Origin of the sequence: Myxococcus sp. AM009 (genome assembly GCF_013372605.1) — a bacterium.
Classification (GTDB): domain Bacteria; phylum Myxococcota; class Myxococcia; order Myxococcales; family Myxococcaceae; genus Myxococcus; species Myxococcus vastator.
In genome coordinates this window covers 1-55,983 of the sequence record NZ_JABXEP010000015.1, presented here as the reverse complement: position 1 = coordinate 55,983, position 55,983 = coordinate 1, and the positions used below count along the sequence as shown (strand labels likewise).

Sequence of the window (55,983 nt, the reverse complement as noted above, 5' to 3'; positions counted from 1 at the left end):
CGAGAATCCCGGCGAGGAGCGACACGGACAGCGAAGAGGCGCTCGCGGTATCCGCCCGGGCGAAGGTGTTGCCGACGTTGCTGATGATGTTGCTGAGGATCCACGTCGCCCACCAGGCCGTGAGCATGGACCGCCGCTCAGGAGGGCCGCCCAATGCTTGCCAGAGGCCCCGCACCACCTCGAGCGGCTTGACGAGGTTGGCGAACGGAATGAACCAGCAGAACGTGGCCCAGCCGGTTGATTCGTCGCTCAAGCCCAGGGCATTGGCGGTCTTCACGCTCAGGCGCAGCCAGCGCAGGTAGAGGACCATGGTGGCGAGCATCGTCAGCAGGGAGGGGAGCGCGAGCAGCGCGTTCAGTTGGTCGAAGGACTCGGCGTCTTCGAGGCTGGGGCTCCCATTTTCGAAGCTCAGGTAGAGCCAGAGGTTGAGGATGGCGACCGGGACGGCGAGGACCGCGCTCGCCGCCAGGGCCACGCTCGCCCACCGCGTCCGGGCCCGGGTGAAGGGCAGCGCCTGGACCTGCCGAGCGGAGCAGGGTGCGCAGACACCCGCCTGGGCTGTCCGGCACTTCGCGCAGAGAAAGCGCCCGCACCGCTCACACGTCCCCGTGGACGGTTCGCCATCATGTTCAGGGCAGACGGGGGCTGTTTCGGGAACGGCGGATTCGGTCATCATGGTGTCGTCAGGGCAAGGGCAGGCCGCCGCGCACGCATCGCGCGTTGGAACGAATAGGGAGCGGGCGGGAGGAGGACCTTCGGCGGCGCACTCTAGCGGGAGGGCCCGTCGTCGCACAGAGGTGCCCCGGACCCGGCCCGCCACCGGGAGACGGTCGGCACCTTCTGGCTTCACCCCGCACAGGGAAGGCGCCATCCTTCAGCCCTGAGCCATTCGGGGCAGGGGAACATGAACCAGGGCGCGGCGCTGTACATCCATCCGGGCGTGAAGGTCCGGCCGTGCGAGTGGGGCTACGGCGTCTTCACCGACGCCTTCATCAAGGCGGGCGACCTCATCGAGGAATGCCACTACCTCAAGCTGCAGCGCACCCTCTCCCAGAACCCCCAGCTCCAGGACTACGTCTTCCTGCTCAAATGGGCCGCGCACGAAGTACCCCGGCAGGGCGAGTGGGTGGCGCTCGTGCTGGGGTATGGGATGATCTACAACCACGCCCGCGAGCCCAACACGTCCTATCACCGCGAGGCGACCCGGGACGTCTTCTGCTACCACGCGCTGCGGGACATCCACCCCGGCGAGCAGCTCTGCATCAGCTACGGCGAGGACTGGTGGGCGTCCCGGGATCAGGGCGTCCCGGCCTGAGCGCCTCGCCCAGCCCCCCCGCGCCGGGCCCCCGGTGGGGCGCGGGCAATCCGCCAAATGGCCCGGCCTGGAACGGTGGGGCCCCAAATTCCCGGCCTCGCGCGCGGGTGTTCCCTCGTATGATGCCCAGATGACGAGGCGTCGTGACAAGGCGGGGAGGGCGGTCGGAGGGGTGGACGTCGTCTCGGACGAGACGGCGGCACGCGTCTACGGTATGGGCTCGCGGGCCAGGACCCACGGGGACGTGGGTTTCAAATGCGTGGCGGTGGCGCGAGCATGAGCGGCAGGGAGGTAGCGGCGATGGCCGAGAGGAACGACTCGATGAGCGACAAGGCCGAGGACCGACGGGACTCACCCCGGGTCCCCATGCGCCTGAAGGTGCGCCGGGAGGACAGCTCGGGGGACTTCGAGCAGCATGAGGGAGACCTGTCCCTGGGCGGCTGCGCCTGGCAGGGCTCCGGGTGGGCGCAGGGGACGCGGGTGGAAGTCCGCTTCCACCTGCCCATGCTCCCCGATGAGGTGGTGGCGAAGGGTGAGGTGCTCCACGTCACGCAGGGCGCCAACGGCCCGGCGGCGCGGGTCCGCTTCGTGGACCTGCCGGTGGAGTCCGAACTGGCCATCGCGCGCCACCTGGATGACGTGCAGCGCGGTACGGCCCGCTCGTAACGGCCCGCAATCCGGCTTCGTGTAGGAGGGCGTCATGGCGGACGAGGTTCCCTGGGAGCGCCTGTTCGAGGAAGCCGCGCGCGTGCGTGCGCGCGCCCACGTGCCCTATTCACGGTTCCCCGTGGGGGCCGCCGTCCTCTATGCGGACGGCGCCGTGGTGGCCGGCTGCAACGTGGAGAACGCCACCTACGGGCTCACCGTCTGCGCGGAGCGCAATGCCTTCGCCGCGGGAGTGGCCCAGGGGCACACCCAGCCGGTGGCCGTGGCCATCGTCGTGGACACCCCCGAGCCCTGTCCTCCGTGTGGCATGTGCCGCCAGGTCATGGCCGAGTTTGGCGGGCAGGAGTTGCCCGTGCGCAGCCGGACGCCGAAGGGCGGCGAGGCGCGCTACACCCTGGGAGGGCTGCTGCCGCATGCCTTCACCAAAGACTTCCTCTAAAGAGAGAGCCTGAGCACGCCGTGGATTTGCTCCTGACTGGTGGCACGGTTGTAACGATGAACCGCGAGCGCGAGGTGCTCGTGGATGCGGACGTCCTCGTCCAGGATGGGCGCATCGCCAAGGTGGGCCGGGGCCTCAAGCCCCGGGGCACCCGGCGGGTGGTGGACGTGACGGGCAAGGTGGTGCTGCCGGGCCTCATCCACGGCCACCTCCACGCCTGTCAGACGCTCTTCCGCGGACGCGCGGATGGACTGGAGTTGCTGGACTGGCTCCGCGAGCGCATCTGGCCCTTCGAGGCCGCGCACGACGCCGCGTCCATGCGGGCCTCCGCGGACCTGACCTTCGCGGAGCTCATCCGCTCGGGCGCCACGGCGGCGCTCGACATGGGCAGCGTGTACAACTACGACGCCGTCTTCGAGTCGGCGCGGGACTCCGGCTTCCGGCTGGTGGGCGGCAAGGCGATGATGGACGCGGGCGCGGGCGTGCCCGCGGGCCTGCGCGAGAGCACCGAGGCGTCGCTGCGGGAGAGCCTGGCGCTGAAGGAGCGCTGGCACGGCACGCACGACGGCCGGCTGCGCTACGCCTTCGCCCCGCGCTTCGTGCTGTCCTGCACCCCGGCGCTGCTGCGCGAGGTGGCGCGGCTGGCCCGGGAGCACGGCCTGCGCATCCACACCCACGCCAGTGAGAACGCGAAGGAGACGGACGCGGTCCGCCAGTACACCGGCGGCGAGGACAACGTGGCCTTCTTCCACACGGTGGGGATGTCCGGCCCGCACGTGACGATGGCCCACTGCGTGTGGCTGTCCCAGGAGGAGCAGGACCTCCTGCGCGACACCCGCACGGTGGTGTGCCATTGCCCCGGCTCCAACCTCAAGCTGGCGTCGGGCATCGCCAAGGTGCCGGAGCTGCTGGAGGCCGGCGTGGCGGTGGCGCTGGGCGCTGACGGGGCGCCCTGCAACAACACGCTCGACATCTTCTACGAGATGAAGCTCGCCGCGGTCATGCACAACCCGCGCGTGGGGCCGTGCGCGATGACGCCCATGCGCGTGCTGGAGATGGCCACGCTGCACGGCGCCCGGGCGCTGGGCCTGGAGGACGAGGTGGGCTCGCTGGAGCCCGGCAAGCGCGCCGACATCACCGTGGTGGACGTCAGCGGCCTGCACGCGGGCCCCACGCCCGAGGACGTGCTGGTGCCGCTGGTGCACTCCGCGCGGGGCAGCGACGTGGCGCACGTCTTCATCGACGGCCAGCCGGTGCTGCGCGACGGCGTGCTCACCACGCTGGACGCCTCCTCCGTCCTGGCGAACGCGAACGCGCAGGTGGCGCGCATCCTCAAGCGCCGCCAGAAGAAGGCGCGCAGCGGCTGAGGCTCAGGCCGGCAGCCGCAGCACGAAGGACGTGGACCAGCCGGGCGCGTCCTCCACCGCCAACCGCCCGCCGTGGGCCTCCGCGGCGAGCCGGCAGAAGTAGAGCCCCAGGCCGTAGCCCCGGCGGCTGTCCCGCTCCGGGTCGGCCTGCCCGTACTTGTCGAAGATGCGCCCGCGCGCCTCTTCGGAGATGGGCGGGCCGTCGTTGCGCACCGCGAGCCAGCGGCCGTCCTCATCCGCGCCGGCCTCCAGGCGCACCCGCCCGCCCGACGGGGCGTAGCGCAGGGCGTTGGTGGTGAGGTTCTCCAGGACGCGGACCAGCAGGCCGGCGTCGCCCACCAGCTCCAGCCGCGCGGGGACCTCCGCGTCCAGGGTGAGCTTGCGCGCGCGCGCCATGCCCTCCAGGGAGCGGCGCACGTCCTCCACGATGCGCGTGGCCGGGAAGGTGGCCCGCTGCGGCTCCAGCCGGCCTTCCTCCAGCCGGGGCACGTCCAGGAGGTCGGAGATCATCCGGTCCAGCCGCGCGGTGACGGCCAGTCCCGTGCGGACGGACTCGCCGAGGCCGCCGTGCCGGGGCACCTCCTGCTCCATCCACGACAAGGACAGCGTCAGCGCCGACAGGGGCGAGCGCAGGTCATGGACCAGGAACTCGGTCAGCTGCTCCTTGTCCCGTTGCAGCCGCTGCAGCTCGGCGTTCTGGGCCTGGGCATCCGCCAGCATGCGCTCAATCGTGCGGCGCGCCTCCTCCACTTCCTGGAAGCGGCGGGCCTCCAGCGCCCGGTCCACTTCCAGGCGGGAGAGCGTCACCGCCAGGCCGCGCAGCCGCCCGGTGCCGTAGTGGCTCACCACGGCCACCAGCACCAGCGCCACCACGGCGATGGCCACCGCGCCCCAGCCCACGTCCGCCTGCCGCATGAGCGTCGCCTGGGCCACGGCGGACAGCAGCGCGGTGCCGTAGACGACGGTGCCGCGCATGCCCAGCCCGCTCAGGGCGACGACGAGCGCGAACAGGCCCAGGCTGAAGCCCGCGACACCCGCCGGAAAGGGCGACACGGGCAGGGTCGTGGCCTGGAGCCAATACACGAGCCCCACGTCCACCAGGGACTGCACCGCGCCCAGGCCCCGGGCCACGCGCCGCTGGCGGAGCATGAACAGCACGCCAGCGACCGAGGCGTAGAGCCCCAACGCGGGTGGGTACACGCCCCAGTCCCGGCCTCCGGCCAGCCACAGCGTGGTGCTGATGGCCAGGAAGAGGGCGGCGCCGACGAGCCGCACCGCCGCGCCCGCGCCGACGACGCTCCGCCGCTGGGCGTCCATGGCCCGCGACATCGTCTCTTCGAGCGGGCCGGGCACGGGAGGCGGAGACGTCACGAGGCGTGGGTTTTCCCCGCTTCCTTCGTTGCTTGCAAGCCCTGCCACCTATCGTGCGGAAGCGGACGGAAGGGCGGACGCAGCACGGGCGGGCCCCATTTTCCGGCGCGGAACCGTCACGTCACGCTTTTGTATCCGCCGCAATCGCCTTAGGTAGAAGCGCGTAAGGACAGAGAAGCCATTGGGACTGTGTCTGCTTGCTCGCCCCGGCAATCGTGTAAGGTGGCTGCAAGTAGGTCTGGACGGAGGTAGACCGCCGATATGTGGCAACGATTCAAGAGAGCAATGCGCAGCTTCGCCGGGTTCTTCGTCTCCTCCATCGAGGACCCGGAGTTGATTCTCGAGCAGAACGTCCGTGACCTGAACGACCAGGTCCCGAAGATGAACGAGTCCATCGCCATGGTCCGGGCGAACGTGACGCTGCTGGAGAAGGAGAACGCCAAGTACCAGGACGACGTGCGCTCGCTGACGGCCAAGGTGAAGGCCGGCATCCAGGCGGGCCGTGACGACCTGGCCGCGCAGTACGCCTCCAAGCTCCAGATGGAGCGGGACGCGCTGGCCCGCAACGAGCAGCAGCTCGCCACCGCGCGCCAGGCCTACGAGAAGGCCCTGTCGGTGAAGAAGGCGTTCATGCGCGAGAAGGAGCGCAAGACGCAGGAGGCCATGAACGCCATCCGCGAGGCGCGCCGCGCCAAGTGGCAGGCCAAGGTCGCCGACACGATGGAGTCCTTCACCGTGGCGGGCATCGACTCCACCCACGATGAGATGCTGCGCAAGGTGCAGGAGAAGTCCGCCATCAACGAGGCCCGCATGCAGATGGCCCTCGAGTCGGTGGACCACACCGCGGCGAACATCGAGGAAGAGGCGGAGAAGATCCAGGCCGACGAGCTGGTGAAGCAGTTCAAGATGGAGATGGGGCTCGTCAGCAGCCCGGCGCCGGTGTCCGAGGTGGGCAGCGGTCCGGAGAAGACCATCGGCAAGAAGGTCGGCGTCGAGTAGTCCGTCTTGAATGAAGCTCCACCGCGGTCCAGGTCTCTTCCTCTTCCTGTTCCTCTGTGCGCTCGGCGCGAGCTACGTGCTCGCGTCGCGCATGGGGTACCTGGACCGCTTGCAGGAGCGGTACTTCCCGTCCACGCGTGAGGCGGTCCGCCTGTCGCCGGGAGACTTCCCGGCCGGCGTGGCGGCCCCGGTGGCGGACGTGGCCTCCGTGCCCCTGCGGCCGGTGCTCATCGGCTTCAGCCCGCGCGGCGCCTCCGCGGGCCTGCTGGTGGCGGCGGGCGGGGCGACGACGCTGGACAACCCGGTGCCTCCGCCCGGCGCGGCGCAGGGGCTGCTGAAGACGGCCTATGCGCTGGACGCGCGGGCGGTGCTCTTCGCCAAGGAAGACGACCTGCGGCACGCGCTGGCCATTGGCGCGGAGAACGGCGGCGTGGACATGGCCACCCTGTCCGTGGACCGGCTGGCCGCGTGGGCGCCGTCGCTGCGGGACGCGGCGCCCCGCACGCTGATGCTGGTGGGGCGCAGCCGGGGGCAGGAGGCCCTGGCCGCGGTGGGTGTGCCGGACCTCGCCTCCCTGCGCGGCAAGCGCCTGGGCGTGTATCCGTATGGCTCGTCGCACTACTTCGCGCTGTGGCTGCTGTCGCGCGCGGTGCTGGCGACGACGGCGGATGCGCCGCACCTGGTGGCCACGGTGCTGGTGGCCCGGGGGGACTTCGCCGCGCGCTACCCGGACGCGGTGCGGCGGGTGCTGCGGGGGCTCCTGGACACGGGGCAGAGCGTGTTGAAGGACCCGACGGCGGGGGCCCGGATGCTGGGCGAGGTGGCGCCGTACCTGGGTGACCCCATTGAAGCCATCCGGAGCGCGCCGCCGGCCACGCTGGCGGACAATCGGGCCTTCTTCGGGCTTTCCGGCGAGGCGCCCGTCACCTATGACGAGCTCTTCCAGAGCGCCGCGGCGCTCTTCCAGAAGTTGAAGCGAGGGCCTCCGGTGCCTCCCGCGGAGGACACGAAGGATTTGGGGGCCTTGAAGTACGTGTCGGAGGCGCGCGGCCCCTGACGCTGGAGGACGGACGTGGCGAAGTCGCCGAACTACATCAAGGCCGCCTTCATGATGCCCGCCAACCTGGTGGGGCTGGGCACGGCGGCTGCCTCGGCGGCCATGACGGGCGAGCCGCTGCCCATGCTGGTGGCGCTGGGCCTGGAAGGCCTCTACCTGGGCGTCATGTCGTCCATGAAGCGCTTCCAGCGGGCGGTGCGGGCGAACACGCTCGACGACCCGGAGGCGGCGCGCAAGGCGCTGGACGCGCTCCAGGCGGACCTGGCGCCCTCTCAGCGCGAGCACTACCAGCAGCTCGTCGGGCTGAAGGAGAAGATCCTCGCCAACTACCGGAAGCTGCCGGGCGGCAAGGTGTTGGAGGCGGACAGCGAGCCCCGGCTGGATGCGCTGCTGACGTCCTTCCTGCGGCTCATCTCCACGCTGAACCAGTACCGCACGTACCTGAACAGCTCCGACCGCGAGCACCTGCAGCGCGAGGTGGCGGAGCTGGAGGCGGACCTGGCGCGGGAGACGAACCCGCGGCTGAAGGACGTGAAGCAGAACCGCGTGGACATCCTCCGCAAGCGGCTGGCGCGCTTCGAGCAGGCCGGTGAGAGCCGCGAGGTGGTGAGCCACCAGCTGGCGGGCATCGAAGATTTGATGCGGCTGACGCACGAGCAGTCCGTGGCCATCCGCGACCCGGAGGTCGTCAACCGCCAGCTCACCATGCTGAGCGCGGAGGCGGAGGCCACCGAGGAGTCCGTGCGGCAGATGGAGCAGTTCCTCGAGTTCTCCGAGGAGACGCGGGGCCCGCTGCCCCACGGCGGCCGGGTGCGTTGAAGCTCCACGGCCCGCGGCCGTCGCCTGCCCATCATCCGGGCTCCCGGACTGGCGCTGGGGCCCCCACGAATCGGTTGACTCTCCGCCCCAGGCAGCCTGAGGTGCCCGCATGCTCCGCCGAGTCTGGCTCCCGTCCCTCCTCATCGTGCTCGCCGTCGCGGGCTGCTCCCGTTGTGGCAAGGACGCGGACCCCGCCGCCCCGGCCGCGACGGCGGGGGTGGCCCGCTACCTGCCACGCGACGCGCAGGCCGCCGTGGTCATCAATGACCTGGGGGCGCTGGGTGAGAAGCTCGCCCGCTTCCAGAAGCTGAAGGCCGCCTCGTTCGCCGCGCAGCTCCAGAACTTCTCCACCGCGGAGGGCTACGTCTCCGCGGTGATGCGCCAGATTGGCGTGGACCTGCGCAGCCGGCAGGCGCTCGAGACGGCCGGCATCGCGCCGGAGCTCGGCGCGGGCGCGGCGTTCCTCGGCGGCAACCGCGCCATCTCCGTGGTGGGCGTCAAGGACGCGGGCAAGCTCGAGGAGACGTTCGGCAACTTCGCGCGCAGCCGCCTGGGTGCGTCCGACAAGCAGCAGGCCTCCGTGGACGGCGGTGACCTGGTCACCTTCAGCCGTCCGGGCAGCGCCGCGCCCGCGCTGGGCATCTTCTTCGTGAAGGGGACGCGCTTCGCGCTGCTCGGCGCGGGGCCCACCGCCGCCACGCTGGGGACGCTGGCCACGCAGCCGGAGGAGCGCTCGCTCGCGAAGGAGCCGGTGATGGCGGCGTCGCTGCAACGGCTCCCGGCCCAGCGCGACTTCCACGTCTGGCTCCCGGGCGGCGCCGGACTCGTGCCGCCGGGCACCGTCCAGGGCGTCACGCTCACGGGCCGCATCGACGACCGCGCGGTGACGCTGAGCGCGGACGCGCCGTGGCCGGACACCGAGGCGTCGCTGGCGGCGCTGGACGCGGTGGCGCCCGCCGCGAGCGACCTGCTGGCCCCGCTGCCCGCCGACAGCTTCCTGGTGGCCCGGTTCCGCGGGGACGCGTCGCACCTCGACGGCGTGTGGCCCTATCTGGCCGGCGGCTATCTCACCCGCGCGGTGCAGAACAGCGGCCTCAACGTGAAGACCGAGCTGCTCGACAACCTCAAGCCGGGCGCGGTGCTGGGCCTGTCGCTGTCGCCCACGGTGAACCTGGGCGCGGGCATGCCGGCGTTGGATTTGCGCCGCACCAACCCCTTCCGCTTCGTCCACCTGGTGGCGCTCGCGGACGCCGAGGACGCTCCGAAGATGCAGTCCACGCTGGAGCAGCTGCCGCGCATCGCGGAGAACTTCGGCGCGAAGGTGGAGGCGTCGGACTTGAGCGGCCAGCGCGTGTACCTCACGACCTACCGCGCGGGCGAAGGCGCGCACTTCGCGCTCGCGCCTGGCGGGCGGCTGGTGGTGGCCTCGCCCAAGGCGCGGCTGGAGTCCACGCTGGCCTCGCTCGCGAAGCCCTCGGGTGACGGGCCGGTGGCCGCGGACCTGAAGGACGCGGGCCTGGACGCGGCCTTCAGCGCCGTGCTGGATTTGCGGCGCCTGTCGGACGCGGTGAAGAACCTGCCGTCGGAGGCCTGGGGCATTGGCGGCTTCGCCATCAAGGCCACCACCGTGCGCTGGCTGGAGGCCGTGGACGACCTGCGCGCCGTGACGCTGGCCGTGTCCCGCAAGGACAAGGCGCTCCAGGCGGAGCTGTCCCTGCGCCTGGCGCCCTCCGCCGCCACCTCCAGCCCGTCGGCCGCGCCGTGATTCAAGCCCGGGACGTCGTGAAGACGTACGTGGATGGCGACGGCACCCAGGTGCGCGTGCTCGACGGCATGTCGCTGGACGTGGCGGAGGGGGAATTCGTCGCGGTGGTGGGCTCGTCCGGCAGCGGGAAGTCCACGCTGCTGCACCTGCTGGGCGGGCTGGACGTCGACTACCGCGGCGACCTCCGCGTGGGCGGCGTGACGCTGCGCGGCCTGAGCGACAAGGCCCTGGCGCACTTCCGCAACACGCACGTGGGCTTCGTCTTCCAGTCCTTCCACCTCATCCCCAACCTCTCCGCGGTGGAGAACGTGTTGTTGCCGTCGCACTTCGGCGCGGTGCCCCCGGATGCCCGCGCGCGCGCGGAGGCGCTGCTGGAGCGCGTGGGCCTGGGCACGAAGAAGGACCGCGCGCCGGTGCGCCTGTCCGGCGGCGAGCGGCAGCGCGTGGCCATTGCCCGCGCCCTGTTCGGCAAGCCCCGCCTGCTGCTGTGTGACGAGCCCACGGGCAACCTGGACGCGGCCACCGGCACGGGCGTCATCGCCTTGTTCCAGGAGCTGCACCGCGAAGGGCTCACCGTGTTGTGCGTCACCCATGAGGAGCGGATGAGCGCTGTGGCTGGACGGGTGCTGCGGCTCAAGGACGGGCAGCTCGTGGAGGAGCGCGCGGGACTTCAGGTGGCCACGGGAGGTTCGCCATGAGGCTGGACGCGCTGGCCCGGCTGGTCCGGCTGAGCCTCGCCCGCGAGCGCAAGGGGGCCTTCTTCTCCGCCTTCGGCGTGGCCATGGGCGTGGGCGCGCTGGTGTTCTTCGTGGGCCTGGGCCTGGGCGTTGGCGCCGTCATCCGGGAGAAGATCTTCCCCACGGACGCGCGGCTGGTGGACGTGGTGCCCCCGGCGGTGTCGCTGGGCTCGTTGCTGGGCGGTGGCAAGCTGGACGCGCCCACGGTGGAGCGCCTGCGCGAGCTGCCCGGTGTGGAGGCCGCCTACCGGAAGATGAACGTGCGCGTGCCCGCGGTGACGCGCTACGACGGCGTCTTCTTCGGCACCCGGCTGCGCATGGGCATGGAGGTGCTGGCCCTGGGCGTGGAGCCGGCGCTGGTGCAGGGCGACGTGCAGCTGGGCGAGTTCAAGGACGCGGGGGAGGGGCAGCCGATTCCGGCGCTCGTGTCCACGCGGCTGTTGGAGCTGTACAACAAGACGTTCGCCCCGGCGCGCAAGCTGCCGCAGCTCTCCGCCAACATGCTGGTGGGCTTCGGCTTCCCGGTGGAGTTCAACCGCTCCTACGTGGCCGCGGCGTCCGCGTCGGGGCCCACGCAGCCCGGGCAGGCGCAGGTGGTGGGGGCGTCCGACCGGGCGCTGCTGGCCGGCATCACCATTCCGCTGGAGGCGGCCGTCCGCCTCAACCGTGCGTTCGGCGTGGACGCGGAGAACTACTCCGGCGTCACGCTGGTCGCCACGGACCCGTCTCACGTGCCCGTCATCGTGGACGCGGTGAAGGGCATGGGGCTGGAAATCGACGACCAGGAGCGCCGGATGGCGGAGAACTCGGGCGCGGCGGTGGCGCTCACCACGTCCGCGCTGGCGCTGCTGTCCCTGCTCATCTGCGTCCTCGCGGCGGTGAACATCGCCCACGCGTTGTCCGCCTCCGTCCGGGCGCGCGCCAGGGAGATTGGCGTCATGCAGGCGGTGGGTGCCTCACGCGCGGACATCCGCGCCATCGTCCTGGCCGAGGCCGCCGTGGTGGGGCTCGCGGGCGGCGCCGCGGGAACCACCGCCGCGCTGCTGCTCTCCCTGGGCGTCAACCGCCTGGCGGCGGGCTACCTGCCCAACTTCCCCTTCAAGCCCGACAGCTTCTTCTCCTTCCCCTGGCCGGTGGTGGTCGGCGGTGTCGCCCTGGGGCTCGTCGCCGCGCTCGCGGGCGCGTACTTCCCCAGCCGCCGCGCTGCCGCCACCGACCCCGCACGCACGCTCGCCGGATGACACTTCCTTCTCGCAAGACGCTGCTTGGCAACACGCTGAGCTTGATGGCCATCGCCTGGATTTACGGAGGCGACCTCTCCGACGCCGTGCGCGCCCGCACCGCGGACGTGTCCGCCTTCATGACGGTGCCCTCCCTGGAGCGGCCCGCCGTGGTGCTGGCGGTGGCCGCGGTGGCCGCGCTCGCGTTCGTCGTGGGCCTGCTCCAGCGCAAGGCCGAGGGCTTCAAGGGCTACCGGCTGCTGCCCATCGTCCTGGTGGGCGCGCTCTTCGTGGACCTCGTGCTGTCGGAGAGCCGCACGCCCCTGACGTCCACGGACATCGCGTCCATGGCGCTCCAGCGCTTCCACCAATCCGCGCAGGAGCGCACCTCCGCGCTGGAGGTGCCGGATGACCCGCGCCTCCTCCAGTCCCTGCTGGAGGAGCTGGGCCGGCCGCCGTACCTCGTGCGGGGGGAGCCACTTCCGGGGTACTCCCTCCAGGTCCGAAAGGACTGCGAGGGCCCCGTGCAGGACGCACCCGGTGTGCGCCCGGGGACGCTGCTCTACTGCGTGGCGCCAGAACGGCAGGGCGCCTGGGTGACGATGGTGGGCCTTCCCGCGGAGGAGCGCTTCGGCTCGCCGGCCGTCGTGTCCGTCGCGGGCGAGGCGCGCTTCCTGCTGGTGCGCCCCATTCCGCCGGATGAGGCGGAGCCAGGAACCGCATTCCGAGACAGCCTTGCCGCCCCACCGTCACCCGCCGGTGACACGGACGCGGGTCCTCCTCGGGCCGGGCCCTGATCCGCCGCCTGCCTGCCTGGTCAGTTTGGGCGGGGCTTTCACGAGGTTGACCCTTTGGAGCCCCGGTCGATAGGCTCGCCGAGAACGGACCCTCCCCCACGTGACGACCACTCAACCGAAGCGGCAGCCCATCCCGTTTGGGAAATATCTCCTTCTGGACCGCATCAACATTGGCGGCATGGCGGAGGTGTGGCGCGGGAAGCAGTTCGGCGCGAGCGGCTTCGAGCGGCTCGTCGCCATCAAGCGCATCCTCCCCAACATCGCGGAGGACGACGAGTTCATCTCGATGTTCATCGACGAGGCGAAGATCAGCGTCCAGCTGACCCACGCCAACGTCGCGTCCATCTACGAGCTGGGCAACATCGTCGGCAGCTACTTCATCTCGATGGAGTACATCCCCGGCAAGGACATGCGGGCCATCTTCGACCGGTGCCGGAAGAAGGGCGAGCCCGCTCCGGTGCCGCTGGTGGCCTACTGCGTGTCCAAGATGTGCGAAGGCCTGGACTACGCCCACCGGAAGAAGGACGGGATGGGGCGGGACATGAACATCGTCCACCGCGACATCTCGCCGCAGAACATCCTCATCTCCTATGAGGGTGAGGTCAAAGTCATCGACTTCGGCATCGCGAAGGCGGCTGGCAAGGCGACCAAGACGCAGGCCGGCATCCTCAAGGGCAAGTTCGGCTACATGAGCCCGGAGCAGATTCGCGGCCTGCCGTTGGACCGGCGCTCGGACGTGTTCGCCATTGGCGTGTGCCTCTACGAGATGCTGACCGGTGAGCGCCTCTTCGTGGGCGACAGCGACTTCAGCGTGTTGGAGAAGGTGCGCAAGGCGGAGGTGCCGTCACCCACCACGTACAACCGGCGCATCCCGGAGGTGCTGGAGCGAATCGTCCTCAAGGCGTTGGCCAAGGACGTGGACGAGCGCTACCAGTACGCCAGCGAGCTGGGTGATGACCTGCAGCGCTTCCTCATCACCAGCGACACCATCTTCAGCCGCAAGGACCTGGCGCAGTACATGAAGTCCACGTTCGCGGAGGACGTGGAGCGCGAGAAGCAGCGCCTGCTGGACTACGCGGACATCAAGCCGCCCGAAGGCATGCAGGCCGCGCTGGAAGCGGCGTCCTTCAACAGCCCCATCATGCCCGCCGCGCCGGCGCCGGCGCCCGTGCCGGTGGTGCAGCCGGTGGCGCCGCAGCCCCGGATGACGGGCTCCATGGCGGCGGTGTCGCCCGGGGGCGTGCGCCGCTCCCCCACGCTGGCCGCGCTGCCGAAGCTGACGGCCGCCACCGCCGCGCCCGCGGCCGACGATGACGGCGGTGGGGCGACGCAGCTCGTCTCCAGCGACCACGAGTTCGCGGACGCGCCGGAGCCCACGACGCAGCCGGGTGCCGCCGTCGGGCGCGCCATCACCCCGCTGGAGGTGCCTTCGTCGCCGGGCGATGAAGAGCCCGTCAGCGGCAGGACGGCGGTCATTCCGCCGCCCTCGCCCCTGTCGCCCCCCGTGGGCCCGCCGCGGCTGTCGCACGCGAACATCCCCGTGGTGCGGCCTTCCATGTCCGTGCCCACGCTGTCGCCTTCGGACGCGGGGCCCGCGCCCCGGGTGAGCCGGGGCGGTGGCCTGCCTCGGATGACGCGGGACGTGCCGGTGCTCGACGGCCCGCAGGCCGCGCCGCGCCCGCCGCCGCCCGTGGCCCCGCCCGCGCCGGTGGCCCCCGCGTACGACGATGAAGACGACGTGGACGCCCCGGAGCGGCCCACCGGCGCGATGCCGCCCGTGGGCGGCCGTGCGCCCATCCCGAGGAAGGTGCTGTTCGGCGGCATTGGCGCGGTCGCGGTGCTCGTGCTGGCGCTGATTGGCTGGGCGGTGTCGGGGCCCGGTGTGGGCTACGTGCTGGTGGACCTGCAGGGCGTGCCCTCGGAGGTGCGCGGCCGCCTGCAGGTGCGCCTGGACACGCAGCTGGTGCCCCTGGAGGGTGGCAGCGCGACGCTCCTGCGCGAGGTGCCCGCCGGCAAGGTCATGGTGGTGGTGAGCGCGGAGGGCTACAACACCTTCACGAAGACGGTGGAGGTCGCCGCGGGCAAGGACGTCACGCCCGTGCAGGCGGTGCTGGAGAGCCTGGTGCGCACCGCGGCGTTGGTGCTCACGACGGAGCCCGCAACGGCCGAGGTGAAGGTGGATGGCCGGGTGGTGCGCGAGCAGGGCAAGGTGGCGGCCTACATCAAGGATGTGCCCCTCAACGGCTCGGAGTGGGTGGTGGAGGTGAGCGCGCCTGGCCACAAGCCGGCGTCCAAGCGGGTGCCGGTGTCCGGCGGCGGTCCGGTGGAGGTGTCGCTCAAGCTGGAGCCGCTGGTGACGCGGGTGTCGGTGAAGGTGGAGTCCAAGCCGGCCGGCGCCACCATCTTCGTGGACGGCAAGGACATGGGCGCCACCACGCCCGCCGTCGTGCAGGTGCCCCCCAGCGCGCGGCAGCTCACCCTGAAGCTGAAGTGCCACAACGAGGCGGAGGTGGACGTCCCGGACGCGGCGCCAGGCAATGAGCCGGCCACGGCGAGCGTTTCCCTCAAGCGGCAGCCGCGCTGCCGTTAGCGCGACAGGAGGCGGGAGTTCGTGAGCAAGGTGCGCAAGGTGAGCAAGGCGGATCCGCTGGCGGATCTCCCTCGTTGGGCCCAGCAGTTGGCCCGGAAGTACTACACGAAGACGGTCAGCGCCTTCCTGCTGTACGGGGCCGTGAGGGATTTGCAGCCCCTGCAGATGGAGGATGGCGGCCGGGGCTTCGGCACGCTCAAGACGTTCCTCTCCGAGGAGCTCTTCGGCGGCCGGGACCACGTCATCTTCTATGACCGCTCTTCCGGCATCCGCTCCGCGACGCCGGAAACGCAGAAGGACCTGCAGCGGGCCATGGCGGGCTACGACGCCATGTACGGCACCGACTACGCCAAGGTCATGCCGCGCGATCCGGGCCGCGCGCTCCAGATACTGGAGAACTTCATGCGCATGCGCCTGAGCGAGGGCCGCTCGCTGGCGCTCATCATCGACTTCGCGGAGACGCTCGTCCCCGGCGGAGAGATGAGCCACCTCTCCAGCGAGGACCGCTTCGTGGTGGCCACGCTGGACAAGTGGGCGCATGACCCGCAGTTCCTCGCGGCCGACGTGTCCGTGGTGCTGCTGGCGGAGAACCTGGCGGACGTGTCGCCGCGCATCAGCCGCAACCCGTATGTGGCGCCCATCGAGCTGCCCCTGCCCACGGAGGAGGAGCGGCTGGAGTACGTGCGCTACAAGCTGGAGGGCAAGCGGCTCCAGTCCGTGTCGGACGTGCCGCTGGCGGGCCTGGCGAAGATGACGGCGGGCCTGTCCCGCATCAACCTGGACCGCGTGCTCACCGAGGCGCTCGAGCGCGAGGTGCGCATCTCCTCCGAGCTGCTCAAGGAGAAGAAGCGCGAAATCATCCAGGCGGAGTGCCACGGCCTGCTGGAGTTCATCGAGCCGGTGCACACGCTGGACGCGGTGGCGGGGCACGCCAAGGCCAAGCAGATGCTGCGGCATGCCGCCGGGGCCCTGAAGAAGGGGCGCCTGGAGGTCATGCCCATGGGCTACCTGCTGTCCGGGCCCGTGGGCACGGGCAAGACGTTCATGGTGAGCTGCTTCGCCGGGGAGATTGGAATCCCCGTGGTGAAGTTCCTCAACTTCCGCAGCCAGTGGCAGGGCGTCACCGAGGCGAACCTCGAGAAGATCTTCAACCTGCTCAAGGCCCTGTGGCCCGTGGCGGTGATGATTGACGAGGCGGACACGTTCCTCGGCAACCGCGACTCCGGCGGGGACTCCGGGACGAGCAGCCGCGTGTTCGGCTCCATCGCCTCGTTCATGGGCAACACATTCTACCGCGGGAAGATTGTCTGGTTCCTGATGACGGCGCGGCCGGACCTGCTGCCCATCGACCTCAAGCGGCAGGGGCGCGCGGAGGAGCACCTGGCGCTCTTCTACCCGCAGACGGACGCGGAGCGGGACGAGCTGTTCCAGGTCATGTCCAAGAAGACGGGCGTGTCCGTGGACGGCGTCGAGTCCTTCTCCACGCTGATTCCGGAGGGCGTGCGCGCCTTCAGCGGCGCGGACATTGAAGCCGTCATGGTGCGCGCGAAGTTCCGCGCGCTGGCGGAGGGCCGCGAGGGGGTGACGAAGGACGACCTGGCCGCGGTGCTCGCGGACTTCGTGCCCCCCAGCTACCCGCTGGAAATCGAGCTGCAGAACCTGGTGGCGGTGCAGGAGTGCACCAGCCGCGCGCTGCTGCCCGAGGCCTTCCGCCAACTGGACCGGGACTACATCACCCGGCGCGTGCGCGAGCTGAAGGCGCTGCTGGAGTCTCAGTAGCCCGTCGCCGCCTCACGCCCAGGCGCTTGTCCTGGGCGCGCGGCCCGCTGAGACTGGGGGCATGGCTGCTGGCTCCACTGCTCCGCGCTCCTGGTTCGCGTACTCGCTCGACCTGGCCCCGGTGATTGCGCGCGAGCGCCTCCCGGGGCTCCCGCCCATCCCCGACGTGCTGGAGGGCGAGCTGGCCGAGGCGCTCGACGTGGACGTCGTCTACGACGTGGCGTCGGCGGCCTGGGGCGGGAAGGTGGCTCGGCTGGTGGATGCGCCGGGCCGCAAGCTCCCCGGCATGCTCCGCCGCGTCCCCACGACCGCCTGGGACGCGCTGGTCCGCCTGGAGTCGGCGATGGCGGGCGCCACCGATGTCCGACAGGTGAAGGTGCGCACCTTCACCGGGGCCGTGCTCAGCGCCCACGTCTTCACGCCCGCGGCGCCCGCGGCGCCCGCCCAGGGGCTCGTGAGTGAGGCCTTCCTCGTCACCCTGGCGCTGTCAGCGGAGGAGGCCGGGCTGTCCCCGGAGCACGTGGAGCGGCTCCAGGCCGAGGCCCGGATTGTCCAGGCCCTCCAGCACGCGGGCCCCGAGGCCCTGAGCCCGTCAAAGGCCCCTGGAAAGAAGGGTTAGGCGGATATCCAGGTCCGAAACGACCCCTGGATACTTTTTCTTCGTGAGAAAACGGAGCCGTGACGCAACTTGGCGCGGCGAACGGCCGAGGATGAGAGGCGGGGCCCCACCTCGTGTTTCTCCTCGTCGGCCCCGAGGACATTCAGGATGACGCTGCGACCCACCTCGACGCGAGCCGTTCCCCCGCGCCCGGCATCGGCCGCTTCGCCCCTCAATGCCGTCACCACGCCGGGAGGAAGCTGGAGACGCTCGACGGCCCGCGAGGTGCCCATTGGCGAGCTCCAGGAGAAGTTCGGCTGGAAGGATGACAGCTGGCAGGTGGGGTTGATGAACGCGGCGGACGCCGCGAGCGGCGTCAAGTCGCGCAATGGCAACGGGGCGGTGTCCGCTGCGGAGCTGGAGCGCTACCTGTCCGCGCCCGAGGACGGGCAGTACCTGACGTCCACCGCGCTTCAGCAGAAGCGCTCCGCGCTGGACGCGAAGCTCGCGCAGGGGAATGGCACCGCGGTGGACGTGGACGCCTTCGAGCGCGGCTGGCAGGCCACGGTGGCCCGGCGCGCGGACCTGCTGGGTGGCAACGAAGACGGCCAGCTCAGCGCGGAGGAGCTGGACGCGTTCATCCAGGCGTCGAAGGCGGGCAAGCACGCGGACACCCGCTGGGTGCCGGACCAGCAGATGGCCGCGCTCCAGAGCCGCGTGGCGGAAGCGGCCGGAGAGCTGGACCCGCTGCGCCCGGCCGGAGCGCTGGGCTCGGAGGGCTTGAGCCTGGTGAAGGAGTACTCGCGCCTGGCGCTGGACCAGGGGGCCAACGTCCCCACCTTCGTGAGCTACATGCTGTCCGCGTCGGACATCCAGGAGACGCCCGCGACGGTGTCCCGGCTGGAGAGCACCTTCGTCCGCGACCCCGAGCTGGGCCGCACCGGCGTCACCGACTCCGACTACACGCGGACGGGCTTCGACCGGGGCCACATGAAGCCGGCGGAGGACTCGCCCACGCAGGAGGCGATGGACGAGAGCCACCTGATGACCAACATCGCCCCCCAGCACGGCAACCACAACCAGCAGGTGTGGCGCACGCTGGAGCAGGGCGTCTCAGGTCTGGTGAATTCGCTGGGCGGCAAGGCGCACATCTTCACCGGCAACCTGTACCTGGATGACCAGGGGCAGCCGGTGCCTCCGGAGCAGCGGGAGACGACGGGGGCGGGGGAGCGCCGCCTCGCCGTGCCCACGCACAACTTCAAGACGGTCCTCCACGAGCTGCCGAACGGCGGCCTCACGATGTACGCGTACCTGGTGCCCAACGCGAAGGACGGGCCGTCGAAGAAGGAGGACATCCTTCCGCTGCTCGACGCGCACCGCGTGCCCGTGGACCGCATCGAGGAGCTGCTGGGGCAGGACCTCTACGCCAACCTGCCCCAGCGGGTTCAGGACAGGCTGGAGAAGGGCACGCCGGGCGAGGGCGTCTTCCAGCGCGACAGCCTGTACTTCGCGGCCAGCCTGTTCCGCTTCGCGCCCGGCAACTGACGCGGGGCCTGGGCTTCGCTTCAGGGCGAAGCACGGGCTCACGCCACGGGGCGCGGTACGCCCAGGTGCGGGTCGTCCACGTGCTCCACGACGGCCACGCGGTCTCCGACGGAGAGCGCGTCGTGCAGCACGCGCACGGCCTCGTTCGAGTGGCGGATGCAGCCGTGCGAGACGTCGGTGCCCAGGAGTGCCGGGGCGTTCGTTCCGTGCAGCTCTTCACCGGAGTGCTGGCCATCCGCCCAGGAGAGGTCGAGCATGCGCACGCCGAAGACGTGGCGGTCGTTCCACAGCCGCGAGCCGGCCGCTTCGGTGGCCAGTTGATCCAACTTCGTGCGGACCACCTTGAGCCCGGCGCGGGTCGGGGAGGCCGCGGCGCCCGTGGCGTTGGGGAAGATGTCCACGAGCTGCCCACGGGTGTCGAAGAGGAAGGTCCGGTGCTCCTGGAGAGCCACCACCACGCGGACCTGCTGGCCGTCGAAGAAGGCGGAAGGCAGCCCCCGCGCCTGTCCGCGCGTCCCAGGCGCTGGCGCCAGCGCATCCAGCGCGCGCAGCGTGGCGGCATCCAGCGCGCCCGTGGGGCGGACGGCGGGGAAGGTGCGCGAGGCATGGACCTGGAAGTTCCGCAGCGCTCGGGCGGTGTGCGGACCGTGGCGTCCGTCCGAGCCACCGTGCAGGGCGAAGCCCAGGTCGAGCAGGGCAGCCTGTACGGCGCGGAGGCCCTCGCCCTGGCTGCCGGGGCCAAGGACGTGGGCCCCTGACGCGACGTCCGCCAGTTGGGGCAGTCCAGTGAAGCGCGCGTTGGCAGGGGGCGCTGGGGTGCGCGCGAGCCGGTCCACGCCCTCCGGGGGCAGGGGTGTCCCGGCCGGTGGACGCGCATCCAGCGCGCGCTGGACGCGTGGGGACTTCCCAAGGGACGCCGGAGGCGGCGCGTCCGAGACGTCAGGTGGAAGGACGGGAAGGCGAGTGCTCGTCGGAGAGATGGATGAGGTCATCCTCCGCGTCTGTGCAAATCACTCGCCCGAAGCCAGCCCGTGGGGACTCCGTGCGCGTCGTCCCGCCGCGCGGGAGGCTACGGCGCGCTGAGGAGCAGGACCTTCCCCGTGGGGAGGGTGCGGTGGTCCTTGATCTTGTTCCACCGCATGATGTCGTCCACGCTGACGCCGTAGCGCTGGGCGACGGACCAGAGCGTCTCGCCCTCCGCCAGCGCGTGGACCTTGCCGGCCTTGCCCGCGGGCCTGGCGACGCTCACCGAGTGCTTCGCCAGCACCGTGCCGCCGCGCTCCTGCACGCTGGCGGTGGCCGTGGTGCCCTCCGGCCAGACGAACAGCGTGGAGCCCACCTGGAGCGTCGGGTTGCGCCGCTTGAGGTTGTTCCACTGCTTCAGCGAGTCCACCGACACGTTGAACTTGTTCGCAATCACCCAGAGGCTGTCGCCGGACATCACGCCGTACGTCACGCGCGTGCGCCCGTTGATGGTCTCCTTCTTCACGGGCCCCGCGGCCACCGGGCCCTTGGGCGTGCCCGCCGGGACCTCGTCCTCGGGCCGCACCACCACGCCGCTGCGGCGGGCCTGCGCCACCTTCGTCGCCAGCGCGCCGCCCGAGCGCTTGCCGGCGGGAATCGGAATCACCAGCTCCCCGCCCACGCGCAACCTGTGGGCCGACTTCAACTGGTTCATCTGGAGGATGGCCTCGGACGCCGTGCCGTGCTTCTCCGCGATGTGGGACAGGGTGTCGCCGCGCTTCACCTTGTGGATGCGGAAGGTGAGCCGCTCCGCGGGGCTGATGCGCTTGTAGTTGTCCGCGAACTGCGTCCCCGCCCCCTTGGGGAGCCGGAGCGTGTAGGGCTTCTTGGCCGTCGCCGGCGGGGTGCACCAGCGCTTCAGCTCCGGGTTGAGGTCCTGCACCGCCTTGACGGACACGCCGGCCGCGCGGGCGACGACGTCCAGGTCCGCCGCGTCGGTGAGCTGCACCTCGTCGAAGTCGAGCACGGGCTCGGGGTCGAACTCGTTCTCGTTGAAGCCGAACGCCGCCGGGTGCTTGGCCACCAGCGCCGCGGCAATCAGCTTGGGCACGTAGTGCTTCGTCTCCTTCGCCAGCCCGCGCTCTTCGGACAGGAGCCAGAAGTCCGTCGTCCCGTGCCGCGCCACCATCCGCCGGACGCGCCCGGAGCCGGTGTTGTAGCCGGCCCACGCCAGGTACCAATGTCCCAGCTCCCGCTTGAGGTCCTTCAGGTACGACGCCGCGGCGTGGGTGGCCTTGATGGGGTCCCTCCGCTCGTCCACCCAGAAGTCCTGCTTCAGCCCGTACTGCTTGCCGGTGCTGGAGATGAACTGCCACGGCCCCGCCGCGTGCGCCCACGAATAGGCATGCGCGGAGAAGCCGCTCTCAATCATCGCCAGGTACACCGTGTCCTTTGGCAGGCCGTACTGCTCCAGGATGGGGTGCATCACCGGCACGTACCGGGCCGCGCGCGACATCCACTTGCGGAACCAGCGCCGCCCAGGGCCCTGGAAGAACTGGACGTACTGGGCCACCAGCGGCTGCATCTCCACCGGGATGTCGTAGCGGTCCTGAATCTGCCGCACGTCGAAGGTGGCCAGGTCCGTGATGAGCGGAATCTCCGGCAGCGCTTCGTCCTCGCGGAAGGTGTGCTCGTCAAGCGCGTCCAGCATGCGCATCCGCAGCGGGTTGGCGAGCCCGAGCCGCCGCAGCGACTGCATCACCTCGGCGGTGGAACGCGACGCCGGGTCCAGCGCGGCGCCCTCCAGGGCGCGCAGCTCCTCCAACTCGGCGGACTCGGATTCGACGGCGTCGCGCGTGGCCTCGCCTTGCTCGGAGGCGTCCTCGGCGACCATCGGCGTGCCGGGCTCCAGCGGCTCCACCGCGGGCGCATCGGCCTCATCGGTCGAGGCCTCCGCGGCGCCGGAGTCAGCGCCTGGCGCCACCTCGGCGGGTGACTGCGCCGCGGGGGCCTGCGCGCCATCGGATGCCACCCCCTGTGCCTTGGCGGGAACGGGCCCCACGGGCGGTGGGGTGGGCCCCGAGGAAGGGGCCGAGGCCAGGGCGAGCAGAAGCAGAGGTAGAGGCAGCATACAGTCGCGGGAACGGGCGCCCGGAGGCGGGCGAAAGCGGGGAGTATTCGCCCTTTTCCTTGACAGTCAAACAAGGAGTCGCGGTGTGCGCCCCTTGTCTGGACGCCTGGCAGGCGCAACCGACCAGGCGAGGCCCTGGATTCCTGGATGACTAAGGCTTCCCGTGCCCCGGCCCCACGATGCGCGGCAGGTACGTCGCGAAATCGAAGTGAGGCGAGTTCTCCGGGTTATGACAGGTGACGCACACGCTCTCGCCTGGCGAGGCGATGATGTTGTCCGTGCCAGGCGCATTCGCGTGCTCCGAGCCCGGGCCGTGGCAGCTCTCGCAGCCCACGTCTTCGCGGCCCGCCACCTTGTCCAGCCGACACACGCCGCCGGGCTGCTCCCAGCCGGTGACGTGACACCCCACGCAGTTGAGGTGGAACTGCTTGCCCACCTGTTCCAGCGTCTCCCAGGCGTGGTGGTGCTTGGACTGCTCCCAGATGGGGAAGGCGTCCTGGTGGCAGGTGCGGCAAGGCGCGTTGCCCACGAAGCCCGCGCGGCCCGGCGCCGGAGGCGGGCAGTCCTGTCCATGCGCCTTCGCCCAGGCGAGGTTCATCTTCCCCACGTCCGCGTCGTAGGCGGACACCAGCGCCACCGCCTCCGCGTCGGAGGGGAGGCTGGACTCCAGCGGCACGAAGCGCAGCGTGAAGGCGTTGACGCCGTCGGGGCTGACGGGCGGCGCGTTCAGCAGGGCCTGCCGGCGCGCCACCAGCTCGTCGCGCTTGCCCTGCTTGAGCGCCTTGAGCTTCGGGTCCGTGCCGGGGAGGTTGATGTCCTTGTCCAGCAGCGCCGTGCGTTGCTCCAGGGCGGCGGCCTCGCGCTCCAGGTCATCCTGACCCTTCTGCAACGAGAAGGGGCCTGCCTGGGGCGCATAGGCCAGGTCCACGCGCAGCAGCGAGCGTCCCTTGCTCTGCAGCGCCACCACCGGCACCGCGGACCGCACCAGCCGGTTCTGCTCTCCGCTGAACTCGGTGGCGGTGCGGGTGGCCACCACCACGTCGGCCTGCAATCCCGGCTGCTCCACCGCCTGCTGGGCCACGTCCAGCGTGACGTCCAGCAGGCCCACCACGAAGTCCGCGCCCCGCGCGCGGGCCTGGGCGCTGGCCTGGGCGAGCTGCGCGGCCGTGGTCGCCGCCACCACGCCCACCTTCCGTTCGCCCGTGGGCAGCAGCTTCACCGCGCCCGGCGCCAGCTCCGGCAGCCCCAGGCCCTTGCGGAAGTCCACGCCTCGCGTGTCGTCCAGCGGGCCGGTGGCGCGCACCGCCAGGCCCATGTGCCGCATGGCGTCCGCGAGCGCCTTCGCCTTGCGCTCCTCCTGGGGCACCTGTCCCGGCTTGAGCCGCGGCTCGCCGAAGAGGCTGTTGCCGCCATCCACATAGAGGACGGGCAGCGAACCCTCGCGCGCCGCCCGCACCTGCGCGGCGGCGCGGGCGATGCCGCCTCGCATGTTCTCGCTGCAGCCGCACGGGCCCAGGTAGCCGCGCGTGTCGGCGGAGAGGAAGAGGATGGCGCCCCGGCCCTGGCCGGCGGCCGCGGCGGCGGCGGCGGTGGCCGATGAAGCGTCTGCTTCCGCGGGCTTGGGAGGCGGGTCCTTGCGTGCACAGCCAGCGAGCGACGCGGCCAGCAGGGCCGCGGCGAGGAAGGCACGCATGGGATTCACCAGAGGATGCTCTGCACCAGCTCGTCGATCTTCTCGCCCATGGCTTCCAGTCCGTTCACCTTGGACAGGGAGCCGTCGGCACCCACCTGCTCGGCCAGCTTGGACAGCTCGTCGTCCGGGAGGCTGGAGAAGAGGACGATGGGGATGTCCTGCGTGCCGTATTCGTTCTTCAGCGTGCGGCAGATGTCCGTGCCCTTGGCCTCGGGCATGTGGATGTCGGTGAGGATGAGGTCCGGGCGCCAGGTCTGCAGCGTCTTCTCGAACTCCATGAGCGTGGAGGTGGCGATGACCTCGTAGCCGCGCGCCTCGAGCACGGCCTTCTCCATCGCGAGCGTAATCTCGCTGTCGTCAATCAGGAGGATTCTTCGCTTCTCGGACACGGCGACCTTCCTTCACGCCGTTTCTATCCTACCCCCACGCGCCGCACCAACGCTTTCCCGTGCGCTCCCGGGGTCGGCGTTTCCCTGATTTCGGATGTCCATCGCCGCACGCTCGGCCGCCGGGCGCCCGGGGCCGACTTCTTTCCAGTGAGACACCCCAAAGGGGATATGGCAGTCAGCCATGATGCACCGTGACAGTTGGACCCTGAGAGCACTCGTCCTGGGACTGGGGCTGCTGTGGAGCCTTCCTGCCGCCGCGCTCAACGTGGGCCTCGGTCCGCCTCCACCCTCGGTGGACCGAAGGACGCCGCAGGCCGCCGTGCAGGGCTTCCTGGCCGCCGCGCACCGGGGGGACTACACCCTGGCGGCGCACTACCTGGACCTGGACTACATCCCCCGCGCCCAGCAGGCGGAGCGGGGCGTCCAACTGGCCCGCGCGCTCAAGTTCGTGCTGGACCGCAAGCTGCCCGTGAACGTGGGCTCGCTGAGCAAGGAACCGGAGGGCGACCCGGCCGACGCGCGCTACGACCAGCTGGGCACCATCCCGTTGCAGGGAAGCAACGTCCCCATCCGCGTCCAGCGCGTCCCCTCCGAAGGGGGGCTGGTCTGGGTCTTCAACGAATCCACGGTGCGGCAGGCGGACCCGCTCTTCGCGGAGCACGGCCCCCGGCTGGTCGGCTTCCTGCCGGCCTTCTTCTTCAAGGACACGGTGCTGGGGCTGGAGCCTTGGCAGTGGCTGGGGCTGCTGGTGACGGTGCTGGGCAGCCTGGGCCTGTCGGTGCTGCTGGAGCGCCTGGTCCTGGCCTTGGCTCGCCGGGTGGCGCGGTGGACCCGGTTCACCTGGGAGGACGACGTGGTCTCCTCCGGGAAGGGGCCGGTGAAGCTGCTCACCTTCTCCGCGCTGCTGGTGGTGGGCACACTGCTGTTGCGGCTGCCGCGGCCGGCGCAGGGCTTCTTCATGCGGGTCGCCTACTCGCTGAGCGTCGTAGCGCTGGCCTGGGCCGTCCTGCGCATCCTCCACGTCTCCGTCGCCTTCGTGCAGAGCCGCGTGTCGTCGGAGATGAAGGACGCGACCCGGGCGCGCAGCGTGAGCACGCAGCTGGTGGTGCTCCGCGCCATCTTCGAGGTGGCCACCTATGTCATCGCCGCGGCGCTGCTGCTCATCCAGTTCGAGGTGGTGCGCAACGTCGGTGTGTCGCTGCTGGCCTCCGCCGGTATCGCCGGTCTGGTGCTCGGCCTCGCGGCGCAGAAGTCCATTGGCACGCTGCTGGCCGGCATCCAGCTCTCCATCACCCAGCCCATCAGCATCGGCGACACGCTCATCACCGAGGGCGAATACGGCACGGTGGAGAAAATCACGCTCACCTATGTGGTGCTGCGGACGTGGGACCAGCGCCGGCTGGTCATCCCCATCGTCCAGTTCCTGGACAAGCCCTTCCAGAACTGGAGCAAGGGGAACCCGGAGATGCTGGGGCCCGTCATCCTCCAGGTGGACTACCAGACGGACATCGACGCGCTGCGCGCGGAGCTGCGCCGCATCCTGGAGAACGAGGGCAAATCCATGTGGGACGGCCGCGTGGCGTCGGTGGTCGTCATGGACGTGCTGGACCGGACCCTCACGGTGCGCGCGCTGGTCAGCGTGTCGGACTTCAGCACGCTCTTCGACCTGCGGGCCCTGGTGCGCGAGAAGCTGGTGGCCTTCCTGCGCGCCCACCCGCTGTGGCTGCCCGTCACCCGCACGGAGGCGCGCCCCTTCCCGCCGCCTGAGCTGGAGTCGACACAGCTGGCCGCGTCCCCGGATGCGCCGCCCAAGCCGCCTCGGGCGTAAAGGCGGGCTGCCTCCCAGGCGCAGTGAGGCCTTGCCTGGGGGCATGGGGTCTTGAATAGTCGGCGCGCCGCGCCGTCACAGCGCTGGAAATTCGCACCTACCGCCCGGGGGAGTCTTCGAGATGATGCGTCATGTCAGGTTGTGTGGGGCCCTTGCGATGCTGGCCGCCACCGTGCCGCTGACCGCCAGTGCCCAATCCGGAGGCCGCACGGACGGTCCAGAGGAGTCCGAGTACGGCAAGGGCGGCTACAGCGGCCCCGGCGGCCGGAGCGTGTCGCTCCAGCTCGACTGGGGCGCGGCCATCAACTCCCGCAAGCCGCCTCGGGGCGCGCCGGAAGGCCCGCCGCTGTTCGTGGGCGCCACGCTGTCGCTGTGGGGCGCGGACTGGTACCAGCTGGACGTGAGTGGTGCCTACGTGTTCGACGGGGGCCGCTTCGTCGGCATGGTGGGCCCGCGCTTCCGGACCTGGGGCTGGCCGCTGGTGTTCACCGCGGGCCTGAAGGCCGGCGCCATCGTCATCCCGGAGGGAGAGGGCCTGCGCTTCGGCATCTCGCCGCAGCTGGGGGCCGAAATCCTCCTGGGTGACCGGGAGAACATCCTCATGGCCCTCAACTACACCCCGGACATCCCCATTGGCGGCGGCGGCGTCACGCACCGCCTGGGCATGTCCGTGGGTTACAAGTTCTAGGAAGGAGGCTTCAAGATGATTGCCCAGCTGCTTGCCGCCACGCTGGCGCTGACCTCCAGCCAGGCGCCTGTCTCCGTCGCCGGCCGAGGAAGCCCGCAGGTGAACCTGCCGTTCCCGGCCGGGGACGTGCAGACCTACAACATCATCCAATGGGACCCCAACCAGCTCCCGCGCATCTACGAGCGCTCCGACCAGCTCCCGCTCACCGACGAGGAGCTGACGAAGCTGTCCCAGGCCGGCTTCGAGCCCGCCCAGCTCGTGAAGATGATTGAAGAGCGCCGCTGCGCCTGCGACGCCAGCGCGGACGGTCTCATCCGGCTCAAGAAGGCCGGCGTGGACAAGGACGTGCTGGCCGCGGTGTCCCGGCACGGCCTGGCGCCCAACCGCGGGCTGAACCTGCTGGTGACGCTGGACTTCACCGGGGAGAGCCGCACCGCGCGCGAGGCGTTCCTCTACTTCTTCGTGGACGACGGGGACCTCACCCGCGTCTTCACCGCCAACATCCCGGAGCTGCTGCGCCGCCGCAACAGCCACGAGACGACGGTGGACCGCAGCGACATCCTCGTCGCGCGCACCGTGCGGCGCGTCCAGCTGGCGGGCCAGGTGCCGCTGCGCACCTACGGCAAGCACCACGTGCTGGTGGTCGCCAGCGCCAGCCCCACGCTCACGCACCCGTCCCAGCTCACCGCGCAGGAGCTGTCGCGGGCGCAGCGCTACACCTTCGACTATCCCCGTGCGTCGCTGCAGAACGTCTGCCGCCTGACGGCCGGGTACCGCCGTGACGCGGTGCTCGCCTACAAGTGGAACTTCGAAGGCAGCCGCTTCGAATGCGAATGGAACTAGGAGTGACCCGCACCATGAACACCCGCCGCCTGCTTCTGTCCGCCTGTCTCGCCGCTTCGCTGTCCGCCTGCACGGGCCCGCGCGCCTTCACGCGTGGCACGTACGAGGACCCGAACACCATCGAGATGCTGTCGGACCGCTTCAACGAGAACGACCTGCAGCTCATCGCGAAGAAGATGGCGGAGTCGCTCGCCACCTCGGCGCGCTTCTCCCAGCCCCGGCCGGACGGCTCGCTGCCCATCGTCCTGGTGGGCAAGCTGAAGAACAGCACCTCCGAGCACATCGACATGCGCTCGCTGGGCGACAAGATCCAGACGGCGCTGGCGCAGACCGGCCGCTTCGCCCTGGTGGACCAGCAGGCGCGCCAGGACATCGCGGAGGAGTACGAGTACCAGCAGTCCGGCTACGTCGACCCGAACGCCGCCAAGGGCCCGGGTCAGCAGACGTCGGTGGACTTCCTGATGACGGGCGACCTCGCCTCCATCATCCAGGAGGTCGGCCGGGACAAGCTCGTCTATTACAAGATGACCGCGAAGCTCAGCAACGTGCGGACCGGCCTCATTGAATGGACGGACGAGAAGCAGATCCGCAAGAAGTTCGAGAAGCGCGGCGTGAGCTGGTAACGGGCGGCACCCTTCCATGGCCATCCACTCCCGCAGCCCAATCCGCCTGAGCGGGTGGGGCGCGCTCGCGCTCGCGAGCGTGCTCCTCCTGTCGTCGGGCTGCGCGGGTGACTATGTGGCGCGCACCCGGGGCGTGCGGTCCGCGTACCAACAGGGGGACTATTCGCGCGCGCTGTCCTCCCTGGAGGCCGCGACGAAGGAGGGCCCCGAGCAGGACCGCCTGCTGGTGCTGATGGACAAGGGCATGGTGCTGCACGCCGCCGGGCAGTGGGCGGAGAGCAACGCCGTGCTCGAGGAGGCGGAGCGGCTCAGCGAGCAGCTCGACAGTGTCTCCGTCAGCGAGGAGGCGAAGACGCTCGTCACCAACGAGCGTCAGCGCGCCTACCGCGGGGAGGACTTCGAGAAGCTGATGATTTCCGTCCTCCAGGCGCTCAACTACGTGGGGCTGGGCGACGACGAAGCCGCCATGGTGGAGGTCCGCCAGGTCAACGAGCGCCTGGAGAAGATGATTGCCGAGGAGAAGAAGCCCTATGAGCAGCTCGCCATCGCGCGCTACCTGGGCGGCGTCATCCGGGAGGACCAGCGGGACTGGGATTCGGCGTACATCGACTACGCGAAGGCCTATGAAATCGCGCCACGCAAGGACGCGCTGGCGGAGCCCCTGCTGCGGCTGGCGAAGAAGGCGGGCCGCGACGACGTGTACGCGCAGTTGCTGGCGAAGTACCCGGACGTCCCGCATGCGCCGCTGGCGCCGGACGAGGGGCAGCTCGTCGTCGTGGTGGAGGCGGGCCTGTCTCCAGAGAAGCATCGCAACGCCAGGGACCCGGGCGGCGGCGGCGCCCTGATTGAAGTCCCCGTCTACCGGAAGAGGGGACTCGCCCCGCCGGTGAGCGTGGCCTTGGAGGGCGAGTCGAAGCAGGCGGTGACGGTGACGTCCCTGTCGGACGTGGCCGTGGTCCACCTGGATGACCGGATTGGCCGCCTGCTGGCGAAGCAGCTCGCGGGCGTGGCGGTGAAGGCGGGCGTGGCGGCGGGCGTGGGCGCGCTGACGAAGAGCGATGAGCTGGGCGTGCTGACCTTCCTCGTCCTCAACGCGATGAATGCGCCAGACCTGCGTTCCTGGCTCTCCCTGCCCGCGGAGTTCCAGGTGGCGCGCTTCCGCGTGCCCGCCGGGAGCCACACCGTGCGTGTGATGGCTTGGGGACAGACGACCGAGCATCCCGTGGAGGTGAAGCCGGGCCGGGTGGGGTTGTTGGTGCTCCGGCGCTACTGATTTGGTTTTTTGATGTAGGGTGCGCGCCCCATGTCGCCGGTCCTGGCCACGGTGGCCCTGTATTCCCTCATCATCGTCCTCGGCGCGCTGGCTGGCGCGGTGGTCGTCGTCCTGAACGACCGGACCACCCATCTGGTGCGCTTCCTGGCTTTCGCCGCGGGAGTGATGCTGGGGGCCGCCTTCTTCCACATGCTGCCGGAGGCGTACTCGGGGGGCGGGTGGTGGGCCTTCGCGCTGGTGCCCGCGGGCTTCGCCTTCCTGCTGGTGCTGGAGCGCTACCTCGTGGCGCATGCGGGCGAGGACATCTCCCATGGAGACACCGTGGCGGGCACCGGGCAGGTGGTGCATCCGGGCCACGTGCTGGGGCTCACCGCCTTCCTCGGGCTGTCCACGCACACGCTGTTTGACGGCATTGCCCTGGGCTCGGCGGTGGAGGAGGGCGTGGGCGGCATGGCGATGCTGGCCATCGTCGCGCACAAGGTGCCCTCCGCGCTGTCGCTGGCCTCCATCCTCAAGACGGAGGGGCGCTCGCGGGTCTCCATCCTGTCGCTGTCCACGCTGTACGGGATGATGGTGCCGGCCGGCGCGCTGCTCTACTTCCTCTTCGACGCGATGCTGCAGTTCGAAAGCCTCGCGGCCAAGGCCCTGGCCTTCTCCGCCGGCACGTTCCTCTACATCGCCGTGTCGGACCTGCTGCCGCACGTGCATCGGCACGGCAAGGACCAGCCGGGGCGCAACGTGCTGGCGCTCTTCGTGGGCCTGCTGCTGATGTTCCTGCTCGCGCGCCTCATGGGACACCCAGGGCACCCCGAGCACTGAGCGCCCTTCATGGAAAAACGCACGGACTGGTACGAACACCCGCAGTACTACGAAGCCATCTTCGGCACGGACACCGTGCGCGAGGTGGACTTCCTCCAGACGCTCAGCGAGCGCTTCGGCACGGGCGGCAAGCTGTGGCTCGAGCCCGCCTGCGGCGCGGGACGGCTCGTGGAGGAGGCGTCGAGCCGGGGCCTGCGGGTGGTGGGCTATGACATCTCCGAGGCGATGCTGGCCCATGCGCGCAAGCGCCTGACGCCGGCGCAGCGGCGGCGCGTGAAGCTGGGGCCGTCACGCATGGAGTCCTTCGCCGACCCGTCGCTGGAGGGGCAGGTGGACCTGGCGCACTGCCTGGTGTCGACCTTCCGCTACCTGGACAGCGAGGCCGCGGCGCGCCAGCACCTGCTGGGGACGCGGCGGCTCTTGAAGCCGGGCGGCATCTACGTGCTCGGCTTCCACCTCACGGACTACGCGCGCGCCCGGCCTGAACACGAGCGCTGGGTGGGGCAGGTGGGCGAGGACCGCGTCGTCTGCAACACGAACGAGGGCCTGCCGGAGCAGCGCGCGCGGCGCTCGCCCATGCGCAACCGCCTGCGTGTCACCGGGCCGGACAAGGACTGGCTCATCGAAACCCAGTGGCACTTCCGCACGTACAGCAATGCCCAGGCGGCGAAGCTGTTCCGCGACGCGGGCATGCGGGTGCTGGCCGGGTACACCTTCGACTACGACATGGACGCACCTGTGGAGCGGGGGAGCCTCCGGTTGGACCGCGTCTTCGTCCTCCAGCCGGACCCCGGGTCTGCGTCCGCGCGGAAAGCGCCCAAGACGGCCGCGACGCCCCGAAAACCACGCAAGGTTTCACGATGAGGGCGTTTTAGGCGGGCGGAAGCGGGACTCACGGTGAACTTTGGGCCGCCTGCGTTCTGATGGGACGCCGGCGCGTCCTGCTGAAACGCAAATCGGGCCCCTCCGGGGTGGTTGCGTTCACCCATCCCCCTGGAATCACATGAATGTCGCATCTGGCACGGGACGCGCATGGTGTTTTGCCGTGGCGCTTCGGGAGACCGGGCTGCCCCGCAGTATCGGAGTTTCGGGAACGCGGAAGGAGGGGCCGCTCCTTCCGCGTTCTTCATCTCCGCTACACTCCGTCCCCCTGATGTGGTTCCTGTCGGAGGGCACTGGACGGAGGCGAGTGGATGCAAGACGAGATGGCGCAACTCCTCACGGATTTGCGGGGAGCCAGGGACTTCGAGGCCGCGGCTGCCGCAGCGCTCCGGCGGCTGCAGGCCGTCGCCCAGGAGGCCGTTGCGTCCAGTCGGTACGCAGCCCGGGGCCGGGTGTTGCGCGGCATCGTCCACCTCCGCCCGGGAGAGGCCTACCGCAGCCTGGCCGCGCTGGAGGTAGGGGCAGCGGAGATTACGGATGCCAGTGTGGGCACGCCCTTCTTCACGTCCGCCACGGCGTGGCGCGCGGTGGTGGAGCACCGGTGCGCGGTGTCCATCGACGTGAATGTCGGCACGGTGCAGCCCCATGCGCCCAACGCCCCCGTGACGGGGGACCCGAGCCTGGCGGGCTTCAACAGCAACGAGAGCCGGCAGCGCTTCCTGGGCCGTCACGCGACGCACGTCTGCGTGCTTCCGCTGCGCACGCCGGGCGGTGACATCGAGGGCATGATTTCGCTGGAGGCGGACTGCCTGGCGGCGATGGGACAAGACTTCGTCTGGCTGGACGCGGGAGACCGGCTCCAGCTGCTGGCCGACGTGGCGGCGCCGTACCTGGCCCGGCTGCCGCAGCGGCCCGTGGCCCGGCCGGAGGTGGATGAGTTCCTCCCGGTGGTGGGGCGCTCCATGGCGGAGCTGCTGCCCATCCTCCGCGTCTTCGCGCTTCAGGATGAGACCATCCTCATCAGCGGCGCCACCGGCGCGGGCAAGTCGCGGCTGGCGCGCTGGTGCCATGAGCGCTCCAACCGCCGCGGCAAGCCCTTCGAGACGCTGGACCTGGTGACGGTGCCCGAGGACCTCCAGATGGCGGAGCTCTTCGGCTGGAAGAAGGGCGCCTTCACCGGCGCGGTGCGAGATGCCCCCGGCAGCGTGGCCCGCGCGGAGGGCGGCACGCTGTTCATCGACGAAATCGACAAGCTGTCGCTCAAGGCCCAGGCGGGGCTGCTGCACCTGTTGGAGTCGCGCAGCTACCGGCCGCTGGGCGAGGGCACCGGTGAGCGGCAGGCGGACGTGCGCTTCATCATCGGCACCAACGCGGACCTGCACGCGGAGGTGCGCGCCGGCCGCTTCCGCGAGGACCTCTACTACCGCGTCAACGTGCTGCCGGTGCGCATGCCGGCCCTGCAGGAGCGCCAGGACGAAATCCCCCTGTGGGCGCAGTACATGGTGAACCGCCGGCACCGCGAGCGCTCGCCGGACGGCCACGCCCGGCTGATGAAGGAGGCGGAGCGGCTGCTGGTGGGGAGCCCCTGGCCGGGGAACCTGCGGCAGCTCGACAACATCGTCCGCCGCGCCTACACGCTGGCCATGGTGGAGCACGCGGGCGCCACGGGCGAGCTGGTGCTGCACGAGAAGCACGTCGCGCGGGCGCTCGACTACGAGCAGGCCCCTGGTGCCCGGCCGCTGCCGGAGGCGCTGCGCGCGGCCGCGCAGGCCTTCGTCGCGGAGGCGCGTCGCCGCAATGCCCCGTTGGATTTGGACCTGGCCGATGCCTTCCGCGGCATGGTGCTGGGGCTGGCCATCCGCCAGGTGGGGCGGGACGAGGGCTTCAAGCTGCTGGGCCGTGAGAGCCTGGTGAAGAACCGCAACCACCACAAGGCGCTCAAGCGCGAGCTGGAGAAGGTGGACTCGCTCTACAAGGCGCTGGGCGAGGAGAGCTCGCCCTTCTCCGACTTGCTGTCGGAGGTCGAAGGCGTCTGAGCCGCCGCGGCGCGCGGAACCTACCGGGCGTCGGCGTGGGGGCCCGCGGCGATGCCCGTGGCGCCCCGGGCCAGCTCGTCACACACGAGCGCGTGGAGCCGGAAGGCCATGCGCGCCTCCTGCACCACCTCGCGCGCCTCCTCTTCGTCCAGCGCCAGCCCGTCGAGGCGCGAGTGGAAGCGGACGCGGAAGGCCGCGAGCTCCGCTTCGGGCACCGTGCCGTAGAAGGTGGTGCCCTGGCCTTCCGCCAGCTCGAAGGCGTCCGTGATGCGCCGCGCCCGGCGGTGCCCGCTGAAGACGTCCAGCACGCAGCGCGCGTAGGCATGCGCCACCAGCAGGTGAGGGGCGTCCTCGGACACTTCCCGGATGCGCTCGGCGTGCAGCCGCGCCTCCACGCAGGCGAAGGTGTCCGTCCGGGACTCGCCGCAGAAGTACGTCAGGTCCGCTTCCAGCGCGGAGGCCAGCCGCAGCTCGGGCAGCAGCAGCGCAGTGGTGAGCGGGGTGCTCATGACGTGGGGCAGCGCCGCTTCGAACGCCGTGTAGAGCGTGTGGAGCTGCCGCAGGTGGCTCACGTAGTGCTGCGCCCGGACGTACTGGCCGTAGAGGCCGCCGTCCCACGCGTCGAAGAAGAGGGACTGGATGAACAGCGAGCGCTCCGCCTGCTCGGCCAGCTTCGCGGTGTCTTCCGCCAGCAGCTCGGACAGGGGCGCCGGGGCGGTGGCCCGGGGCAGCGGCGTGGGCGCCGGGTGCCGGGGCTCCACCAGCCGCTTCACGCGCGCGGACACCTCCGTCCGCGGCAGCCGCAACGTGCCGGTGGCGCTCACTGCTTCCACCCGCCGGCCCGCGCGCTCATCGCCAGGGGCTCGGCGTCCTCATTCGACAAGGCCTCCAGCGGCGTCCCCAGCTGCTGGAGCGCCTCCGCCAGCGTCACCCCGATGGCGCGGAGGACCTCCTCCTCCACGCGAATCGTCACCGGCCCCATGGCCAGGTGGATGTGCCCGCACGAGCACTGCGTCACTTCCGCGCATGGACCTCGCGCCAGCACCGTCTTGCCGCATCCCTGACCGGGCATCGTCGTCATCCTTGATTTTGATTTTGAGTATCGAAATCAAAATGATGATGCACCAAAGGCTTGCGGAGAGCAAGCCCCGGCCTCTCCTCGACTTGAGGTGAGTGTGGGGAAGTGGACCGGCGTCCGACGGTGGGGGCGTCAGCGGCCCAGGGGCTGGCGCTGCGCGTCCCGTAGACCCACCAGCACGCTGGCGCCGCTGGCCGCCACGCGCAGCTCGCCGTAGCGGGCGCCCTCGTAGCGGTCGGCGTGGCCTTCCTGGAAGAAGAAGGCCTCCGCGCCCAGTCGGTAGCGCCCCTTGCGCAGGCGGTACCGGAGCTTGAGCTCGCCGGGCGCCAGCGGCGCGTCGGGCGTGTCGAAGCGCGCGAAGGTGCCCACGCCCTTCGCGTCCAGCCGCAGCACCAGGTTCCCATCGGTCGCGGTGGTGGTGGGGTGCGCGCGCCGCTCGCGGCTGATGGCGTAGTCCAGCACCATGTAGTCGCCCTGAATCAGCGAGCGCGGGTCGACCGGGGCCAGCTCCAGCAGCACCGGCGTGCCCGAGCGCAGCACGTGCTCCTTCTGGATGACGAGCCCCGTGGGGACGAGCAGCGCGATGGCCAGCCCGCCGAAGATGACCGCCGTGCGCGACATCACCGCACCTCCGTCGCCGGGGCGGGGAAGCGCCGCAGCAGGAATGAACGCAGGCCCAGGAACACCAGGCCGCTGCCCATCAACGCCAGCGACTTGGCCAGCAGCGTGAGGCCCAGGTCGTAGTAGTACCAACCGCCGGACGCGAGCAGGTACGCCACCGCCAGCCCCAGCAGCACGCTGCTGCGCCGGTGGAAGCCGAGCACCAGCATGCCCACGGCGGTGATGACCGCCGGTGTATGGGGTGTGAGCACGGCCACCAGCGTCAGCGCCGCGAACACCGCCGCGCCCGCCACGCCGGTGGGCTCCAGCGCCAGCTCCCGCAGCACGCGCCACGCCGTGTACAGCGTCAGCGCCGTCAGGCCCAGCGTCAGCACGGCATCCGGGAGCGCGGAGACGGTGTCGAAGAGGTGCCGGGCCACGTCCCGCATGCCGCGCGCCAGCAGCACGCCGGGGATGGCGCACGCGAGCGCGAAGGCCACCGGCCCCACCAGCTCGCCCGGGTTGCCCCGACGCAGCCGCGCCTGCTCCAGGAAGAGGACGTGCATCAGCGCCGCGCAGCCCAGAATCAGCAGGTCCAACGCGAAGCCGCCCACCAGGTGCCAGGCGAGGAACCCGGCCGCGCCCACCACTCCCAACGTGCTCAGGAAGCGGAGGATGGCGTCCGGGTAGACGAACAGCAGCACGCCACTGATGACCAGCACCAGCGCCGCGCCGACGTCTTCGTTCTTCGTTTCGATGGCGAAGCTGACGGAGGCCATGGCGGCGCCGGCCAGGCACAGGGCCAGCGCGAGCTGCTCCACGAAGACGCCGCGCACCGTGCGACGCAGCATCGTCGCGCCCGTGCACAGGCCCAGGCCCACCACGCCCATCACCACCTCTTCCTCCCAGAGGCCCGCGCAGGCGAAGAAGCTCAGCACGAAGAGGGCGGACAGCCAGGCGCCGACGCCGGCGAAGGCCTTCACGAACCAGGGCACGGCCACGGACTGGCGCTGGTGGGCTTCCAGGGCCACGCGGGCGCGGTCCACGGCGTCGGGCGCGAGCTGGCCTTCGGCCTGGAGCGCGTTCAGCACGTCCTGCAACGAGGGACGCAGGGCCATGTCAGGACTCCTCCGTGGCGCCGGTGACGCGGGCTTCGTGCCGCAGCCACCACACCGCGAGCGCCACCTGGGCGATGACGAAGAGCGGCAGCACGAAGAGGCCCAGGACCTCCACGTCCTGGTAGGAATCGAAGACGACGCTGACGGCGCCGGAGGTCAGGAGCGTCATCCCGCTCACCGCGCCGAGCGTGAGCATGAACAGCTCGCCCTTCAGGTGCCGGTGCAGGGCATATTCGGCCGCGAGCGAGGCCAGGACCAGGAGGAGCGCCACCACGGCGCCCGCGGGGGCTCCCGACGGGTGCATGATGAATGGCACCGAGGCGACGAGCACCGGGGCCACCGCCATCACCGCCAGCACCCGAGGCACCCAGCGCGCCTGGAGCCAGGACACGCGCAGGTTGGCGAAGTGCTCGTAGGTGGCCCAGGTGAAGCCGTTGAGCCCGCCCAGCACCACCGCCAGCCAGTACGTCTGGTCCGGCTCCGTCTCCAGCACCTGGTCCCAGAAGAGGATGACGCCGGTGTTGACCAGCACCAGCGCCAGCAGCCCCAGGGGCGCGAAGCGGGATGCGGCCACCCAGGGCAGGATGAGCACGGCCCAGCCGATGAACAGCTCATACGGGTCCGCGCCCGTCTGATACGCCTGCCCGTACACGGCCAGCAGCGCGCCCACGAGCACCGAGGCCGCCAGCAGTGACAGCTGGCCTCCCAGCGTCGCGCCTTGCCTCCATGCGCCCACGGCCGCGCCGGTGATGGCCGCCGCGATGAGGCCCAGCTTCGCGAAGCGGTGCATGTCCGCCCAGTTGTACGCGAAGAAGTAGATGACGCCCGCGAGCACCAGCAGCCCGCCCAGGCCCATCAGCGTGGTGGACAGGAAGCGCCGCCAGTCCTGCCGAGGCGGGGTGGCCACGGACAGGTGCAGCGCGCGCTCCAGGGTGGTCGGCGTCAGGACGCCAGCGTCCGCGAGTGCCCGGAGTCGTTCCGGCGTCGCGTCAAGGTCGAGCAAGGGTTTCAACACGGGCGCAGTCTAGCTGTCCGGCGGGGTGGCGCGTCCATCGGCGTGCCTTCGCCCGGCGAAATCGTCGTGGGTGGAGGACCCGAAAATCCCGCGCCTTTCGTATCTGTCTTCGAGGGCGATGGACGGATGGACGGGCCTGGGGCCCGTACCGCCGCCTCGCTCGCCAATCCACAGAAAGGTTTCAACCGTGCGCTCAATGATGAAGCGGCTCTCCCTGGGTGTGTGCATTTCCACGTCGATGGCGTTGCTGGGGTGCGGCGGCGAGCCGATGGACGCCAACGCCATGGCGGACTTGTCGCTGCCCGAGGAGGCCGTGGGCACCACCGCGTCCGCGGTGGAGACGGCCAGTGACTTCCGCATTCGCACCGCCAACCGCTACGCGGGCATCCATGGCTACGCGGCGGGCTTCGGCAACTTCCATGAGGCCAACTACGGCGCGGGCGTGGTGCGTGGCACCATCCTGCTCAAGCCGGGCACCCTGGCGCACTACCTCGCGGTGCCCCGCTCCGCGCTGGGCAACACGGCGCTGAGCGACATCCCGGAGCTGTTCCGCCGCGCGCAGGACTACGGCAACGCGCACGGATTGGGTATCGCGCTGCCCGCGTTCGAGCAGGGCCTCAACGGCTCCATCGTGGAGTATGGCATCAACTTCCTCCACCCCAGCGTCGTCGAGTTCCGCGACGTCCCCGGCTGGGCCATTGGCTACCCGAACGTGAATGACGCTGGGGCGATGATGCGCGCCGCCAACGACTACGCCTCCGCGAACGGCTTCTCCGCGGGCCTGCCCACCTTCCACTCCGCCACGTACAACGGCACGCAGGTGTACGGCATGCACCTCGTCCACGCGGGCTACGCCGACTCGCGGGACGTGCTCGCGGACGTGCTGGCCATGCAGGACCGCTTCAGCTCCGACGCCGCCACCGTCACGGGCGCCAACTGGGCCCGGACGCTGCGGCGCCACGAGGCCGCGCAGGATGCCATCCAGACCTGCACCCACCTGACCAACCTGGAGAAGTCCGGGCTGCGCAATGCCTACCGCAAGGCCATCCACCACACGGGCACGAATGAGGCCGGCATCAACGCGCGGGCGGAGTTGGGTGGAGACGATGTATGGATCAACTTCGGCGTGCTCTTCCCGCAGGGGGACACGGAGATTGCCCAGACGCTCATCCACGAGATGATGCACATCGCCGGTTACTCGCACCCGGACCGCCGCGACGGCATCGACACGCCGTATGACGGGGGCCCGTACTACAACTCCGCGCCGCTGCGCGCCGAGCTGTGCATCGCGGGCTTCCAGAGCATCCACTCGACGCGCGAGTCCAGCCGCGAGCTCCAGGAGCGCTGACGTCCAGCAGGGGTCGCGTCAGTCGCTGGTGACGAGCAGCGGCGTGGTGAGGGGGCGCTCCTCGCAGTCCAGGGGCGTCCCGTCCTCCCACGCCAGCATCAGCAGGTCCGCGGGGCCATCCAGCGCGATGATGGGGTGGTGCCACTGGCCGGGGCGGTAATTCACGCCCTGGCCCGGGCCGCACACGAAGGCTTGCAGCCGGTCCAGGTCCGGCTCGCCGCGCGCGTCGTCCGGACACACGACGACCAGGAAGCGCTGGCACGCGAGCGCCACGAACAGCTGCGTGGAGCAGGGGTGGCGCTCCAGCAGGCGCACCTCGAAGGGCAGGGACTTCGCCACGGAGCGGAACACCGCCAGGTTGGGCGCTGCCTGGGGCCGCGTGCCCGTCAGGTTCGCCACCTGGTCATACCGCGTGGCCGTGCCCTGGTTGGCGCTGTTGCCCCCCGCGAGCTCCAGCCCGATGACGTCGCCGAAGGGCGCGAAGGACTCCTTCGTGAGTGGTCGTGCGCGGATGGGCAAGCTCATGCGGTGTCTCCCTCAGTCCCGTGAGTCGTCGTCGTCCACGAGCATCATCCCGTGCTTCGTGAGCAGCTTGCGCAGGTACACCCGGGCGATGCCCGCCTCGCGGGCCGCGCGGGAGATGTTCCGGTCGCAGCGCGCGATGAGGCCCTGGAGGTAGTCCCGCTCGAACACTTCGATGAGCCGCTCCTTGGCCTCCTTGAAGGGCAGCTCCGCGTCGAGCGCCCCTTGCGGCCTCCGGGTCGAACCCGAGCGGGCCTCCATGGGCGGCAGGGTGTCCTCGCCCAGGTGGATGGCCTGCTCCACCACGTTGCGCAGCTCGCGCACGTTGCCGGGCCAGGGGTACTGGGCCAGCAGGGCGCGCGTCTGCTCGGACAGCGCGCTGGGCGGGCGGCCCAGCCGCTCCAGCATGGCGTCAATGAGCAGCGGCAAATCGTCCACCCGCTCCCGCAGCGGCGGTGGGACGACCTTGAGCACCGCCAGCCGGTGATAGAGGTCCTTGCGGAACCGGCCCTGCTGCACGGCCTGCTCCAGGTCGACGTGCGTGGCCGCGACGACGCGCATGTCCACCGTGCGGTAGTCGTTGGCGCCCACGCGCTTCACCTGCCGGCGCTCCAGCACGCGCAGGAGCCGGGGTTGCAACTCCAGCGGCAGCTCGCCGATTTCATCCAGGAAGACGGTGCCCCCCTGGGCACGCTCGAAGGCCCCGGCGCGCTCGGCCTGGGCCCCCGTGAAGGCGCCCTTCACGTGTCCGAAGAGCTCCGACTCCATCAAGGAGGGCGGAATCCCGGCGATGTCCACGATGATGAAGGGCCCACTGGCCCGCGGGCCTTCCTGGTGGAGCGCCTCCGCGCACAGCTCCTTGCCCGTCCCCGTCTCGCCCTGGACGAGCACGTCCCCGCCGCCCGCGGCCACCCGCTCCAGGACGGTGAACAGCTCGCGCATCCGCCCGCTGGCACCCACGAGCGCGCCGAAGCTCCGCCGCGAAGACAGCGGCATGGGCCGCTCCCGTGAGTCCTCTGGCACCACCTTGAGCACGACGGTGCCCAGCGTCAGCGACGCCCCGGGCCGCACCTCCAGCTCGGTGAAGCGCACCCCTTCATGGAAGGAGCCGTTGCGCGAGCCCAGGTCGGTGGCCACCACCCGCTCGTCCGACACCTCCAACTGAAGGTGCCGCCGGGACACGACGCGGTCCGTCAGGACGATGTCGCACGTGGAGGACGTGCCGAGCCGGAGCACCCCCGGGCGCAGGACGTGGCTGTGTCCCGCCTGCTCCCCGGAGAGCACCAGCAGCTTCAACCGCAAGGGGCCGCGCCGCGCCACCGGGACGGGCGCCGTCTGGACCAGCGCGTCCACCTCCGTGTCCATGTCACCTGGTTCCGCCACGGCGCGCAGGCTACCACCTCGCCCATGCGGGGGAGGGGGTGACAACTGTTGTTGCCACCTGACAACCGCGGTTATCAGGCCTGCCGGAGCGCCATTCCGGGCGTCCTCCTCCAGGCGTGTGCCTCGCCCTGGCTCCGACGGCGCTGGCGGGCCCTGGCACACCGACTGCAGTGACCTGGCTCCGCTTCGAGAACGACACCACCGAGCCGCCCACCCGCGATGTCTTGCCTTGAATGGCCAGACACCTCGCGGGCGGGCTTGTTTGTTTTTGATTCGGGCTCGTCCCAATCGGAAGCGCGCGAAAACAAATAAAAACACCGCGCGAAACACCGCACGTATCCGACAGAGAATGTTCATGTAGTCAGCGCGCGGGGCTTTCGGCTGAAACGGCCACCTGCCCCCAATTCAAACCATTGTAGCAATCACTATCAGGAGTCACGACCATGAGCCTGTCCATCGCGAAGTCCATTCAGTGCAACGGCTTCTCCGGCAACACCCGTGGCTGCGGCCCCACGGACCGCTACCAGGCGGCCTACCAGTCGATGGACCCGTCCAAGGCGGCGCAGACGGTGCTCAAGCACTTCGACGCCATCGAGGGCGTGGGCATGAACGCCAGCGGCAAGGGCGCTGGGGACAACAACATCGGGACGTCGGAGCTCAAGCGCGTGGCGGACCCGAACAGCGGCTTCCCTCCCGAGGTCCGCGCCGCCGCGAAGTGGGTGCTCGACCATCCCATCGCCCTGCGCTCGCTGGACCAGGGCGCCAGCAAGGCCCATGGCGGCAACAACGAGGTGCACCTGAGCAAGGCGGACCTCCAGGCGCGCGCGGGCAATGCCTCGGACTGCGGGGCTCCGCAGCGGCCTGTCCTCCCGCAGCGTCCGCCGCTGTGCGGCTCCGGGTTCGGAGGAGGCTTCGGAGGAGGCTTCGGCGGCGGAGTCGGTGGCCCGGGCGGCCTGCCCAACCCCCACCGTCCCAACCTGCCGCCGCGGCTGGACCTGTGCGGTCCTCAGTCCCGCCCGCCCTTCGGCGCTGGCCGCCAGGAGCCCATGGACGTCTACAAGGCGGCCCAGACGCTCAAGGACCACTTCCACTTCGCCGAGGGCGTGGGCATGAACGCCAGCGGCAACGGCGCCGGGGACAACAACATCGGCATGTCGGAGCTCAAGCGCGTGGCGGACCCGAGCAGCGGCGCGCCGAAGGAGCTCCGTGAGGCGGCGCAGTTCCTCATCAACCACCCCACGGCGCTGCGCTCGGTGGACCAGGGCGCCAGCAAGTCCAAGTCCAGCAAGGAGGTCCACATCAGCCTCCAGGACCTGGAGTCCTTCACGGCGAAGGCGCCCCGCCGCGAGACGCAGTCCAACCGCCTGGACCTGGCGCAGTTCATGGGCCGGGCGAGCATCTGGGGCTGAGTTCGCCCGCTGCCCCGGCTGCCCACCCGTCACGGGCCGCCGTGGCGCGCTGAAGGTGACTGGGAGCCGGGCCCTGGGGGGCGCCCGGCTTGCCACCTCCTGACACTGGCGCCTCCGGGGGGGAGGGCCCAGTGTCAGGGCATGGCAACCATCGACATCACCAAAGCCAACTTCAAGGAACTCGTCTCGAAGGAGGGAATCGTCCTCCTCGACTGGTGGGCCGAGTGGTGCGCACCGTGCCGCACCTTCGCGCCTGTGTTCGAACAGGCGAGCACGAAGAATCCGGACCTCGTCTTCGGCAAGCTCGACACCGACGCGGAGGTGGAGCTCGCGGGGGCTTTCGCCATCCGCTCCATCCCCACGCTGATGGTCTTCCGTGACGGCATCATGTTGTTCGAACAAGCGGGAGCGCTGCCGGCCAATGCGCTGGATGACCTCATCCGCCAGGTGCGCGCGCTCGACATGAACGAGGTGCGTCAACAACTGGTGGAGCGCCAGGTACAGCAGGGCGCGCCGCCCCAGGCCTGAGACGGCACACCGCTGTCCAGCGCGAAGACGGGCGGAGCCTCCCGGGGGGAGAGGTCTTCCGCCACGTCTTCGTTTCAGCTCAGGACCTGCACCTTGCCGTGGTCGTCGCAGTGGCCGTCGTGCGGGTGATGCAGGTGACCTTCCACGAGATAGTCCATGTGGTCCCCGTGCGGCACGGCCACATGGCCACACGAGGGACCGTGACGGTGCGTGGCCTCATGGGCACCACAGGCGTGCTGCGGCGTGCATTGCGCGGGGTTGCGCGCGTCCTCGGAGAGGGTGCACTCGTCGGTGTGGTCCGAGTGCGGGTGGTGCAGGTGCCCGTCGTGCAGATAGTCCACGTGGTCCTGGTGCTGGATGGCGGGATGGCCACAGCCCTTGGCGTGGACGTGGTCATGGTGCGCGTGCATCTTGTGATTCATGGCAGCCTCCCTGGCGGTGGTGTCCGCGCGGGACACGGCGGGACGGTTGCCATCCAGGAAGGCCAGGACAAGCGCCGCCAGGACGAACCCCGACCGCCGGACCAGCCCGTGTCACCTGGACGCCGCCGGGCGGCTGCGCGCCGTGCGCCCGTCAAGGCTCCTGAGGCGCGGCGAGGAACGCCTTCAACTCCGGGAGCACGCGCTCCGGGCGCTCCTGGTGGGGGCTGTGGCCCGCGTCCAGGCGCAGGAGCCGGGCGTTGGGGAGGCGCCGCGCCGCCTGCTCGGCGATGGAGACGGGCAGGGTGTCCTCGCGCTCGCCCCAGACGAGCAGCACCGGCGCCGTCAAGGCGTCGAGCTTCTCCGCGCGATGGAAGACGGGGCCCGCCACGGGTACGAGCCGGTTGAAGGCCCGGGTGGCCTCAAGGCTGGCACCCGGACGGGTGAGCAGCTCATACTCCAGGGCGCCCAGCCGCTCACCCAGCGGCGTCGGAGGGGGCGGCATCATCTGGGCCCAGGCCCAGGGGCCCAGCGAGCGCGCCAGCCGTTCGGGACCGGCGCGGAAGAAGAGGCGGGCCTTTCGTGTCATCTCCGGCCCCAGGCCCATGGCGTCCACGAGGGCCAGCCGCTCCACGGGCACCCGGCCGCGCAGCGCGAGCTCCAGCGCCACGAGACCGCCCAGCGAGTGGCCCACCACGGCCACCGGGCCCGGGGCGAGCTGGGACAACAGCGCCTCGATGGGGGCGGTGAAGAAGGCCGCCGCGTCCTCGCCGGTGGCCAGCGGGCCTTCGGGGGGGGACGACATGCCGAAGCCCGGCAGGTCCACCGCCAGCACACGGTGTCCCCGGGCCAGGACCGTCAGGTAGGTGAACCACTGGGAGGCCGCGCCGCCTCGCCCGTGGAGCAGCACCACCGTGGGGCCGGCGCCCGCCTCCAGGACCCGGAGGGCCCCGCCGCCCGGCATCCAGTGAACCGTCACGACCACCGCGGGGGCCAACTGGGCCAGCAGCGCGGCCTCCACCGGCCCCACCGAGGGGGCCTTCATGCCGGCGTCCTCGACACCGCCGTCCGTCGGGAGTGGAACAGGGGTTGGCGTGGCGGCTGTGAGTGGTACATGGGGAGGACACTCCAGGAGGGGCGGACGGGCGGGCAACATACTGGAATGCGTGGCCCTCAGCGGTGTTGAGCCGGATACCCTGTAAACCCTAGGCTGCCCGCCGCCAGTCCGACACGAGGCGACATGAACACCGACATTCGCGCGCTCACCGAACGCGTGCAGCAGGAAAGCAGCTTCGTCGAGGTCCTCAACCAGGAAACCAGCAAGGTCATCGTCGGGCAGCGCTACATGCTGGAGCGCATCCTCATTGGCCTGCTGTGCAACGGACACGTGCTGCTGGAGGGCGTGCCCGGCCTCGCCAAGACGCTCACGGTGCGCACCGTGGCGGATTCGCTCAACGCCACCTTCATGCGCATCCAGTTCACCCCGGACCTGCTGCCCGCGGACGTGGTGGGCACCATGATCTACAACCAGCAGGCGGCGAACTTCACCGTCCGCAAGGGCCCCATCTTCGCCAACATCGTGCTCGCGGACGAAATCAACCGCGCCCCGGCGAAGGTGCAGTCCGCGCTCCTGGAGGCCATGGCCGAGCGCCAGGTCACCATCGGCGACCAGTCCTTCCCGTTGCCCACGCCCTTCCTGGTGCTGGCGACGCAGAACCCCATTGAGCAGGAGGGCACCTACCCGCTGCCCGAGGCGCAGGTGGACCGCTTCATGCTCAAGGTGAAGGTGGGCTACCCGACGCGTGATGAAGAGAAGATCATCATGGACCGGATGTCCGGCGGCTCGTCGCCGCGCGCCCAGCGGGTCATCGACCTGCAGCACCTGGTCCGTGCGCGCGAGCTCGTCCACCACATCTACATGGACGAGAAGGTGAAGGAGTACATCCTCAACGTGGTGTTCGCCACGCGTGAGCCTGGCAAGTACGGCCTCAAGGATTTGGCGGACTACATCCAGTTCGGCGCGTCGCCGCGCGCCACCATCGCGCTGGCCCAGGCGGCGCGCGCGCACGCCTTCCTGCGCCACCGCGGCTTCGTCACGCCCGAAGACGTGAAGGCCATTGCCTTCGACGTGCTCCGCCACCGCGTCGCCATGACGTACGAGGCGGAGGCCGAGGACCTCACGCCGGAGAAGATCATCCAGCGCGTGTTCGACCGCGTCGAAGTCCCCTGACCCTTCCTCCCCAAGCCCGCCAGGCGCCCCGTGCTTCCCAAGGACCTCATCCGCCGCATCCGCAAGCTGGAGATTCGCACCCGCAAGGTGGTCTCCGACATGCTCGCCGGCCAGTACCACTCGGTCTTCAAGGGCCGGGGCATGGCCTTCTCCGAGGTGCGCCAGTACCAGCCCGGTGACGAGATTCGCATCATCGACTGGAACGTCACCGCGCGCATGGACGAGGCCTACGTCAAGGTCTTCACCGAGGAGCGCGAGCTGACGGTGATGCTGGTGGTGGACGTCTCCGCGTCGAAGGAGTTCGGCTCGCGCGAGCGCACCAAGTCGGAGATCGCCGCGGAGGTGGCGGCGCAGATCGCCTTCAGCGCCATCGCCAACAATGACAGGGTGGGGCTCGTCCTCTTCTCGGACCGGGTGGAGAAGGTGGTGCCGCCGCGCAAGGGCCGCACGCATGTGCTGCGGCTGGTGAGCGACATCCTCACGTTCCAGCCGCAGGGGCGGGGGACGGACCTGTCCGCGGGGCTCAACTACCTGACGCGGGTGGCGAAGCGGAAGGCGGTGACGTTCCTCATCTCCGACTTCCAGGCGCGCGACTACGAGAAGCCGCTGCGGCTGGTGGGGCGCAAGCACGACCTGGTGCCGGTGGTGGTGGCGGACCCGTTGGAGGAGGCCTTCCCCCGGCTGGGGCTGGTGGACATGGAGGACCCGGAGACGGGCGAGCGCTTCGTCGTCGACACCAGCGACCCGCGCGTGCGGGGGCGCTTCGCCCGGGCCATGCAGGCCGCGCGCGACGAGCGGCGCAAGCTGTTCAAGAAGCTGGAGCTGGACCACGTGGAGCTGCGCGCGGGTGATGACCACGGCAAGGCGCTGGCGAACTTCTTTCGCGCGCGGGCTCGGAGGATGGCGGCATGAACCGGCGCATCCCCTTGCTGGCGGTGTGGCTCGTGGTGGCGGCTCCGGTGGTGGCGGCTCCGGCGTGGGCCCAGGCCCCTGCGCCAGAGGCCGCGGCGACGGAGCAGGTCGAACCCCAGCACCTGTCCGTGCGGCTGGAGCCGCAGCAGGTCCGCATTGGCGACCCCTTCGTCTACGAGGTGGTCATCACCCATCCGAAGGACCACCGCTATGAGCTGAAGGTGCCCCAGGAGACGGGGGACTTCGAGTTCCTGGACCAGACGCGCCAGCGCCAGGACGGGCCGGACTCGGCGACCACCACCTTCCGGGTGCGGATGTCCGCCTTCGCCCTGGGCTCGGTGACGGTGCCGGCGCTGCCCTTCGACGTGGCCACGCCGGAGGGGCCCAAGGCGTTCACGGTGCCGGGCCGCGCGGTGGACGTGACGTCCACGCTGCCGCCGGACGCGGACGGGCAGGGCGCGGACCTCTTCGACTACAAGCCGCCGGAGGAGGTGCCCATCCGTTCGTGGCGCCTGGTGCTCACGGTGCTGGGCGTGCTGGCGGCGGCGCTGCTGGCGTGGGTGCTCTTCCGCTGGTGGAGGAACCGGCCCAGGCACGTGGAGGTGGTGCCGGTGCTGCCCCTGGACGTGCGCACCCGCAAGGCGTTGGACGCGCTGAAGGCGGAGGATTTGCCCTCGCGCGGCCGGGTGAAGGACTTCTATTTCCGGCTGTCCGAAATCGTCCGTGGCTATCTGGGCGAGCGCTACGGCTTCGAGGCGCTGGAGTGCACCAGCTCCGAGCTGATGGCGTCGCTGCGGCGCATGTCCACGCCGGGGCTGCCAGAGGACAAGCTGATGCGCTTCGTGTCCGAGTCGGACATGGTGAAGTACGCGCGCGCGGATTCCTCGGCCGACGCCTGCCGCGACGCGCTGGCCTTCGGCTACTCGCTCATCGACACGACGTACGTTCCGCCACCGCCGCCCCAGGCTCCCGACAATGCCGCCGCTCCCCGCGTTCAATAACCCAGAGGCGCTCTGGGGGCTGCTGCTCGTGCCGCTGCTGCTCTGGCAGGCCTGGCGGGAGCGGCGCGCCCGCGCCACGCTGCGCTTCTCCGCGGCGCATGTCTTCGCCCACAGTGGCCGCGGCCTGCGCACGTACCTGCTGCCGCTGCTGCCGCTGTTGCGCGTGGCGGCGGTGGCGGCGGCGGTGCTGGCCATCGCCCGGCCGCAGGTGCGCGACTCGCGCGTGCGGGACTTGTCGGTGGAGGGCATCGACATCGTGGTGGCGTTGGACCTGTCCACGTCGATGGAGGCCGGTGACTTCCGTCCGCAGAACCGCATGCACGTCGCCAAGGAAGTGCTGAGCGAGTTCATCGCCAACCGGGTGAACGACCGCATCGGCCTGGTGGTGTTCGCGGGCGCGGCGTACACGCAGGCGCCGCTGACGCTGGACTACGGCGTGCTGAAGGAAGTGGTGAAGCAGCTGCGCACGCGCGTGCTGGAGGACGGCACCGCCATTGGTGACGCGCTGGCCACGTCCCTCAACCGCCTGCGGGACTCGGAGGCGAAGAGCCGGGTGGTGGTGCTCATCACCGACGGCGACAACAACTCCGGGAAGATCTCGCCCATGGACTCGGCGAACATGGCCCAGGCGCTGAGGGTGCCCATCTACACGATTCTGGTGGGCAAGGGCGGCAAGGTGCCCTTCCCGCAGGGCACGGACCTGTTCGGCAACACCGTGTGGCGCGACACGGAGATTCCCATCAACCCGGAGCTGATGCAGGACATCGCGGACCGGACCGGCGGCGAGTACTACCGCGCCACGGACCCGGAGCAGCTGCGGGAGGGGCTCCAGAAGGTGCTGGACTCGCTGGAGCGCTCGAAGCTGATGGAGGGCGGCGCCAGCGCCACCTACCGCGAGGAGTTCCATCCCTTCCTCCTGGCCGCCTTCGGCCTCGCCGCGCTGGAGCTGCTCCTGCGCGCCTCCTTCCTGAGGGTCTTCCCGTGACGCCCGTGGAACCCTGGCGCTTCACCGTGCTCGGTTACCAGGCGGGGCTCGCGCAGCCCTTGTTCCTGCTGCTGGTGCTCGTGGGCGTGACGTTGGGCCTGCTCGCGCTGGTGGGGGCGCTGCGGCGCCGCTCGCGCGTGCGGGCGCTGCTGCATGAGCGCCACGCGGAGCGCTTCACGCCGGGCGTGTCGGTGTGGCGTCCGGCCACGCGGGGCGGGCTGTACGGCCTGGGGCTGGCGCTCTTCGGCTTCGCGCTGGCGCAGCCGCAGTGTGGCACCAAGAGCGAGCTGACGAAGCGGCGCGGTATCGACGTGGTGGTGGCGCTGGACGCCTCCAAGTCCATGCTGGCGCGGGACATCCAGCCCAGCCGCCTGGAGCGCGCGAAGCTGGAGCTGACCACGCTGCTGGACGAGCTGAAGGGTGACCGCGTGGGCCTGGTGGTGTTCGCGGGGGATGCGTTCATCCAGTCCCCGCTCACGTCGGACTACTCGGCGGTGAAGCTGTTTTTGCGCGCGGTGGACCCGGACGTGATGCCCCAGGGCGGCACCAACGTGGGCGCGGCGCTGCGGCTGGCGCGGCAGGTGCTGGAGAACGCGGACCGCGGCTCGAAGGAGCGCGTGGTCGTCCTGCTGACGGACGGTGAGGACCTGGTGGGCGACGTGGGTGAGGCCACCGAGGCGCTGAAGGACGCGGGCGTGCAGGTGCTGGCGGTGGGCGTGGGCTCGGAATCCGGTGAGCCCATCCCCGTCTTCGACCGGCGCGGCGCGTTCGTGGACTACAAGAAGGACGCCGCGGGGGAGACGGTGATTACGCGGCTGGACCGGGCGGGGCTGACGGCCATCGCCGATGCCACCGGGGGCACCTTCTACTTCCAGCCCCGTGGCGTGGCCATGTCGCAGGTGGTGGAGCGCATCGACCAGATGCAGAAGAGTGAGCTGGAGAGCCGGGTGACGGTCCGCTACGACGAGCGCTTCCAGTCGTTCGCCATTCCGGGGCTGGCCTTGCTGGCGCTGGGCATGTTGCTCTTGCCGTCGTCGCGCCGGAGGCCGTCACCATGAGCGCCGCGAGGACGCGCGCGGCGCGGTGGTTGGCGTGGGGCCTGGTGACGTCGCTGGCGCTGCCGTCGCCCGTGTGGGCCGCGGGGCCGCTGGAGCGGGACCACCCGCTGGTGGAGCAGGGCCGCGAGGCGTACACGGCGGGCCGCTTCGACGAAGCGCTGGAGGCGTTCGAGGCCGCGAAGAAGGAGCGCCCCAACGACGTCACGGTGGACTTCAACCGCGCGGACGCGATGGCCAAGCTGGGGCGCATCGCGGATGCGAAGGCCCTGTTCCAGTCGGTGACGGAGTCCAACCGCGCCGACCTCCGGCAGAAGGCCTGGTACAACCTGGGCAACCTGCACGCGACCACCGGAGACCGGCAGGAAGCGCTGAAGGCCTACCGGCGCGCGCTCACGCTGGACCCGCAGGACGTGCAGGCCCGCCACAACTACGAGGTGGTGCTGCGCAACCTGCCGCCGCCGCAGGACAAGGGCCAGGATGGCGGCACGGACGGCGGCAACGACGGCGGCAGTGACGGTGGGCGTCCGGATGCCGGCGAGGATGGCGGCACGAAGGGCGACGGCGGCACGCCCCAGGACGGTGGCACCGATGGTGGCTCGGACGGCGGTGCCGACGGCGGCGCGGATGGTGGCGCCAGCGATGGCGGCATGGATGGCGGTGCCGACGGTGGCGACGGCGACGGTGGCAGCGACGGCGGCTCCGACGGAGGCGCGGACGGCGGCGACCAGGGCCCGCCGGACAAGGGCGACGGGGGCGCGGACGGCGGCGCGGATGGTGGAGAGGACGACGGAGAGGGTGAGCCCCAGGACGGTGGCAGTGACGGCGGCAGCGCGGGAGAAGAAGCCTCGGAGGAATCCGAGGCGGACGGTGGCTCCAGCGAGTCGGACCTGGACCGGCAGGAGGCGGAGCGCCTGCTGGATGCGATGAAGCAGAATGAGAAGAACCTCCAGCTCTGGCGGTTCCAGCAGAAGAAGAAGCAAAGGAAGCCGAATGAGAAGGACTGGTAGCGCCCTCGGCGTGGTGTTCGCCGTGTTCGCCCTGCTGGCCACCGCGCCGGCGTGGGCGGCCTCGGACGACCTCGATTTCTACCAGACGGCGGACCGTACGGAGGTGGGCACCGAGGACACCTTCCGCCTCACGGTGGTGGTGGTGGATGCGCCCGCCAACGCGCAGGTGAAGTTGCCGGAGTCGGACGACTTCTCCGTCCTCTCCAGCTCGCGCAGCAGCCAGCGCGCCATCTCCCTGTCGGGCGGTGGCCCCGCCGTCATCCAGGACGTCACGCGGCACGTGCTGGTGATGAGGGCCAATCGCGCGGGACGGCTCAAGGTTCCACCGTCGCAAATCACGGTGCGTGGCAAGACGTACCGCACGCAGCCCGTGGAGTTGACGGTCAAGGCCGGCCGGGTGGGCGGTGCGCCGCCCGGGCAGGCGGGGCGTGGGCGGGACCGGCAGCCGGACCCCTTCGCCAGCATCCAGTCGCAGATGCAGCAGATGGAGGAGGCCTTCGGCGACATGGCGGAGGCGGACCGGCCCACGATTCCGCGTGGGGACTCCGACCTCTTCCTGCGCGCCAGCCTGGACCGGGACACCGTGTACGTGGGCGAGCAGGTGACGCTGTCGCTCTACATCTATTCGCGCGTGGACCTGTCCAGCGTGGACGCCGTCACCATGCCCAAGCTGGAGGGCTTCTGGACCGAAGAGGTGGAGAGCCCCACGCAGTTGTCGGGCGAGCAGCGCGTGGTGGACGGCATCCCGTACCGCGCCTACCTGCTGCGCCGCCGCGCCATCTTCCCGGTGAAGTCCGGCACGCTGCCCATCACCGCCGCGGAGGCGGACATCACCACCGGCTTCCTCTTCGCCGGTCACCGCGTGCACCGGGTGTCCAACGCGCTCAAGGTGAAGGTGAAGCCGCTGCCGCCCGGGGGGCCCCAGGACATGCCCAACGCGCACGTGGGCAACTGGCGGCTGTCCATGGACGTGTCCCAGACGCGCGTGGAGCTGGGCCAGCCCGTCACGGTGAAGGTCAGCCTGGAAGGGGTGGGCAACGTGAAGAACGTCACGCCCCCCGCGCTGAAGGGCCCCGCCGCGCTCAAGATTTATGACCCCACCACGACGGACAAGGTGTCGCCGCAGCGCCACCGGGTGCAGGGCCGGCGGGTGATGGAGTATCTGGTGATGCCGCAGCGCACGGGCAGCTTCACGCTGCCCGCGCTGGAGTTCACCTACTTCGACCCGCGCGCCCGCAAGTACGAGGTGGCCCGCACCGACCCCGTGACGATTACGGTGGAGGCGGGCGCGGGAGGCGCATCGTCCATCGCCTCGGCGTCGCCTCAATCTTCGTCGGACCAGGCCAACGAGCAGAAGAACGTGCTGACGGCGGGCGGCCTGCGGCCGGTGCGTTACCAGGCGCGCTTCGAGGCGCCGGGCGTGCCCGTGTGGAAGCGGGGCTTCTTCGTCCCGGCGGTGCTGGCGCCGCTGGGGCTGCTGCTGGGCGTGGCGCTGATTGGCGGCGTGCGCGGGCGGCTGGCGCTGCGCACCGAGGCGGGGCGTGGGCGTCAGCAGGCGAAGGCCGCGCGCAAGCGTCTGGCGGATGCGGAGAAGCGCCAGTCCAGCGCGGACGTGGGGGCCTTCTACGGCGAGGTGGAGAAGGCGCTGCACGGCTTCCTGGAGGCGCGGCTGGGGATGCCGGTGGTGGGCCTCACCCGTGAGGTGCTCGCCGAGAAGCTGACGGCGGCGGGCGCGGATGCGGAGCGGCGCGCCAAGGTGCTCTTCGTGCTGGAGGCGTGTGACTTCGGGCGCTACGGCGGCGGGGGAAATCCGGCCGAGCGACAGAAGGTGATGGATGCCGCCGCGGCGGCCATGGAGGGCTGGGCGTGAGCGGCTACTACACGCCGGAAGAGGCGCAGGACATCTTCCTCAAGGCCAACGAGGCCTACGCGCGCGAGGACTACGCGGCGGCCAAGGAGGGCTACGAGAAGCTGCTGGCGAATGGCCAGGGTGGCCCCGACGTGCTCTACAACCTGGGCACCACGCACCTGGCGCAGGGCGACTTGGGCCGCGCGGTGCTGGCGCTCGAACAGGCCCGCAGAGAAGGGGGGCAGGCTCCAGATTTGGAGGCCAACCTCGCGGTGGCCCGGGCGCGGCAGGTGGACAAGGTGGTGGGCGCCACCGCGGAGGACGCCTTCCTGCCTCGCGTCGCGGCGGCCACGGACGGCCCGGTGGTGGCGTGGACCTTCCTGGGCACCTGGGTGGCGGCCTTCGTCCTCGTGCTGCTCTGGCGGTTGCTGGGGCGGGGCCGGCGCACGGCGGTGGGCGTGCTGGCGGTCCTGCTCTTCGCGGTGGCGGTTCCGTCAGGGTTGCTGGTGGCCACGCACGCCTACGTGGGGGCCACGGTGCACGAAGCCGTGGTGCTGGCGCCCACGCTGGTGGCGCGTGAGCTGCCTCAGCCCGGCGCCCGCTCCATCTTCGAGGTGCACGCTGGCCTCAAGGTGCGCCTGCTCGAAGAGACGGGCCGCTTCGTCCGCATCCGTCTTCCCAACGGCCTGGAGGGCTGGGCCGAGCGGGAAGGCGTGGCCGAAATCTGAGTCGCGCGCGGAGTGTGGGGGGACGCGAAAACCTGGAAATGTCCGCCATTTGGAGGGTAGACTGCCTCCGGAGGAATGGCCGGTATTGCCAGGAGGTCGTGGCCCTGTGTTTTCGGTCGAGGCACTCGTCGGCAAGAACCGGCTGATCATCCGCCTCTGGGGTGTCGTCACGGAGGAGGAAGCGCTCCAGATTGGCGATGCGTCACTGCGCGCGCTCGAGCGGCTCCGGCCGGGGCTCGACATCCTGTCTGACCTGACGGGCGTGACGGCGCTGCCAGAGTCGGGTTCTGGTCAGATTGAGCGCGTCGTTGAAGCGGCCCGGGTCCGCGGCTTCCGCCGGGTGGTGCGCGTGGTGGGGCGCTCCGCCATGGCGGCGGTGCGGTTCCAGCGCAGCAGCCGGAACGTAGGGCACGAGGCCTACCTGGCCTTCTCCCTCGAAGAGGCGGAGCAGCTGCTGGAAGGCGGCTGGCCGTGAGCCACCATGGCTACGCCCGCCTGTCAGTCCTCCTAATCGAAAAGCAAGGCATCCAGTGTGTGTCCGGCTTACGTATGAGGGAGACGGGTGCCATTGCACAATCCGTTGCATCCTCCCTGGTGCGGCTACGCCCCGGAGGGCTATACCGCGCGCGGCGGGTGGCATTGGCATCGTGTTTCGTCCGGAGAACCATGGCTGGCAATTCCCAGGCACCCTTCCACATCCTCCTCGTCGAGGATGAGCCGGTCATCCGGGAGCTGGTGCGCTCCATGCTGAGTGACGGCACCGTGGAGGTGGCGTGCGCCGCCACGGGGCTGGAGGGCCTGAAGCTGGCCAAGAGCCAGACGTTCCACCTCATCCTGATGGATGTGGTGTTGCCGCAGCTGGACGGTATCTCCGTGTGCCGCATCCTCAAGGGGGACCCGGCCACCGCGGGGGTGCCTCTCTACATGCTCACCGCGAAGGCGAAGCGCTCCGACATGGAGAGCGCCACCCAAGCCGGGGCGGACGGCTACATCCACAAGCCCTTCCGAGGCGCCGAGCTGATGGCGCTGGTGGAGCGGCTGCGCGAAGCGGGGCCGAAGCCGGAACTGCCCTGAGTCAGGGCAGGCGCGGGTGGAGGTAGCGCGCCAGGGCGATGAGGTCGTCCCAGTCCAGCTCGCCGAACTCCAGCGCCACACCGTCCACCTCGCGGCGGCGAATCTGGCAGGTGGTGATGATTTCCCGCTCTCCGGGCAGCGGCACCGCGATGGTGAGCTCCCGCGCGGTGTCGGCCGGGTGGGCCATCAGGAACAGGCCCGCCATGGACACGTCCCGGGCGCGCACCATCACCGAGCGTCCCTTGAGGAGCACCTTCACGGGGAGGTTGGCGTCGACGCGCGGGTGAAAGCGCTCGGCAATCTGGGGGCCGCCATCGGTCGTCCTCACCGCGTTCTCCTCTTCTCCACACGACAGGGTGCAACAACTCTGAGGCACTCTGGAGCGGACGCAAGTTTCCAGTCACGGCCGCCGTCCAGCCTCCCGGACGCTCCTCCCGGTCCGCGGAGCGGTGCTGGACCCGCCCTGGCGGCTCAACGCCTGGGAATGTCAGGGGTTAGCGCTGGCACGGCGGCTGAAGTGAGGCCGGGCAACTCTCCGCAGGAGGCTGCCCGTGTCCAATGACAGTCGGATTCCCACGCTGACCATCACCCATACGGTTCCGCGTCAGACGCCGCAGAACGACTTCGGCACGGTGCTGGCGCGCGCGGCGAACGAGGTGGTGCGCTCGGGGGCGGGCCTGGTGGGCGGCATGATTCCGGGGGGGCCCATCGTCAGCGCGGCCGTCTCCAGCATGAAGACGGTGGTGTCGGCGGTGGCGCCCAAGGCGTCGGCGGCGGGGATGCCCGCGACGGCGGAAACGGGGGGCGCGGCGGGCGCGGGGGCCGCGGCGGGCAACCAGGAGGCGTGGGACCTGCTGGAGGCGCAGAAGGTGCTCGCCGCGGAGGGCCAGAAGTTCAACATGGCCTACCTGCAGCTCCAGAACGAGATGCAGAAGGAGAGCCGCGAGCACACCGCTGTCTCCAACATCATGAAGGTCCGCCACGACTCCGCGAAGGCGGCCATCAACAACATCCGCTGAGGAGCGACACCAGCCATGGCCATGGACACGTTGGGGCCGGTGGGAGGAGTGGGCGCGTCGCCCGCGGTGGAGCCCAGCCGGGAGCGATTCAGCAAGGTGTTGGATGAGGTGACGGGGCCCGCGAAGGGCCCTGGGGTTCCGGTGGCCACGGAGGGGCCTCCGAAGCCCGCCCCCACGGCGGCGCCGCGGGGTGTCTCCCGGGCCGAGGGCGTGGGCCCCGCCGCGCCGGGCTGCGCGGACGTGAAGCCGGGCACCCGGGTGGACTCGGTGCAGGCGGCGCGAGCGCAGCAGGCGGCGCAGGTGTTGGACAGGGTGGGGCAGGCGCAGAAGCGGTTGGACCACATCCTTCAGCTGGCGCAGTCCGGCCGCAGCTTCACGCCCGCGGAGTTGCTCGCGTTGCAGGCCCATGTCTACCGGGCGAGCCAGGAGCTCGACCTCGCCGGCAAGGTCGTCGAGAAGGCGACCGGCGGCGTCAAGCAGGTCCTCCAGACCCAGGTTTGAGGAGTACCCGATGCATTCGCATTTCCGTCGCGCTGTCTTCGTCCTCCTGCTCGTGAGCGTCACGGCCTGCCGCGAGCGCATCCAGCATGGCCTGGATGAGCGGCAGGCCAACGAGCTTCAAGCCGTGCTCGTCGAGCGAGGGCTCGACGCGCGCAAGGTCCCCGAGGCGGGCAAGAAGCCTGCGTGGTCCATCGAGGTGGCGGATGAGCACGCCTCGGACGCGGTCCGCATCCTGTCGGAGCTCGGCTTGCCGAGGCCGAAGGAGGAGGTGGGGTGTGACGTCTTCGGCGGAGGCGGGCTGGTGCGCACGCCGTTGGAGGAGAGCGTCTGCCGCGTGAGGGTGATGGAGCGGAGCTTGGAGAAGACGCTCCAGGCGGTGGAAGGGGTGCTGCTGGCGCGCGTCCACCTGGTGGTGCCCGCGCCGCCGAGGGTGGGACAGGCCCCGGGTCCATCCAAGGCGTCGGCCCTGCTTCGCGTGGCGCCGGGTAATGCGGCGCGGGTGCGGCAATCCTCCGAGACGTTGAAGGTCCTCCTCTCGGGGGGGGTGGAGGGCCTGTCGCCGGAAGCCGTCTCGCTGTTGGTGGACGAGGTCTCCACCCGAGTAGAGGCTCCGACGGTGGTGGGCGTGTCGCCGCTGACCCGACTGCGAGCCCTCTTGGCGGTGCTGGGCCTCATGGTGACGGGCCTGTCGGTGGCGCTGGTGCTGGTGACGCTCCGGATGCGGCACTACCGCGACCGGACGCCGACTCCGTCCGCGCCGCCTGGACCGGCACGGCCCGTGTTGTCACCGGGACCGGCGCGGAAGGTGGCGTGAGCGGTCCATGGGGCGCGAACGCATGGAAGTGACACGCGTGGGGCGCAAGCCTCGGCCCGGTCGGAGCTCCGCGTCCGTCAGGGCGGCTGCGCCGACCGAGGAGGTGCCCCGTCTCGTGGGCCCCTTGCCGATTCCACTCGAACGCCTCGCGCT

At 70.6% G+C, this 55,983-nt stretch carries 55 protein-coding genes and 1 pseudogene (1 of these 56 only partly in view); 39 read left to right on the top strand and 17 right to left on the bottom strand.

The genetic code is table 11. The features are described 5' to 3' along the window. Window positions 1-475, bottom strand: the 5' portion of a protein-coding gene (locus HV824_RS06250; RefSeq protein ID WP_368670944.1) for a DUF4328 domain-containing protein. It extends 101 nt beyond the left edge of the window; the window shows 475 of its 576 coding nt (coding positions 1-475); its start codon is at window positions 473-475; its stop codon lies beyond the left edge, outside the window. A 96-nt stretch (window positions 476-571) separates the two neighbouring features. Further along, window positions 572-673, bottom strand: a pseudogene (locus HV824_RS37225) (B-box zinc finger protein); the annotation flags it as partial. 231 nt (window positions 674-904) lie between these two features. On the opposite strand from HV824_RS37225, the gene HV824_RS06245 reads away from it, so the two are divergent. The 4 genes from HV824_RS06245 (at window position 905) to HV824_RS06230 (ending at window position 3,787) form a co-directional block, all read left to right on the top strand. Further along, window positions 905-1,315, top strand: coding sequence for an SET domain-containing protein-lysine N-methyltransferase (locus tag HV824_RS06245; RefSeq protein ID WP_176422881.1), 411 nt, complete (start codon window positions 905-907; stop codon window positions 1,313-1,315). 300 nt (window positions 1,316-1,615) lie between these two features. Continuing rightward, entirely contained in the window at window positions 1,616-1,981 is a 366-nt protein-coding gene (locus tag HV824_RS06240; protein ID WP_255207805.1) for a TIGR02266 family protein, read from the top strand. A gap of 34 nt (window positions 1,982-2,015) precedes the next feature. After that, on the top strand, window positions 2,016-2,420 hold the full coding sequence (locus HV824_RS06235) for a cytidine deaminase (protein ID WP_176410488.1): 405 nt from the start codon (window positions 2,016-2,018) through the stop codon (window positions 2,418-2,420). A gap of 20 nt (window positions 2,421-2,440) precedes the next feature. Continuing rightward, entirely contained in the window at window positions 2,441-3,787 is a 1,347-nt protein-coding gene (locus HV824_RS06230) for a 5'-deoxyadenosine deaminase (RefSeq protein ID WP_176422880.1), read from the top strand. Window positions 3,788-3,790: 3 nt separating this feature from the next. Here HV824_RS06230 and HV824_RS06225 read toward each other — a convergent pair whose 3' ends face one another. Beyond that, the gene (locus tag HV824_RS06225) at window positions 3,791-5,158 is read right to left on the bottom strand and encodes a HAMP domain-containing sensor histidine kinase (protein ID WP_176422879.1); all 1,368 of its coding nucleotides are present in this window, start codon (window positions 5,156-5,158) and stop codon (window positions 3,791-3,793) included. Window positions 5,159-5,419: 261 nt separating this feature from the next. On the opposite strand from HV824_RS06225, the gene HV824_RS06220 reads away from it, so the two are divergent. From HV824_RS06220 to HV824_RS06170, 11 genes are all read left to right on the top strand, one after another. Beyond that, the gene (locus HV824_RS06220) at window positions 5,420-6,157 is read left to right on the top strand and encodes a PspA/IM30 family protein (protein ID WP_176418156.1); all 738 of its coding nucleotides are present in this window, start codon (window positions 5,420-5,422) and stop codon (window positions 6,155-6,157) included. Between the two features lie 10 nt (window positions 6,158-6,167). After that, entirely contained in the window at window positions 6,168-7,214 is a 1,047-nt protein-coding gene (locus tag HV824_RS06215) for a hypothetical protein (protein ID WP_176422878.1), read from the top strand. 15 nt (window positions 7,215-7,229) lie between these two features. After that, on the top strand, window positions 7,230-8,033 hold the full coding sequence (locus HV824_RS06210; RefSeq protein ID WP_163786156.1) for a hypothetical protein: 804 nt from the start codon (window positions 7,230-7,232) through the stop codon (window positions 8,031-8,033). Between the two features lie 109 nt (window positions 8,034-8,142). Beyond that, complete coding sequence (locus HV824_RS06205) at window positions 8,143-9,798, top strand: hypothetical protein (protein ID WP_176422877.1); 1,656 nt, start codon at window positions 8,143-8,145, stop codon at window positions 9,796-9,798. After that, window positions 9,795-10,496, top strand: a complete 702-nt coding sequence (locus tag HV824_RS06200; RefSeq protein WP_176422876.1) for an ABC transporter ATP-binding protein — start codon at window positions 9,795-9,797, stop codon at window positions 10,494-10,496. The genes HV824_RS06205 and HV824_RS06200 overlap by 4 nt, the downstream gene beginning before the upstream one ends. Beyond that, window positions 10,493-11,776 carry an ABC transporter permease gene (locus HV824_RS06195; RefSeq protein ID WP_176422875.1) on the top strand — a complete coding sequence of 428 codons (1,284 nt, stop codon included), beginning with the start codon at window positions 10,493-10,495 and terminating at the stop codon, window positions 11,774-11,776. The genes HV824_RS06200 and HV824_RS06195 overlap by 4 nt, the downstream gene beginning before the upstream one ends. Next, on the top strand, window positions 11,773-12,552 hold the full coding sequence (locus HV824_RS06190; protein WP_176418151.1) for a hypothetical protein: 780 nt from the start codon (window positions 11,773-11,775) through the stop codon (window positions 12,550-12,552). Before HV824_RS06195 ends, HV824_RS06190 begins: the two co-directional genes overlap by 4 nt. Window positions 12,553-12,652: 100 nt before the next feature. Continuing rightward, complete coding sequence (locus tag HV824_RS06185; RefSeq protein WP_176418150.1) at window positions 12,653-15,142, top strand: serine/threonine-protein kinase; 2,490 nt, start codon at window positions 12,653-12,655, stop codon at window positions 15,140-15,142. Window positions 15,143-15,163: 21 nt separating this feature from the next. After that, window positions 15,164-16,921 carry an AAA family ATPase gene (locus HV824_RS06180; RefSeq protein ID WP_176418149.1) on the top strand — a complete coding sequence of 586 codons (1,758 nt, stop codon included), beginning with the start codon at window positions 15,164-15,166 and terminating at the stop codon, window positions 16,919-16,921. A gap of 61 nt (window positions 16,922-16,982) precedes the next feature. Then, the gene (locus HV824_RS06175; RefSeq protein WP_176418148.1) at window positions 16,983-17,540 is read left to right on the top strand and encodes a gamma-glutamylcyclotransferase; all 558 of its coding nucleotides are present in this window, start codon (window positions 16,983-16,985) and stop codon (window positions 17,538-17,540) included. 69 nt (window positions 17,541-17,609) lie between these two features. Then, window positions 17,610-19,064: a DNA/RNA non-specific endonuclease gene (locus HV824_RS06170; protein WP_176418147.1), complete on the top strand. Its 1,455-nt coding sequence runs from the start codon at window positions 17,610-17,612 to the stop codon at window positions 19,062-19,064. A 38-nt stretch (window positions 19,065-19,102) separates the two neighbouring features. Here the strand turns inward: HV824_RS06170 and HV824_RS06165 are convergent, their stop codons facing one another. From HV824_RS06165 to HV824_RS06150, 4 genes are all read right to left on the bottom strand, one after another. Next, window positions 19,103-20,056 carry a L,D-transpeptidase family protein gene (locus tag HV824_RS06165; protein ID WP_176422874.1) on the bottom strand — a complete coding sequence of 318 codons (954 nt, stop codon included), beginning with the start codon at window positions 20,054-20,056 and terminating at the stop codon, window positions 19,103-19,105. Window positions 20,057-20,133: 77 nt separating this feature from the next. Beyond that, entirely contained in the window at window positions 20,134-22,158 is a 2,025-nt protein-coding gene (locus HV824_RS06160; protein ID WP_176418145.1) for a LysM peptidoglycan-binding domain-containing protein, read from the bottom strand. A 151-nt stretch (window positions 22,159-22,309) separates the two neighbouring features. After that, a complete protein-coding gene (locus tag HV824_RS06155) occupies window positions 22,310-23,851 on the bottom strand; it encodes a cytochrome c family protein (RefSeq protein ID WP_176422873.1) in 1,542 nt (513 codons plus the stop codon). A 5-nt stretch (window positions 23,852-23,856) separates the two neighbouring features. Then, entirely contained in the window at window positions 23,857-24,240 is a 384-nt protein-coding gene (locus HV824_RS06150; protein ID WP_002634498.1) for a PleD family two-component system response regulator, read from the bottom strand. A 181-nt stretch (window positions 24,241-24,421) separates the two neighbouring features. Here HV824_RS06150 and HV824_RS06145 point away from each other — a divergent pair, with 181 nt between their 5' ends. The 8 genes from HV824_RS06145 to HV824_RS06110 all read left to right on the top strand — a co-directional run bounded on the left by HV824_RS06145 (window position 24,422) and on the right by HV824_RS06110 (window position 33,232). Then, window positions 24,422-26,068 (top strand): mechanosensitive ion channel family protein, encoded by a 1,647-nt coding sequence (locus HV824_RS06145; RefSeq protein ID WP_176418143.1) that lies wholly within the window; start codon window positions 24,422-24,424, stop codon window positions 26,066-26,068. Between the two features lie 121 nt (window positions 26,069-26,189). Beyond that, entirely contained in the window at window positions 26,190-26,756 is a 567-nt protein-coding gene (locus HV824_RS06140) for a hypothetical protein (protein WP_176418142.1), read from the top strand. Between the two features lie 15 nt (window positions 26,757-26,771). Then, window positions 26,772-27,599, top strand: a complete 828-nt coding sequence (locus HV824_RS06135) for a hypothetical protein (RefSeq protein ID WP_176418141.1) — start codon at window positions 26,772-26,774, stop codon at window positions 27,597-27,599. 14 nt (window positions 27,600-27,613) lie between these two features. Continuing rightward, window positions 27,614-28,222, top strand: a complete 609-nt coding sequence (gene lpoB, locus HV824_RS06130) for a penicillin-binding protein activator LpoB (protein ID WP_163780181.1) — start codon at window positions 27,614-27,616, stop codon at window positions 28,220-28,222. 16 nt (window positions 28,223-28,238) lie between these two features. Next, a complete protein-coding gene (locus tag HV824_RS06125; protein ID WP_176422872.1) occupies window positions 28,239-29,495 on the top strand; it encodes a COG3014 family protein in 1,257 nt (418 codons plus the stop codon). A gap of 30 nt (window positions 29,496-29,525) precedes the next feature. Then, window positions 29,526-30,314, top strand: coding sequence for a ZIP family metal transporter (locus HV824_RS06120; protein WP_176418139.1), 789 nt, complete (start codon window positions 29,526-29,528; stop codon window positions 30,312-30,314). Window positions 30,315-30,323: 9 nt separating this feature from the next. Beyond that, a complete protein-coding gene (locus HV824_RS06115; protein ID WP_176422871.1) occupies window positions 30,324-31,178 on the top strand; it encodes a bifunctional 2-polyprenyl-6-hydroxyphenol methylase/3-demethylubiquinol 3-O-methyltransferase UbiG in 855 nt (284 codons plus the stop codon). Between the two features lie 329 nt (window positions 31,179-31,507). Then, window positions 31,508-33,232: a sigma-54 dependent transcriptional regulator gene (locus HV824_RS06110; protein ID WP_176418137.1), complete on the top strand. Its 1,725-nt coding sequence runs from the start codon at window positions 31,508-31,510 to the stop codon at window positions 33,230-33,232. Window positions 33,233-33,252: 20 nt separating this feature from the next. On the opposite strand, the gene HV824_RS06105 is transcribed toward HV824_RS06110, so the two are convergent. From HV824_RS06105 to HV824_RS06085, 5 genes are all read right to left on the bottom strand, one after another. Continuing rightward, a complete protein-coding gene (locus tag HV824_RS06105) occupies window positions 33,253-34,056 on the bottom strand; it encodes a biliverdin-producing heme oxygenase (protein WP_176422883.1) in 804 nt (267 codons plus the stop codon). Beyond that, window positions 34,053-34,304: a hypothetical protein gene (locus HV824_RS06100; protein WP_176418136.1), complete on the bottom strand. Its 252-nt coding sequence runs from the start codon at window positions 34,302-34,304 to the stop codon at window positions 34,053-34,055. Before HV824_RS06100 ends, HV824_RS06105 begins: the two co-directional genes overlap by 4 nt. Before the next feature lie 138 nt (window positions 34,305-34,442). Continuing rightward, entirely contained in the window at window positions 34,443-34,931 is a 489-nt protein-coding gene (locus HV824_RS06095) for a GDYXXLXY domain-containing protein (protein WP_176422870.1), read from the bottom strand. Next, on the bottom strand, window positions 34,931-36,028 hold the full coding sequence (locus HV824_RS06090) for a DUF4401 domain-containing protein (RefSeq protein ID WP_176418134.1): 1,098 nt from the start codon (window positions 36,026-36,028) through the stop codon (window positions 34,931-34,933). Before HV824_RS06090 ends, HV824_RS06095 begins: the two co-directional genes overlap by 1 nt. Before the next feature lies 1 nt (window position 36,029). Next, window positions 36,030-37,043 (bottom strand): DUF2157 domain-containing protein, encoded by a 1,014-nt coding sequence (locus HV824_RS06085; protein WP_176418133.1) that lies wholly within the window; start codon window positions 37,041-37,043, stop codon window positions 36,030-36,032. 196 nt (window positions 37,044-37,239) lie between these two features. Here HV824_RS06085 and HV824_RS06080 point away from each other — a divergent pair, with 196 nt between their 5' ends. Further along, the gene (locus tag HV824_RS06080; RefSeq protein ID WP_255207802.1) at window positions 37,240-38,391 is read left to right on the top strand and encodes a hypothetical protein; all 1,152 of its coding nucleotides are present in this window, start codon (window positions 37,240-37,242) and stop codon (window positions 38,389-38,391) included. A gap of 18 nt (window positions 38,392-38,409) precedes the next feature. On the opposite strand, the gene HV824_RS06075 is transcribed toward HV824_RS06080, so the two are convergent. After that, window positions 38,410-38,916, bottom strand: coding sequence for an ureidoglycolate lyase (locus HV824_RS06075; protein WP_176418132.1), 507 nt, complete (start codon window positions 38,914-38,916; stop codon window positions 38,410-38,412). A gap of 12 nt (window positions 38,917-38,928) precedes the next feature. Further along, a complete protein-coding gene (locus HV824_RS06070) occupies window positions 38,929-40,278 on the bottom strand; it encodes a sigma 54-interacting transcriptional regulator (protein ID WP_176418180.1) in 1,350 nt (449 codons plus the stop codon). 461 nt (window positions 40,279-40,739) lie between these two features. Here HV824_RS06070 and HV824_RS06065 point away from each other — a divergent pair, with 461 nt between their 5' ends. Further along, complete coding sequence (locus HV824_RS06065; protein WP_176422869.1) at window positions 40,740-41,705, top strand: hypothetical protein; 966 nt, start codon at window positions 40,740-40,742, stop codon at window positions 41,703-41,705. Between the two features lie 141 nt (window positions 41,706-41,846). Then, on the top strand, window positions 41,847-42,233 hold the full coding sequence (gene trxA, locus HV824_RS06060; RefSeq protein ID WP_176418130.1) for a thioredoxin: 387 nt from the start codon (window positions 41,847-41,849) through the stop codon (window positions 42,231-42,233). A 74-nt stretch (window positions 42,234-42,307) separates the two neighbouring features. Here the strand turns inward: trxA and HV824_RS06055 are convergent, their stop codons facing one another. After that, window positions 42,308-42,655, bottom strand: a complete 348-nt coding sequence (locus tag HV824_RS06055) for a hypothetical protein (RefSeq protein WP_176418129.1) — start codon at window positions 42,653-42,655, stop codon at window positions 42,308-42,310. A 151-nt stretch (window positions 42,656-42,806) separates the two neighbouring features. After that, entirely contained in the window at window positions 42,807-43,697 is an 891-nt protein-coding gene (locus tag HV824_RS06050; RefSeq protein ID WP_176418128.1) for an alpha/beta fold hydrolase, read from the bottom strand. A 195-nt stretch (window positions 43,698-43,892) separates the two neighbouring features. On the opposite strand from HV824_RS06050, the gene HV824_RS06045 reads away from it, so the two are divergent. The 10 genes from HV824_RS06045 (at window position 43,893) to HV824_RS06000 (ending at window position 53,496) form a co-directional block, all read left to right on the top strand. After that, window positions 43,893-44,882: a MoxR family ATPase gene (locus HV824_RS06045; protein WP_176418127.1), complete on the top strand. Its 990-nt coding sequence runs from the start codon at window positions 43,893-43,895 to the stop codon at window positions 44,880-44,882. Window positions 44,883-44,912: 30 nt separating this feature from the next. Beyond that, window positions 44,913-45,794: a DUF58 domain-containing protein gene (locus HV824_RS06040; RefSeq protein ID WP_176418126.1), complete on the top strand. Its 882-nt coding sequence runs from the start codon at window positions 44,913-44,915 to the stop codon at window positions 45,792-45,794. Then, window positions 45,791-46,795 (top strand): BatD family protein, encoded by a 1,005-nt coding sequence (locus tag HV824_RS06035; protein ID WP_176418125.1) that lies wholly within the window; start codon window positions 45,791-45,793, stop codon window positions 46,793-46,795. The genes HV824_RS06040 and HV824_RS06035 overlap by 4 nt, the downstream gene beginning before the upstream one ends. Continuing rightward, a complete protein-coding gene (locus HV824_RS06030; RefSeq protein WP_176418124.1) occupies window positions 46,770-47,780 on the top strand; it encodes a VWA domain-containing protein in 1,011 nt (336 codons plus the stop codon). Before HV824_RS06035 ends, HV824_RS06030 begins: the two co-directional genes overlap by 26 nt. Next, a complete protein-coding gene (locus tag HV824_RS06025; RefSeq protein ID WP_176418123.1) occupies window positions 47,777-48,838 on the top strand; it encodes a VWA domain-containing protein in 1,062 nt (353 codons plus the stop codon). The genes HV824_RS06030 and HV824_RS06025 overlap by 4 nt, the downstream gene beginning before the upstream one ends. Beyond that, entirely contained in the window at window positions 48,835-49,845 is a 1,011-nt protein-coding gene (locus HV824_RS06020) for a tetratricopeptide repeat protein (RefSeq protein ID WP_176418122.1), read from the top strand. The genes HV824_RS06025 and HV824_RS06020 overlap by 4 nt, the downstream gene beginning before the upstream one ends. Then, entirely contained in the window at window positions 49,829-51,715 is a 1,887-nt protein-coding gene (locus HV824_RS06015; RefSeq protein ID WP_176418121.1) for a BatD family protein, read from the top strand. The genes HV824_RS06020 and HV824_RS06015 overlap by 17 nt, the downstream gene beginning before the upstream one ends. After that, on the top strand, window positions 51,712-52,422 hold the full coding sequence (locus HV824_RS06010) for a tetratricopeptide repeat protein (RefSeq protein ID WP_176418120.1): 711 nt from the start codon (window positions 51,712-51,714) through the stop codon (window positions 52,420-52,422). Before HV824_RS06015 ends, HV824_RS06010 begins: the two co-directional genes overlap by 4 nt. 106 nt (window positions 52,423-52,528) lie before the next feature. After that, the gene (locus tag HV824_RS06005; RefSeq protein ID WP_368670943.1) at window positions 52,529-52,897 is read left to right on the top strand and encodes a hypothetical protein; all 369 of its coding nucleotides are present in this window, start codon (window positions 52,529-52,531) and stop codon (window positions 52,895-52,897) included. Between the two features lie 191 nt (window positions 52,898-53,088). After that, the gene (locus HV824_RS06000; protein WP_176418118.1) at window positions 53,089-53,496 is read left to right on the top strand and encodes a response regulator; all 408 of its coding nucleotides are present in this window, start codon (window positions 53,089-53,091) and stop codon (window positions 53,494-53,496) included. A 1-nt stretch (window position 53,497) separates the two neighbouring features. Here the strand turns inward: HV824_RS06000 and HV824_RS05995 are convergent, their stop codons facing one another. Further along, window positions 53,498-53,824 carry a PilZ domain-containing protein gene (locus HV824_RS05995; protein WP_163780136.1) on the bottom strand — a complete coding sequence of 109 codons (327 nt, stop codon included), beginning with the start codon at window positions 53,822-53,824 and terminating at the stop codon, window positions 53,498-53,500. A 223-nt stretch (window positions 53,825-54,047) separates the two neighbouring features. Between HV824_RS05995 and HV824_RS05990 the strand changes: the two genes are divergently transcribed. Genes HV824_RS05990 through HV824_RS05980 form a run of 3 tightly spaced genes read left to right on the top strand, consistent with a single transcriptional unit; the run spans window position 54,048 to window position 55,830 of the window. Beyond that, window positions 54,048-54,515, top strand: a complete 468-nt coding sequence (locus tag HV824_RS05990; RefSeq protein WP_176422868.1) for a hypothetical protein — start codon at window positions 54,048-54,050, stop codon at window positions 54,513-54,515. Between the two features lie 15 nt (window positions 54,516-54,530). After that, on the top strand, window positions 54,531-55,016 hold the full coding sequence (locus HV824_RS05985) for an ATP-dependent helicase HrpB (RefSeq protein WP_176419256.1): 486 nt from the start codon (window positions 54,531-54,533) through the stop codon (window positions 55,014-55,016). 10 nt (window positions 55,017-55,026) lie between these two features. Further along, entirely contained in the window at window positions 55,027-55,830 is an 804-nt protein-coding gene (locus HV824_RS05980; RefSeq protein WP_176422867.1) for a flagellar M-ring protein FliF, read from the top strand. The last annotated feature ends 153 nt before the right edge of the window (window positions 55,831-55,983 follow it).

Excerpts from the sequence above, each read along its gene's own strand:
- HV824_RS06245 (WP_176422881.1), top strand. The coding sequence starts at position 905 with ATGAACCAGGGCGCGGCGCTGTACATCCATCCGGGCGTGAAGGTCCGG.
- HV824_RS06240 (WP_255207805.1), top strand. The coding sequence starts at position 1,616 with ATGGCCGAGAGGAACGACTCGATGAGCGACAAGGCCGAGGACCGACGG.
- HV824_RS06235 (WP_176410488.1), top strand. The coding sequence starts at position 2,016 with ATGGCGGACGAGGTTCCCTGGGAGCGCCTGTTCGAGGAAGCCGCGCGC.
- HV824_RS06220 (WP_176418156.1), top strand. The coding sequence starts at position 5,420 with ATGTGGCAACGATTCAAGAGAGCAATGCGCAGCTTCGCCGGGTTCTTC.
- HV824_RS06215 (WP_176422878.1), top strand. The coding sequence starts at position 6,168 with ATGAAGCTCCACCGCGGTCCAGGTCTCTTCCTCTTCCTGTTCCTCTGT.
- HV824_RS06205 (WP_176422877.1), top strand. The coding sequence starts at position 8,143 with ATGCTCCGCCGAGTCTGGCTCCCGTCCCTCCTCATCGTGCTCGCCGTC.
- HV824_RS06195 (WP_176422875.1), top strand. The coding sequence starts at position 10,493 with ATGAGGCTGGACGCGCTGGCCCGGCTGGTCCGGCTGAGCCTCGCCCGC.
- HV824_RS06190 (WP_176418151.1), top strand. The coding sequence starts at position 11,773 with ATGACACTTCCTTCTCGCAAGACGCTGCTTGGCAACACGCTGAGCTTG.
- HV824_RS06175 (WP_176418148.1), top strand. The coding sequence starts at position 16,983 with ATGGCTGCTGGCTCCACTGCTCCGCGCTCCTGGTTCGCGTACTCGCTC.
- HV824_RS06165 (WP_176422874.1), bottom strand. The coding sequence starts at position 20,056 with ATGACCTCATCCATCTCTCCGACGAGCACTCGCCTTCCCGTCCTTCCA.
- HV824_RS06160 (WP_176418145.1), bottom strand. The coding sequence starts at position 22,158 with ATGCTGCCTCTACCTCTGCTTCTGCTCGCCCTGGCCTCGGCCCCTTCC.
- HV824_RS06155 (WP_176422873.1), bottom strand. The coding sequence starts at position 23,851 with ATGCGTGCCTTCCTCGCCGCGGCCCTGCTGGCCGCGTCGCTCGCTGGC.
- HV824_RS06145 (WP_176418143.1), top strand. The coding sequence starts at position 24,422 with ATGATGCACCGTGACAGTTGGACCCTGAGAGCACTCGTCCTGGGACTG.
- HV824_RS06140 (WP_176418142.1), top strand. The coding sequence starts at position 26,190 with ATGATGCGTCATGTCAGGTTGTGTGGGGCCCTTGCGATGCTGGCCGCC.
- HV824_RS06135 (WP_176418141.1), top strand. The coding sequence starts at position 26,772 with ATGATTGCCCAGCTGCTTGCCGCCACGCTGGCGCTGACCTCCAGCCAG.
- lpoB (WP_163780181.1), top strand. The coding sequence starts at position 27,614 with ATGAACACCCGCCGCCTGCTTCTGTCCGCCTGTCTCGCCGCTTCGCTG.
- HV824_RS06125 (WP_176422872.1), top strand. The coding sequence starts at position 28,239 with ATGGCCATCCACTCCCGCAGCCCAATCCGCCTGAGCGGGTGGGGCGCG.
- HV824_RS06120 (WP_176418139.1), top strand. The coding sequence starts at position 29,526 with ATGTCGCCGGTCCTGGCCACGGTGGCCCTGTATTCCCTCATCATCGTC.
- HV824_RS06115 (WP_176422871.1), top strand. The coding sequence starts at position 30,324 with ATGGAAAAACGCACGGACTGGTACGAACACCCGCAGTACTACGAAGCC.
- HV824_RS06110 (WP_176418137.1), top strand. The coding sequence starts at position 31,508 with ATGCAAGACGAGATGGCGCAACTCCTCACGGATTTGCGGGGAGCCAGG.
- HV824_RS06100 (WP_176418136.1), bottom strand. The coding sequence starts at position 34,304 with ATGCCCGGTCAGGGATGCGGCAAGACGGTGCTGGCGCGAGGTCCATGC.
- HV824_RS06095 (WP_176422870.1), bottom strand. The coding sequence starts at position 34,931 with ATGTCGCGCACGGCGGTCATCTTCGGCGGGCTGGCCATCGCGCTGCTC.
- HV824_RS06090 (WP_176418134.1), bottom strand. The coding sequence starts at position 36,028 with ATGGCCCTGCGTCCCTCGTTGCAGGACGTGCTGAACGCGCTCCAGGCC.
- HV824_RS06080 (WP_255207802.1), top strand. The coding sequence starts at position 37,240 with ATGATGAAGCGGCTCTCCCTGGGTGTGTGCATTTCCACGTCGATGGCG.
- HV824_RS06075 (WP_176418132.1), bottom strand. The coding sequence starts at position 38,916 with ATGAGCTTGCCCATCCGCGCACGACCACTCACGAAGGAGTCCTTCGCG.
- HV824_RS06070 (WP_176418180.1), bottom strand. The coding sequence starts at position 40,278 with ATGGACACGGAGGTGGACGCGCTGGTCCAGACGGCGCCCGTCCCGGTG.
- HV824_RS06065 (WP_176422869.1), top strand. The coding sequence starts at position 40,740 with ATGAGCCTGTCCATCGCGAAGTCCATTCAGTGCAACGGCTTCTCCGGC.
- trxA (WP_176418130.1), top strand. The coding sequence starts at position 41,847 with ATGGCAACCATCGACATCACCAAAGCCAACTTCAAGGAACTCGTCTCG.
- HV824_RS06055 (WP_176418129.1), bottom strand. The coding sequence starts at position 42,655 with ATGAATCACAAGATGCACGCGCACCATGACCACGTCCACGCCAAGGGC.
- HV824_RS06050 (WP_176418128.1), bottom strand. The coding sequence starts at position 43,697 with ATGAAGGCCCCCTCGGTGGGGCCGGTGGAGGCCGCGCTGCTGGCCCAG.
- HV824_RS06045 (WP_176418127.1), top strand. The coding sequence starts at position 43,893 with ATGAACACCGACATTCGCGCGCTCACCGAACGCGTGCAGCAGGAAAGC.
- HV824_RS06035 (WP_176418125.1), top strand. The coding sequence starts at position 45,791 with ATGAACCGGCGCATCCCCTTGCTGGCGGTGTGGCTCGTGGTGGCGGCT.
- HV824_RS06030 (WP_176418124.1), top strand. The coding sequence starts at position 46,770 with ATGCCGCCGCTCCCCGCGTTCAATAACCCAGAGGCGCTCTGGGGGCTG.
- HV824_RS06020 (WP_176418122.1), top strand. The coding sequence starts at position 48,835 with ATGAGCGCCGCGAGGACGCGCGCGGCGCGGTGGTTGGCGTGGGGCCTG.
- HV824_RS06015 (WP_176418121.1), top strand. The coding sequence starts at position 49,829 with ATGAGAAGGACTGGTAGCGCCCTCGGCGTGGTGTTCGCCGTGTTCGCC.
- HV824_RS06000 (WP_176418118.1), top strand. The coding sequence starts at position 53,089 with ATGGCTGGCAATTCCCAGGCACCCTTCCACATCCTCCTCGTCGAGGAT.
- HV824_RS05985 (WP_176419256.1), top strand. The coding sequence starts at position 54,531 with ATGGCCATGGACACGTTGGGGCCGGTGGGAGGAGTGGGCGCGTCGCCC.
- HV824_RS05980 (WP_176422867.1), top strand. The coding sequence starts at position 55,027 with ATGCATTCGCATTTCCGTCGCGCTGTCTTCGTCCTCCTGCTCGTGAGC.